43 protein-coding genes and 1 pseudogene (1 of these 44 running past the window's edge) are annotated in these 57,671 nt (G+C 49.6%); 27 read left to right on the top strand and 17 right to left on the bottom strand.

The window, feature by feature from the left end; genetic code table 11:
• Positions 1 to 140 precede the first annotated feature (140 nt).
• The gene (locus CFERDRAFT_RS07590; RefSeq protein ID WP_040433469.1) at positions 141 to 368 is read right to left on the bottom strand and encodes a hypothetical protein; all 228 of its coding nucleotides are present in this window, start codon (positions 366 to 368) and stop codon (positions 141 to 143) included.
• A 358-nt stretch (positions 369 to 726) separates the two neighbouring features.
• Between CFERDRAFT_RS07590 and CFERDRAFT_RS07595 the strand changes: the two genes are divergently transcribed.
• The gene (locus CFERDRAFT_RS07595) at positions 727 to 1,590 is read left to right on the top strand and encodes a hypothetical protein (protein WP_006366627.1); all 864 of its coding nucleotides are present in this window, start codon (positions 727 to 729) and stop codon (positions 1,588 to 1,590) included.
• A 110-nt stretch (positions 1,591 to 1,700) separates the two neighbouring features.
• On the opposite strand, the gene CFERDRAFT_RS07600 is transcribed toward CFERDRAFT_RS07595, so the two are convergent.
• Positions 1,701 to 2,513, bottom strand: a complete 813-nt coding sequence (locus CFERDRAFT_RS07600; RefSeq protein WP_006366628.1) for a nuclear transport factor 2 family protein — start codon at positions 2,511 to 2,513, stop codon at positions 1,701 to 1,703.
• A 235-nt stretch (positions 2,514 to 2,748) separates the two neighbouring features.
• Between CFERDRAFT_RS07600 and CFERDRAFT_RS07605 the strand changes: the two genes are divergently transcribed.
• Both CFERDRAFT_RS07605 and CFERDRAFT_RS07610 read left to right on the top strand, forming a co-directional pair.
• Positions 2,749 to 3,108, top strand: a complete 360-nt coding sequence (locus tag CFERDRAFT_RS07605) for a hypothetical protein (RefSeq protein ID WP_006366629.1) — start codon at positions 2,749 to 2,751, stop codon at positions 3,106 to 3,108.
• Between the two features lie 10 nt (positions 3,109 to 3,118).
• Positions 3,119 to 3,538 (top strand): hypothetical protein, encoded by a 420-nt coding sequence (locus tag CFERDRAFT_RS07610; RefSeq protein ID WP_006366630.1) that lies wholly within the window; start codon positions 3,119 to 3,121, stop codon positions 3,536 to 3,538.
• Positions 3,539 to 3,555: 17 nt separating this feature from the next.
• Here CFERDRAFT_RS07610 and CFERDRAFT_RS07615 read toward each other — a convergent pair whose 3' ends face one another.
• Positions 3,556 to 4,989: a DUF4403 family protein gene (locus CFERDRAFT_RS07615; RefSeq protein ID WP_006366631.1), complete on the bottom strand. Its 1,434-nt coding sequence runs from the start codon at positions 4,987 to 4,989 to the stop codon at positions 3,556 to 3,558.
• Positions 4,990 to 5,311: 322 nt separating this feature from the next.
• Here CFERDRAFT_RS07615 and CFERDRAFT_RS07620 point away from each other — a divergent pair, with 322 nt between their 5' ends.
• From CFERDRAFT_RS07620 to pfkA, 3 genes are all read left to right on the top strand, one after another.
• A complete protein-coding gene (locus CFERDRAFT_RS07620; RefSeq protein WP_006366632.1) occupies positions 5,312 to 6,334 on the top strand; it encodes an NAD(P)H-binding protein in 1,023 nt (340 codons plus the stop codon).
• A 61-nt stretch (positions 6,335 to 6,395) separates the two neighbouring features.
• Entirely contained in the window at positions 6,396 to 6,857 is a 462-nt protein-coding gene (locus CFERDRAFT_RS07625; RefSeq protein WP_040433470.1) for a hypothetical protein, read from the top strand.
• An 83-nt stretch (positions 6,858 to 6,940) separates the two neighbouring features.
• Positions 6,941 to 7,945 (top strand): 6-phosphofructokinase, encoded by a 1,005-nt coding sequence (gene pfkA / locus CFERDRAFT_RS07630; protein WP_006366634.1) that lies wholly within the window; start codon positions 6,941 to 6,943, stop codon positions 7,943 to 7,945.
• Positions 7,946 to 8,124: 179 nt separating this feature from the next.
• Here the strand turns inward: pfkA and CFERDRAFT_RS07635 are convergent, their stop codons facing one another.
• Positions 8,125 to 8,352: a YgaP family membrane protein gene (locus CFERDRAFT_RS07635; protein WP_040433472.1), complete on the bottom strand. Its 228-nt coding sequence runs from the start codon at positions 8,350 to 8,352 to the stop codon at positions 8,125 to 8,127.
• Between the two features lie 181 nt (positions 8,353 to 8,533).
• On the opposite strand from CFERDRAFT_RS07635, the gene CFERDRAFT_RS07640 reads away from it, so the two are divergent.
• Together CFERDRAFT_RS07640 and CFERDRAFT_RS07645 are read left to right on the top strand one after the other, a co-directional pair.
• A complete protein-coding gene (locus tag CFERDRAFT_RS07640; RefSeq protein ID WP_006366635.1) occupies positions 8,534 to 9,286 on the top strand; it encodes a metal ABC transporter ATP-binding protein in 753 nt (250 codons plus the stop codon).
• On the top strand, positions 9,279 to 10,133 hold the full coding sequence (locus CFERDRAFT_RS07645; RefSeq protein ID WP_040433474.1) for a metal ABC transporter permease: 855 nt from the start codon (positions 9,279 to 9,281) through the stop codon (positions 10,131 to 10,133). Before CFERDRAFT_RS07640 ends, CFERDRAFT_RS07645 begins: the two co-directional genes overlap by 8 nt.
• Before the next feature lie 11 nt (positions 10,134 to 10,144).
• Here the strand turns inward: CFERDRAFT_RS07645 and CFERDRAFT_RS11735 are convergent, their stop codons facing one another.
• From CFERDRAFT_RS11735 to CFERDRAFT_RS07660, 3 genes are all read right to left on the bottom strand, one after another.
• Positions 10,145 to 13,189, bottom strand: a complete 3,045-nt coding sequence (locus CFERDRAFT_RS11735) for a hybrid sensor histidine kinase/response regulator (protein WP_006366637.1) — start codon at positions 13,187 to 13,189, stop codon at positions 10,145 to 10,147.
• A 243-nt stretch (positions 13,190 to 13,432) separates the two neighbouring features.
• On the bottom strand, positions 13,433 to 14,689 hold the full coding sequence (locus CFERDRAFT_RS07655) for a DEAD/DEAH box helicase (protein ID WP_006366638.1): 1,257 nt from the start codon (positions 14,687 to 14,689) through the stop codon (positions 13,433 to 13,435).
• Positions 14,690 to 14,849: 160 nt separating this feature from the next.
• Complete coding sequence (locus CFERDRAFT_RS07660) at positions 14,850 to 16,016, bottom strand: NAD(P)-dependent malic enzyme (protein ID WP_006366639.1); 1,167 nt, start codon at positions 16,014 to 16,016, stop codon at positions 14,850 to 14,852.
• A gap of 719 nt (positions 16,017 to 16,735) precedes the next feature.
• On the opposite strand from CFERDRAFT_RS07660, the gene CFERDRAFT_RS07665 reads away from it, so the two are divergent.
• Entirely contained in the window at positions 16,736 to 16,954 is a 219-nt protein-coding gene (locus tag CFERDRAFT_RS07665) for a cold-shock protein (protein WP_006366640.1), read from the top strand.
• 80 nt (positions 16,955 to 17,034) lie between these two features.
• On the opposite strand, the gene CFERDRAFT_RS07670 is transcribed toward CFERDRAFT_RS07665, so the two are convergent.
• On the bottom strand, positions 17,035 to 17,319 hold the full coding sequence (locus CFERDRAFT_RS07670) for an HU family DNA-binding protein (protein ID WP_255372200.1): 285 nt from the start codon (positions 17,317 to 17,319) through the stop codon (positions 17,035 to 17,037).
• Positions 17,320 to 17,843: 524 nt separating this feature from the next.
• Here CFERDRAFT_RS07670 and recC point away from each other — a divergent pair.
• From recC to CFERDRAFT_RS07690, 4 genes are all read left to right on the top strand, one after another.
• A complete protein-coding gene (gene recC / locus CFERDRAFT_RS07675; protein ID WP_006366642.1) occupies positions 17,844 to 21,059 on the top strand; it encodes an exodeoxyribonuclease V subunit gamma in 3,216 nt (1,071 codons plus the stop codon).
• Complete coding sequence (gene recB / locus CFERDRAFT_RS07680; RefSeq protein WP_006366643.1) at positions 21,056 to 24,676, top strand: exodeoxyribonuclease V subunit beta; 3,621 nt, start codon at positions 21,056 to 21,058, stop codon at positions 24,674 to 24,676. The genes recC and recB overlap by 4 nt, the downstream gene beginning before the upstream one ends.
• Positions 24,673 to 26,421 (top strand): exodeoxyribonuclease V subunit alpha, encoded by a 1,749-nt coding sequence (recD, locus tag CFERDRAFT_RS07685; protein ID WP_006366644.1) that lies wholly within the window; start codon positions 24,673 to 24,675, stop codon positions 26,419 to 26,421. Before recB ends, recD begins: the two co-directional genes overlap by 4 nt.
• A gap of 71 nt (positions 26,422 to 26,492) precedes the next feature.
• On the top strand, positions 26,493 to 27,269 hold the full coding sequence (locus CFERDRAFT_RS07690) for a bestrophin-like domain (RefSeq protein ID WP_006366645.1): 777 nt from the start codon (positions 26,493 to 26,495) through the stop codon (positions 27,267 to 27,269).
• A 114-nt stretch (positions 27,270 to 27,383) separates the two neighbouring features.
• On the opposite strand, the gene CFERDRAFT_RS07695 is transcribed toward CFERDRAFT_RS07690, so the two are convergent.
• Both CFERDRAFT_RS07695 and CFERDRAFT_RS11740 read right to left on the bottom strand, forming a co-directional pair.
• Positions 27,384 to 28,061, bottom strand: a complete 678-nt coding sequence (locus CFERDRAFT_RS07695) for a hypothetical protein (protein ID WP_006366646.1) — start codon at positions 28,059 to 28,061, stop codon at positions 27,384 to 27,386.
• A 104-nt stretch (positions 28,062 to 28,165) separates the two neighbouring features.
• Positions 28,166 to 28,582 carry a C40 family peptidase gene (locus CFERDRAFT_RS11740; RefSeq protein WP_006366647.1) on the bottom strand — a complete coding sequence of 139 codons (417 nt, stop codon included), beginning with the start codon at positions 28,580 to 28,582 and terminating at the stop codon, positions 28,166 to 28,168.
• A gap of 606 nt (positions 28,583 to 29,188) precedes the next feature.
• On the opposite strand from CFERDRAFT_RS11740, the gene CFERDRAFT_RS07705 reads away from it, so the two are divergent.
• The 3 genes from CFERDRAFT_RS07705 to CFERDRAFT_RS07715 all read left to right on the top strand — a co-directional run bounded on the left by CFERDRAFT_RS07705 (position 29,189) and on the right by CFERDRAFT_RS07715 (position 32,269).
• Positions 29,189 to 30,007 carry an SDR family oxidoreductase gene (locus CFERDRAFT_RS07705; protein ID WP_006366648.1) on the top strand — a complete coding sequence of 273 codons (819 nt, stop codon included), beginning with the start codon at positions 29,189 to 29,191 and terminating at the stop codon, positions 30,005 to 30,007.
• Positions 30,008 to 30,149: 142 nt separating this feature from the next.
• Positions 30,150 to 31,193: a BMP family lipoprotein gene (locus CFERDRAFT_RS07710; RefSeq protein ID WP_006366649.1), complete on the top strand. Its 1,044-nt coding sequence runs from the start codon at positions 30,150 to 30,152 to the stop codon at positions 31,191 to 31,193.
• An 83-nt stretch (positions 31,194 to 31,276) separates the two neighbouring features.
• Positions 31,277 to 32,269, top strand: coding sequence for an SDR family oxidoreductase (locus CFERDRAFT_RS07715; RefSeq protein WP_006366650.1), 993 nt, complete (start codon positions 31,277 to 31,279; stop codon positions 32,267 to 32,269).
• Positions 32,270 to 32,281: 12 nt separating this feature from the next.
• On the opposite strand, the gene CFERDRAFT_RS07720 is transcribed toward CFERDRAFT_RS07715, so the two are convergent.
• From CFERDRAFT_RS07720 to CFERDRAFT_RS07735, 4 genes are all read right to left on the bottom strand, one after another.
• On the bottom strand, positions 32,282 to 33,052 hold the full coding sequence (locus tag CFERDRAFT_RS07720) for a class I SAM-dependent methyltransferase (RefSeq protein ID WP_006366651.1): 771 nt from the start codon (positions 33,050 to 33,052) through the stop codon (positions 32,282 to 32,284).
• 95 nt (positions 33,053 to 33,147) lie between these two features.
• Positions 33,148 to 33,342, bottom strand: a complete 195-nt coding sequence (locus CFERDRAFT_RS07725) for a hypothetical protein (RefSeq protein ID WP_006366652.1) — start codon at positions 33,340 to 33,342, stop codon at positions 33,148 to 33,150.
• Positions 33,343 to 33,453: 111 nt separating this feature from the next.
• Positions 33,454 to 34,788, bottom strand: coding sequence for a dihydroorotase (locus CFERDRAFT_RS07730; RefSeq protein ID WP_006366653.1), 1,335 nt, complete (start codon positions 34,786 to 34,788; stop codon positions 33,454 to 33,456).
• A 26-nt stretch (positions 34,789 to 34,814) separates the two neighbouring features.
• Complete coding sequence (locus tag CFERDRAFT_RS07735; protein WP_006366654.1) at positions 34,815 to 35,528, bottom strand: fumarylacetoacetate hydrolase family protein; 714 nt, start codon at positions 35,526 to 35,528, stop codon at positions 34,815 to 34,817.
• 155 nt (positions 35,529 to 35,683) lie between these two features.
• On the opposite strand from CFERDRAFT_RS07735, the gene CFERDRAFT_RS07740 reads away from it, so the two are divergent.
• The 4 genes from CFERDRAFT_RS07740 to CFERDRAFT_RS07755 are packed head-to-tail and all read left to right on the top strand — an operon-like array spanning position 35,684 to position 39,570.
• Positions 35,684 to 36,307, top strand: a complete 624-nt coding sequence (locus CFERDRAFT_RS07740) for a 5-formyltetrahydrofolate cyclo-ligase (RefSeq protein ID WP_006366656.1) — start codon at positions 35,684 to 35,686, stop codon at positions 36,305 to 36,307.
• A gap of 13 nt (positions 36,308 to 36,320) precedes the next feature.
• On the top strand, positions 36,321 to 38,459 hold the full coding sequence (ppk1, locus tag CFERDRAFT_RS07745; RefSeq protein WP_040433475.1) for a polyphosphate kinase 1: 2,139 nt from the start codon (positions 36,321 to 36,323) through the stop codon (positions 38,457 to 38,459).
• The gene (gene rpiB, locus CFERDRAFT_RS07750; RefSeq protein ID WP_006366660.1) at positions 38,456 to 38,890 is read left to right on the top strand and encodes a ribose 5-phosphate isomerase B; all 435 of its coding nucleotides are present in this window, start codon (positions 38,456 to 38,458) and stop codon (positions 38,888 to 38,890) included. Before ppk1 ends, rpiB begins: the two co-directional genes overlap by 4 nt.
• A complete protein-coding gene (locus CFERDRAFT_RS07755; protein WP_006366662.1) occupies positions 38,881 to 39,570 on the top strand; it encodes a CBS domain-containing protein in 690 nt (229 codons plus the stop codon). The genes rpiB and CFERDRAFT_RS07755 overlap by 10 nt, the downstream gene beginning before the upstream one ends.
• 224 nt (positions 39,571 to 39,794) lie before the next feature.
• Here CFERDRAFT_RS07755 and CFERDRAFT_RS07760 read toward each other — a convergent pair whose 3' ends face one another.
• A complete protein-coding gene (locus CFERDRAFT_RS07760) occupies positions 39,795 to 40,520 on the bottom strand; it encodes a S24 family peptidase (RefSeq protein ID WP_006366663.1) in 726 nt (241 codons plus the stop codon).
• Positions 40,521 to 40,823: 303 nt separating this feature from the next.
• Here CFERDRAFT_RS07760 and CFERDRAFT_RS07765 point away from each other — a divergent pair, with 303 nt between their 5' ends.
• Entirely contained in the window at positions 40,824 to 41,030 is a 207-nt protein-coding gene (locus CFERDRAFT_RS07765; protein WP_040433477.1) for an AbrB/MazE/SpoVT family DNA-binding domain-containing protein, read from the top strand.
• A 149-nt stretch (positions 41,031 to 41,179) separates the two neighbouring features.
• Here CFERDRAFT_RS07765 and CFERDRAFT_RS07770 read toward each other — a convergent pair whose 3' ends face one another.
• Positions 41,180 to 41,452 (bottom strand): DUF2442 domain-containing protein, encoded by a 273-nt coding sequence (locus tag CFERDRAFT_RS07770; protein ID WP_040433479.1) that lies wholly within the window; start codon positions 41,450 to 41,452, stop codon positions 41,180 to 41,182.
• On the bottom strand, positions 41,433 to 41,672 hold the full coding sequence (locus tag CFERDRAFT_RS12100) for a DUF4160 domain-containing protein (protein WP_076791036.1): 240 nt from the start codon (positions 41,670 to 41,672) through the stop codon (positions 41,433 to 41,435). The genes CFERDRAFT_RS07770 and CFERDRAFT_RS12100 overlap by 20 nt, the downstream gene beginning before the upstream one ends.
• 289 nt (positions 41,673 to 41,961) lie before the next feature.
• Between CFERDRAFT_RS12100 and CFERDRAFT_RS12725 the strand changes: the two are divergent.
• The 6 genes and pseudogenes from CFERDRAFT_RS12725 to CFERDRAFT_RS07800 all read left to right on the top strand — a co-directional run.
• Positions 41,962 to 43,245 (top strand): annotated as a pseudogene (locus CFERDRAFT_RS12725) (IS110 family RNA-guided transposase).
• Positions 43,246 to 43,838: 593 nt separating this feature from the next.
• Entirely contained in the window at positions 43,839 to 44,717 is an 879-nt protein-coding gene (locus tag CFERDRAFT_RS07780; protein ID WP_006366680.1) for an Nmad3 family putative nucleotide modification protein, read from the top strand.
• A 594-nt stretch (positions 44,718 to 45,311) separates the two neighbouring features.
• On the top strand, positions 45,312 to 50,585 hold the full coding sequence (locus CFERDRAFT_RS07785) for a DEAD/DEAH box helicase (RefSeq protein WP_006366670.1): 5,274 nt from the start codon (positions 45,312 to 45,314) through the stop codon (positions 50,583 to 50,585).
• Position 50,586: 1 nt separating this feature from the next.
• On the top strand, positions 50,587 to 53,418 hold the full coding sequence (locus CFERDRAFT_RS07790) for a helicase-related protein (RefSeq protein ID WP_006366672.1): 2,832 nt from the start codon (positions 50,587 to 50,589) through the stop codon (positions 53,416 to 53,418).
• Between the two features lie 39 nt (positions 53,419 to 53,457).
• Positions 53,458 to 57,372, top strand: a complete 3,915-nt coding sequence (locus CFERDRAFT_RS07795) for an Eco57I restriction-modification methylase domain-containing protein (protein ID WP_006366673.1) — start codon at positions 53,458 to 53,460, stop codon at positions 57,370 to 57,372.
• Between the two features lie 36 nt (positions 57,373 to 57,408).
• Positions 57,409 to 57,671, top strand: partial view of a hypothetical protein gene (locus CFERDRAFT_RS07800; protein ID WP_040433480.1) — the start only. It continues 880 nt past the right edge of the window; the window shows 263 of its 1,143 coding nt (coding positions 1–263); its start codon is at positions 57,409 to 57,411; its stop codon lies beyond the right edge, outside the window.

Consider the following 57,671-nt stretch of genomic DNA (forward strand, 5'->3'; position numbering starts at 1 on the left):
ACTCAAGGGGATGCAGCAGGGGGAGGTTTTTAGCGGTTAAGAGAGCGTGCAGAACGATATGAACTATGCGCTATGCGCCGCAAAAAGACAAACGCCCTGAACCGTGAGGATAAGGGCGTTTGTTGGTAATGTGAACGTGCTTACTTTTTCGGTGTGATGGCCGAAGAGATGCCGTTTGCTACATTCTGGACAAGCTGCAGGGCCGTGTTGGCCGTGTTTGTGACGATGTTGACACAGAGCTCTGTGCATGACTGGACGACCGTCGATGCAGAAGATACGCTGCTGGTCAGGGTGTCAGCAAGACTCTGTACCAGAGCGCCGAATGCATTGAAGAGGTCGGAAAAGACGCCGCCGTTTTCGTTTGCCATAGTTGAAGGGTTGTTTATGTTGATGAGGGGAGTTGTACCGGAAAAAAATTGGTGTAAAACTGCTGGCAGCTCCCTGAAAATAAAAGTGCCATGCAGCAATCAGGGTAAATATACTATAAATGATCTTCCGGCTTGCAAGGGTTGTGTTGTTTTGNCGGCGAAAAGTCCGTTTATTTATTTACTGATTATTGCCCGGAGTACTTTTTTTCTGCCGATTATGGATCGTGCAATGGAGGTTTAGGGGAATAGCAGAAGCTTTATCGATAGGTTGTTCACCGGTAAAGCGGGCATACAGGGTATGCGGTAAGGACAATGAGACGGGGCGCCACCGATTGATTCAACAAACAGGGAGAGGGGCATGATCACAATTCTGAATCGGGTTGACATTCTCTTTGACAGTCTGGAGCACTTCTGGGAGCACAAGCGCACCGAACGGGCTGCGGCCAACCTTCTGATTATCACCTTTCTAGGAGCACTTGTCGTGATCGAGCTTCGCCGTCAGGGTTGGCTGCCGGATGCCCTGGCCTCAGTTCTGCCCACAAGCCACTATTATGCCATCAATATTGCCTTTTCCATGCTGCTTGCCATTGAGGTACTTGCTCTGGTATTCAGCGTTGCGAACTCGGTTTCAGATTCGGTCGGCAAACAGTTCGAGATTCTTTCGCTTATTCTGCTGCGACACTCGTTCAAGGAGATCATCTACTTTAAAGAGCCGCTTATCTGGGCAGAGACCCCGGAGCCGGTTATGCATATCCTCTCCTATGCCGGCGGCGCGCTTTTGTTATTCCTCCTGCTCGGACTCTATTACAAACTCCAGAAACACCGAGTTTTGAATCAAAGCATCACCGTTACAACCGAGTTTATCTCCTCAAAAAAATTTGTATCCCTTCTGCTTCTCTGTGTTTTCAGCGGAATGGGTATTGCCGATGCGCTCCTTTATCTGGGCGGTGAGCCTGTATTTGATTTTTTTGCACTGTTCTACACAATTCTTGTTTTCAGCGATGTGCTGCTGGTACTGGTTTCGCTCCGCTACAGTTCAAACTATCAGATTGTATTTCGTAACTCCGGGTTTGCCGTGGCCACGGTGGTTGTACGGCTTGCACTTACCGCTCCGCCCTACATTGATGTGCTTCTCGGTGTCGGGGCAATGCTTTTTGCCATCGGCATCACCTTTGCCTACAACAGATTTGAAAAAATCGATACACACGCTGAGCTGTCATAACTCTCTTGCTCTTGTGGAGCGATCGATAACAACAGGAAAGCCGTCCGTTAACGCAACGGACGGCTTTGCAGATAGCGGAAATGTCGTGTTTCAGAAGATCGCCGGATGGATCATTTGATATCGAGGAAAAATCCGATCAGCTTCCAGGAAATACCTTCATAGATATACTTGGACTCAAATGAGACTACACTTGGTTTTGTCGGGTAGTGGCCTTTGATGATAAGCACCCCGTCCTGATTGATTGATGCCTCCTGGTCAAGGATCGGCTCAAGGGGATCAAGTACGGTCAGATCGATATCGGCTTTGATTATCGGAGCATAGCCTTCGTTCAGCTTTTCGGTTGTGAACTGTGATTGCCACATGTTTGAGATGGTGCTTCTGAAGTGCGCCATGTTTTTGCTCTTTATCGAGAGCGCAAAGTCATGCATGGACTGTCTGGCGAGGGCTATCTGCTCAGTTTTGCCGGGAACGGTTGTCGCCGATTTTTTCGGTGTGGTTCCTGCCGAGGCTTCTGAAGTTTCAGATGGCTGAAGACCGGCGGTCGGTTTTTGCATGGCATAAATTTTCCACTCATCATTCTCCTTGATGAACATAAGCTTGATGGGGATATTGCCGCCTGTTTCAGTGGTAATGGTGCCGTTGAGTTCACCCCTGCCGCCGTTTATGCTGCTCTCGGCCCATTTAGCCTCTTTAAAGTTCAGGAGGGCACTTCTTGACAGAAACTCTTTCAGGGTCTCTTCATTGGTACTTGCCTTGAACTCCTCGGAGAGATAGGTCCGGGCCTTTGTCATATCCTGCTGTTTCACGGCACCGAAAAAGTCATTGGCAGTTGACCTCATTCCTGACGTGGCAAACATCACTACAGCGAGAAGAAGGACAATCACCGCAGCAATGCCGGTGAGAATTTTCCATCCTTTTTTCATAATTCCTCCATGAATGTTTGTTAAAACAGGATAAACGATGATTTGTATATCACATATATATTATTATAAAGTTACGACATATATATTTATCGATCAAGGTTGTACTGACTCATGGCGAGAAGGGGCTGATTCTGCGGGAAGGTTTGATCCAATATTCCTCCTGCAATAGATTTTAGGCCGTAAATGGTTATTTTACAGAATATTGATTATTAATTTTAATGTAAAAGCGTAAAAAATGAGTGACAGTATAAATCTTCATGAAGATCCGAGATTTGCCACCGTAGCCGCCGATCTGGAGCGCATACGACAGGAGATTATCGCAAAGGGGAAGCTGCTTCCGTTGACGGGTTCGAAGGATGGTGACGTGGTCATCCTCTTTGACTCCTATGGCGAGGGCAAGGAAGCCGAGCCGAGTATTCTCATCGAGGTTACTTCACCCGAAGAGTTTAACGGGGCTGAAACACTCCTTGATGAATTTGAGGACTATGTGATTGATGCACTTGAAGTTGCTTCCCGTGAGTGGTCACAGGAGGTGACGGAGTTGCTGGGTGATGACCGGCCGGTAATCCTGCTTATTAACGGCGAAGAAGTATAGGATCACTGTTATGGCTGTCATGACCGAGTTTATCGATCTGATTGTACCTGTTGCAATCATTGAAGAGAAGTATCCCGGAGGGTGGGAACAATGCCTCAGCGATCACAAGAGGGCGATCGGTGGCAGGGTCTGGTTTGATGATCATCTGTTTCGTGATGGTGCCATGAACCCCGGTGCGATGGATGCGCTGCTCAAAGCCTGGTGGAAAATGGGGTTTGAGTGTTACACCGAAAAGGATGGCGTACGGCAGTGGAAGGATCTCTGTGTGTATGAAGGGTTGCATGGGGGATTGCAGATGCCCTGCGAGTGGCTCGGAGAGGATCCGGCAACCCGCACTCTCTATCTGAGGGGAACCCCGCCGGGCGAAATAAAGGGGAGGGACTGGGATCTGTGCGATGAGTGGGAGGCTCCGGTATTTCCGGGATTGTGAACCCGGCCGGCCTCTTTTCAGTGGATCCTTATTGCCCTGCCGGCCTTGATTTTTTTCAGCCTGATTGTCGTTTCGGTTTCCGCGTTGATGATAAAGTGGATCATCTCCTTCCCCATCAGGATGTCGCACTTTTTGATATCCAGATTTTCAACCCTGAGGTCTATCGTCCGCCCGGTCTTTCCCTTTGCGATGGCATGGTTGATGAGGGCGGGCAATTTCATAATCAGGGTATCCAGACCAAGGTTAAGCTTCGATGCAATACGTTCCCGCAACAGATCGTGCAGCACCTCATCCCCTCTCTCTACCAGCAGGCTGCCTGAGTTCACGGTAAAGTCAAAATTCTGCACGTTCAGCCTCTGTGTCGTAATATCAAAAACCGGATGACCGCTCAGATAAAAACGGCCATCCAGATCCCCTCCGGTATCTACCGCAACCGTTAATCCTTCCGTCGAGGTGTAGGCGCGGATATCAAGTATGGAGATGCGGTATCCCTTGGAGAGGATTTCAGTTCCGTGCAGCATCCGGTTTAACTGCTGATTGATTTCATCAAATGAGGTGCTTGCATAGATGAAAAGATCCGATTCCGGCTGTTTCTCCCGGGTGGCCAGCTCTCTGTAATCCGGCAGACGATGGTGAGCTGCCTGTGCGGTTGTGTCGGTTACAAGAAGCATTTTTGCTTTTACACTGGCAAAGCAGACAATGGCGCTCTTCTGCAGCTTGATATTGCCACTGATATCGCTGCAGTTAAACCGTATCCAGACCGGAGCAGGGTAGCTGGAGATGCGAATCGGCTTTTGCAGGTCATGCCATACATGGGCAACGGTTTTTCGCAGTGAGGCGGCCTTGTTGATCTCCTGGTCAACCATTGATGTCAGGCTCTTGCTGTTCTGGCTTATGGCATCATCGAGCTGCTTCCGGATGTTTTTTTTGAATGGTCCCAGTTTGATGACCGGTTCGCTTACCCATTGATGCTCCCTCATGGTGAATTTCGTTTTCAGTCTCCAGTTTCTGTCGAGATCGATGGGTGTTGAGAGCGTGAGGATAATGCTGGTGTGAAAGGGGGAGACGAGCCTGGAGAGCGTTTTGCCGAACCGGCTGTCGAGCAGGGTGGCATCAACGGTCAAGGGCAGGGTGCAGAGCAGTTCCCGGCCGGTGGAGGTGATGTTGATGCTGCCGGCTTTGGTGAGCGTGAGCAGGATCTGCTCTTTTTCGGACTCCTGAAGAATAAGGGTAGTCTCCAGGAACTTCCCTGTGATTTTTTGGTTGAGGTAGTCGGCAAGGCTGTTAATCTCAATAATGATCGGAATATTGAAGGTGGATTGCGGAATATCGATAATGATTTTTTCATTGATCGCAGCAGGAGGCGCAGTACTATTCTTTCTTAAAAGATAGTAGAGACCCGAAGCAAGGAGTCCCAGGATAAGGGTGGTAATCAGGAGTGCTTTTTTCATCTCCCCGGTTGTTCACATTAAACGAGTTGTGCGCATGCTTTCTCTTTTCCGGATGTTCATTTAAGGGCAATGCCGCTCCAGTATGAATCCGGTTTTCATGAAATCAAACACTCTTTACCCGCTATTGATTGCACCTTTACACCGGATCTCGTTCGGAGAATCCGGAACGAGCTCATCGGGCTCTGTTGCCGAAAGAGTGGAATGAGTTGGCATTAACGGGGCAATGGGGGTTTGAAGAGCGGATAATAAGCCGTATTTTCAGCTATTGCATTTCGCTTGCGGGGAAATTTCCTGCAATGAATTAAAAAACCATCTCCTGTACGTGAATAGTTCATCCCACTCTCAGGCAGTAACTCCAAAACGTGTGTTTGTTGTCGGTGCCACCGGTTATATCGGCAAATTTGTTGTCCGTGAACTGGTATCGAGAGGCTATGAGGTGGTGAGTTTTGCCCGGGAGCGCTCGGGGGTCGGAGCCATGACCAAAGCTGATGAGCTTCGCGTGCAGCTCAAGGGCTCCGAAGTACGGTTCGGTGACGTGAGCAGCCTGGACTCCCTCATGCAGAGTGGTATCCGGGGCGAGCATTTTGATGTTGTGGTCTCATGCCTGACCTCTCGCAACGGGGGAGTGAAGGATTCATGGAATATCGATTATCAGGCAACCCGCAATGCACTTGATGCAGCCAAAGCTGCCGGAGCAGGGCACTTTGTGCTGCTTTCGGCGATCTGTGTCCAGAAGCCGCTGCTCGAGTTCCAGAGAGCCAAGCTGAAGTTCGAGAAGGAGCTACAGGAGTCCGGGCTGACCTGGTCAATTGTGCGACCGACCGCTTTTTTTAAATCCATAGCCGGTCAGGTTGAAGCGGTAAAAAAAGGAAAACCATATGTTGTGTTCGGCAACGGTGAATTGACCGCCTGCAAGCCGATCAGCGAGCGGGATCTGGCCCGTTTTATTGCCGATTGTCTTGATGATCCCTCAAAGCAAAACAGGATTCTCCCCATCGGCGGACCGGGCAGGGCTATTACAGCAAGGGAGCAGGGCGAACTGCTGTTTGAACTTCTTGGTCTTGTGCCGAAGTTCAAAAATATGCCGATACAGATGTTTGATGTTATCATTCCTGTGATGACCCTGCTGGCCAGAATTTTTCCGAAACTTGAGGACAAGGCCGAGTTTGCCCGTATCGGCAAATACTATTGTTCGGAGTCCATGCTGGTGCTGAACCCGGTTACCGGCAAGTACGATGCAGAGATCACCCCTTCCTACGGCAGTGATACCCTGCGCGATTTTTACAAGCGGGTACTTCAGGAGGGGCTTGCAGGCCAGGAGCTCGGTGAGCACTCCATGTTCTGAGGCTGTTCAACACCTTTTCTTTTGCCGGCGGCAGCTCTTTTCATTTCAAACGAATGCCTTTATGCTCAAAGCCTTTCTCCTGGAGATGAAAAAGACCCTGTTTCCTCATGCCATTGCTGCCCATTTCAGCAACGGTCTGATTCCTGTTGCCGTGCTATTTCTTCTGCTCTCACTCTCTTCAGGCGATGTTTATTTTGAGCATACCGTCAGTCACCTGCTTGTTATCGTGCTGATGGCCATTCCGGTCTCCTTTGTTTCCGGCATTTATGACTGGAAAACGAAGTACAAGGCGGCAAAAGCGCCCATATTTATAAAAAAAATACGCCTCTCCATTCTGCTTTTTATACTCTGTGCCACGACGGTTTCTATCCGTCTGGGCGTGCCCGGGGTGATGCATCAGGAGGGTATGCTGCACTGGCTCTATATTGCACTGCTCGTATCCATGCTCCCGGTGGTGGTGCTGCTCGGTCATTATGGCGGGAAACTCTCGGCGGCACAAAGATCGGCAGGCGCCAGAAAATAAGGAGCCGCCGGGCGGCTTTACAACACCGTGCCGCACCCCTTCATGAGCGGCGGTACTCAAAATAGATGTCAAGCGGAGAAGCGATGAAAACAGCAGAAAAGATGAACCGGTCGGCACTCAGCAGGATTGCACTCTTTACCTCCGGCGGTGATGCACCGGGAATGAATGCCGCCATTCGGGCGGTAACGCGAGCCGCCATAGCCGCCAATCTTGAGGTAATCGGCATCCGCCGGGGGTATCAGGGGATGATTGAAGGGGATTTCCAGCCCCTTTATGCCTCGGATGTGAGCGGTATAATTCATCTGGGCGGAACCATGCTTCGAACGGCCCGGAGTAATGCCTTCAGAACTCCGGAAGGCCGCAGCAGGGCCTATGAGCAGTTGAAAAATGCTGCTATTGATGCCGTTGTGGTTATCGGCGGCGACGGCTCATTCAGAGGTGCTCAGGAGATGTCACAGGAGTATCCGGTTTCGTTTGTCGGTATTCCGGCCACCATAGACAATGATATGTATGGTACCGATTACACCATCGGCTTTGAGACGGCATTGAACACGGTAGTGGAGGCGGTCGATAAAATAAGGGACACAGCGCGCTCGCATGGCCGGATATTTTTTGTGGAGGTGATGGGTCGGGAGGCCGGTCAGCTTGCTCTGCACAGCGGAATTGCCTGCGGGGCAGAGGTGATACTGATTCCCGAGTCGAATGCGGAGGGGGGAAAGCTGCATGATTTTCTGAAACACGGCTATAAAAACAAGGAGAGCAGCGGAATTGTCATTGTTGCAGAGGGTGATGAATCCGGTGGCGCCATGAAAATCGCCGAACGTGTGCGCCTGGATCATCCCGAGCTGGAAGTCCGGGTTTCCATTCTCGGCCATATACAGCGAGGAGGAAACCCTACAGCTGATGACCGGATAAATGCGACAAGAATGGGTGTTGCGGCTATTGAGGCCTTGCTTGCCGGAGAAAAAAATATCATGATCGGAATTGCCAGGGATAAAATTGTACAGGTACCCTTTAAAATCGCAGTAAAACTTTGCCACCGAATTGATGAACAACTGCTTGATATTCAGCGACTTATGAACATTTAGCAGATGAAGAGGTGTACAGAGAGTCTGAAGAGCGCTCGTGTGAGCCAGGCTTTTTCAGGGGTATGGTCGGGAGCCTGATAAAAAAGCAGTTAAAACCGGGCCGATAACCGGCTTTAACTGCTGAATCGAGTGCGTTATGATCGATGAAAAAAAGGGGTCAGGCCGTGTAGTTATGCTTGTCAGGGTTTGGGTGTGCCTGTTTTTGCCGGTTTTTCACTGACCGTGCAGGAGTTGCAGGAGGAAATTTTCAGGAGCGTATAGAGGGGGCAGAATCCGGCAAGTGCAGTCAGAATAGGTATGAGGCCGATCGCTCCCCACCATGACTGGTTTATGATGCCGATAAACATAATCGACACGCCAATGATTATGCGGATGCCTTTGTCATATTTCCCTATGTTTTTGTTCATTGGTTCCCTTGGATGAAAATTGAGTCTGTGATACGCTTGCAATGAAAGAGTGCAGAGCTGTTAAATTACCATCACTTTATCTTTTTAGCAATCGCTCCGGCACCACTTTATTGCAATACCGTTCAGGGAGAGCCCCTTAAGGCATGCTTTTACATTGAACCATGAATTATACCGTCTGCCAGTGAGCATAACAATAAACAATGTAACCGCAGGGTATGACCGCCATCCGGTTGTACATCACCTCAGCGGTTCGTTTGCTGATGCCTCACTCACGGCGGTTTCAGGGCCGAATGGAGGCGGGAAGAGCACCCTGCTTAAAGCCCTTGTCGGCTTTGTTCCCTTGATGACCGGCCGTATTGATTTTGGCGGCGTCAAGCCTGATGAAATTGCCTATCTGCCGCAGCAGTTTGAAATTGACCGTACCTTTCCGATTTCGGTTCTTGATGTCGTTCTGCTTGGTAACTGGTCGAGAACCGGCGCTTTTGCACCTATGGGTAAATTGCACAGAAAAGAGGCTCTGGATGCTCTTGCCGAGGTTGATATGGCAGCGTTCGCCTCCAGACCTGTTGTTTCGCTCTCCACCGGTCAGTGGCAGCGTGTGCTTTTTGCCCGCATTATTGTGCAGCGCGCACGCCTGATTCTGCTTGACGAGCCCTTTGCGGCAATTGACGGTCATACAACCCTTGAACTAATGCAGCAGCTGAAACAGTGGTGTCGAAATGGTGTTACGATCATCTGTGTCATGCATGATCTCAATCTGGTTCGTGCCCATTTTCCTCAATCACTGCTGCTCTCCAGAGAGCTTATTGCCTGGGGTAATACTGCCGATGTGCTCACTCAGGAAAATCTTGACGCCGCGCTTGAACGAAGTGGGAGCTGGCAGGAGTCACTTGAACGCTGTGAAATCAACGGGGAGGAGGAGCGGAGTGCATAGTGAATTTCTGCAGGATCCTGCAATGAAGCGGGCATTGATTGGAGCGATTCTGGTCTCATGCAGCAGTGCCCCGCTGGGTGTATTTCTTGTCCTTCGCCGCATGAGTCTGCTCGGTGACATTATGGCGCACGCTATTCTGCCCGGTGTTGCGGCGGCTTTTATTCTCTTCGGCATGTCGATTCCGGCAATGAGTATCGGTGGTTTGGCTGCGGGGTTGACGGTTGCACTGCTGGCCGGGGTGGTATCGCGTTTTACCGCCTTGCGTGAAGATGCTTCTTTTGCAGCGCTCTATCTGATAGCCGTGGCCTCGGGCGTGTTGATGATCTCGCTGCATGGGACGGCTCAGGATCTGGAGGATATTCTTTTTGGTGATGCCCGGTTACTGGATGAACAGATCCTTTCCGTTATGGCCGTTATCAGTGCATTGACGCTTCTGGCGCTTCTTCTGATCTATCGTACGCTTGTTGTCGAGTCATTTGACCCTGTTTTTCTGCGCACCGTACGGGGAAACGGAGGAGTGGTGCATGCGGTTTTTATTACCCTTACCGTACTGAATATGGTCGCGAACTATCAGGCGATGGGGACGCTGATGTCGGCAGGACTTATGCTTGTTCCGGCTATTGCTTCACAGTTCTGGACACAGCATATGCGAAGCATGCTTGCTCTCGCTGTTGCCCTGGCTGTCAGCGGATCACTGCTCGGCCTTATCATGGCTTTCAGCTGGAATCTCCCTTCCGGACCCTCCATAATTCTGATACTGGGGGGATTTTATCTCTTCTCCCTCCTGTTCGGGCGTTTTGGAAGCGTGAGGGCTCGATACTTCCCGTTCCGTCATTTTTCGAGGTAGAGTCCTGTTTTTCAGGGAGCAGGATCCTGAGTGACCGGCAGCACTTCATGTATTGCTGATGCTATCTGCACCATCTGAACCGGTTTATTCAGTGTCCTGGTGATACCGACCCGATTGATGGTCGAGAGGTCATGCACATTTTTCCCATAGCCGGAAATCATGATTATGGGGAGTTTCGGATCTGTTTTATGGATCTCTTCAGCCAGCTCAAACCCGGTCATTTCCGGCATGGTAAGGTCGGTAATGAGCAGGTCGAACTGTTCGGGCTGCCGCCTGAACACTTCAAGTGCCTGCAGCGGGGAGTTCCGGGCATCTACATTGAAACCCAGTTTTGTAATCATGAGCGACATCACCTTCAGGGCAGCCTGTTCATCGTCAACGAGGAGAATGGTTCCGTGCCCATTGGCGTGTGTGCTGTTTGCTTGTCTCTTTTCGCTCTTTTCGTCAACCAGCGGAAGATAAATCTTGAAAGAGGTTCCTTTTCCTACATGACTTTCAACAGCAATCTCCCCCCTGAAACTTTTGATGATGCCATGAACAACCGAGAGGCCGAGACCTGTTCCTTTATTGACCATTTTTGTGGTGAAGAATGGTTCGAAGATTCTCTCCATTGTAGCTTCATCCATGCCGGTGCCGGTATCTGAAACCGTGAGCTGCAGACACCTTTTCGCATCAAGTTTCGGAAAAAGCCTCTGCGTATTGTTGTCAAGCATGATCTCCCTGAGCTCTATGGTCAGCACTCCGCCGGACGCTTCCATAGCCTGGAAGGCGTTGGTACAGAGGTTGACAATAACCTGATGAAGTTTCGATGAGTCAGCCAGAATATTGCGGCAGTTTGTGTCAATGTGCTGCTCAATTCCGATGGTCACGGGGATTGATGGCCTGAGAAGTTTCAGGGCCTCCTCTATAACGGCCTGAACGCTTACGATTGCGGTAGTGCTCTCCTGAGACTTGCTGAAGGTGAGGATTTGCGATACCAGATGCCGTGCCCGTTCGGCCGCCATCATGATCTCATTGAAATATTCGTGCAACGGCTCCTCACTCGACAGGTTCATGATACCCATCTCTGCATATCCGAGTATCGGGGTGAGCAGGTTGTTGAAATCATGGGCAATGCCGCCGGCAAGTGTTCCTATGGTTTCAAGGCGCTGGGACTTGCGGAGTCGCGACTCAAGCATGTTTTTCTCTTCCTCTTCCTTTTTCCTCTCGGAAATATCAATCACAATAGCGGCAAAACGGACCACCTTTCCCCCGGAATTCCTGTATGGCGTTCCCCTTGACATGAGCCATCGAAAGGAGCCGTCAACCTGACGTGTACGCCAGATGCTGTTGAATTCACTCCCGTTCTCTATTGCGTCTCGGTACTCCATCTGTATCTTTTCCCGGTCTTCCGGAGTGATGGTCTCCAGCCAGTTGTCAATGGTAGCTTCAACGCTGTGCGGTTCGAGTCCGAAGAGTTTCCATAATTCCTCAGACCAGATGTTGGTACCGGTTTCCAGCATACTCTCCCAGGTGCCGGCATTGGTTGCCGACATAATGAGATGCATCCGCTCATTAATGGCAATCAGTGACTCCTGGAATTGTTTGCGCTCGGTGAAGTCAATGATGATCGAATAGAGCAGGGACTTGCCCTGGATGGTAATCGGGCCGCTTACAACCTCAACATCACGGAAAGAGCCGTCGGCAAGGCAGTGGCGGAAAATAAAATAGTTACGCTCCTCTTTTTTGGCTCGCTGCATTTCGGCCTGAATTTCGGTAGCACTCAGTAAGTTGATCTGGCTGATATTCATCCGGCAGAGCTCCTCAAGCGTCCAGCCGTAGTAGGAGACGGCGGCAGGATTGGCATCAATAATGCTGCCGTTATCCGGATCCACAATCAGCATGACGGTATGTTTGTTCTGAAAGAGACTCCGGTAGCGGGCTTCACTCTGCTTTATTTTGAGATCCACCTCTTCACGTTCCTTGCGGTTTCGCTGCATCGTGATTCCGTAGGCCATATTGTCGGCCATGGAGGAGAGCAGCGCCGTCTCTTCATCGTTAAAGGCATCGGTCTTGTCAGAATAGATATTCAACACCCCGAATACATGATCATCAGTTTTCAGGGGAAGCCCCAGTGAGGAGATATATCCGCGCGCCAGAGCCTCTTTGCGCCATGGAGCGAAACGGGGGTCGGCCTGCATGTTCCTTGTGGTAAAGGGCCTGCCGGTGCGAACAGCACTCCCTCCGGGCCCCTGTCCATGTTCATTATCTCCCCAGGAGACCTTGAGCGTCTCAAGGTAACCCGCATCGTAACCGGCTTTGGCTACAGGCAGAACACTTTTTTCCTCGTCATCAAGTGCATAACCCACCCAGGTCATGCGGTACCCTCCGGTTTCAACGATAATGGTGCAGATCTGTTGCAAGAGTTCCTCTTCGGATTGGGCATGCAGCAGAGCCTGATTGCAGTTGTTGATAGCCTGAAGTGCGCGGCTCCGCTTTTGAAGTTCGGTAATATCGGAGAGAATCAGCTGGCATTCATCACTCTTGCTGAGGTGCACAGCCTCCACACGAACGTTGTGACCCTGTGGAGGAGTTTGAGCTTCCGCAGCCGGAATGCCTTCAGCTGACAGGAGTACTATTTCACAGCAGCCCGGTGCTTTCAGCTTGAAGATGCTCTCCAAGAGCGCTCTGTATACAGGAATGTACTCCGGAGCAATAAAGCGCAGGAAAGGTTCATTGATCAACCTGGTGCGCTCCACTCCGAGCATTCGGGATGAGGTCAGGTTGGCCTGGATGATTTTGCCCTTATTGGAAATAGTCAGATAGCCAAGAGGGGAGAAGTCATAAAGCGACGTGTAATGATCAAGAGAGCTCTCAAGTTCGGCTCTTGAATGCATAAGCTCTTCCTGCTGCATCTCAAGCTCAAGCTGATGAACCGAGAGCTCATGGATAATACGGCGCATATCCTGGGGTGACGTCAATGCATCAGGATCAATACTCAGCTTGTCCCGCAGTCGTTGTTCAGCAAGAAGCCGGAGTTCTGATGATGGCTCTGCAGTGACTCTCTTTTTATTCATGAACGGGTATTCAGGCTCCTCGGGAGGTGACGCAAGGATGTTAATTCAATAATACCAAATGTAGTGGATTATTTCCCTTTTTTTATGGAGATGGTGCCTGAAGACCATGCACCTGCTGTCAGACCGGCATTAGGACAGAGAGGAGAGGGGTGGGGGAGAAGAGATATCCCGGCATCTGATTTCGGAAAATTCGATACCGGGGATTGCTGCTCAATTGAGGGAGGAGAGCTACAGTGTTCCCGGTTACCTGGTGCGTCCCGGTCTGGATGACCAGCGTTTCGGCGCAGTTTTGGCCGGGGGTTTCGGGCCGGGGTGGCCTGAATTTCCTCTCCCGTTCTGTTTCGGTGCCTTGACCGGATTGTGATCGATCAGGGGGAAGGGGTGATTGTCAATAACGGGGATTTTTTTGCCGATCAGTTTTTCAATATCCCGCAGGTACTCTTTCTCCTCGGCATCGCAAAAAGAGTATGCCGTGCCTTTTGCTCCGGCTCTTCCTGTCCTTCCGATGCGGTGGACGTAGGTTTCAGCAATATTTGAGATCTCAAAGTTGATCACATACTCCAGTTCATCAACGTCAATGCCGCGGGCGGCGATATCCGTTGCCACCAGAACACGGGTAGTCTGGTTCTTGAAGTTCGACAGCGCTCGCTGGCGGGCATTCTGTGCCTTGTTACCATGAATGGCCTCGGCACGGATATTATGATGCGACAGGAATTTAACGACCTTGTCAGCCCCGTGTTTTGTGCGGGTAAAGACCAGAGCAGTTTTAATACTCTGATCTTTGAGAATATCAACCAGAAGGCTGTTTTTATTTCCCTTGTCAACAAAATAGATGTGCTGCTGAATGATATCAACGGTTGACGATATCGGGGTTACCGAGACCTCGGAAGGGTTATGCAGTATGGTGCCCGCAAGCCTGACGATCTCCGGCGGTAGTGTGGCTGAAAAGAAGAGGGATTGTTTCTTCTTTGGCAGTACGGCCAGTACTTTTTTGATGTCGTGGATAAAACCCATGTCGAGCATGCGGTCAGCTTCATCCAGCACAAATATTTCAACATCCCGCAAATTGAGAAATCCCTGATTCATGAGATCAAGCAGTCGGCCCGGAGTGGCAATAACAATGTCGACTCCGTTTCTCAAGGCTGAAATCTGGGGGTTCTGATTGACCCCTCCGAAGATGACCGTATTGTTCAGTCCGGTATGACGACCGTAGGCCCTGAAGCTTTCACCGATCTGGATGGCAAGCTCTCTGGTCGGGGTGAGAATAAGGCTTCTGATTTTCCGTTTTTTCTCATTGCTATGGCTCTCGCTCAGCAGCTGAAGAATCGGAATGGCAAACGCCGCTGTTTTTCCTGTACCTGTCTGGGCACAGCCAAGAAGGTCATTGCCCTGAAGTACAATCGGAATCGCTTCGGCCTGTATCGGGGTCGGGGTTGTATACCCCTCTTCCTGAAGCGATTTTAAAATTGGCTCTATAATGTCCAAAGAGTGAAATTGCATATGGTAAATAATTGTTCAATTGTTCGTTATGGTAACTTCGACTATATGTATGGTTGTTATGCCCACCACATATTCCGAGGTTGCGCATAACCGGTTCACTGCAGACGGTCATCTGAACAGGTGACGACAGTCTGCAAGCAGAACCTCTTCCGGATTGTTTTCAGGCCGCCGGAGCAATGACGCTGTTCAGCGAGATTTCAGAAATGACGGCAACAATATTCTCGACAACCTTTTTGTTGAAAGCTGTCGGCATAAGCTTGTCGTGTGTAGGCTTGATGGAGTAGGCGATTGAGGAGGCCACCGCCATTTTTATCTCCGGAGTGACCTGTTTGATACCCGTCTTCAGCAATCCTTTGAAGAGTCCGGGGAAGACCAGGGCGTTATTGACCTGATTGGGAAAGTCGGATCGGCCGGTGCCGACAATGGATGCTCCGGCCCTGAATGCGAGATCAGGCATGATTTCAGGAGTAGGATTTGCCATGGCAAAGATGAACGGCTCACTCTTCATCCCTTTTACCATGCTCTCGGTCACGATGTTTCCTTTTGATACGCCGACAAAAACATCGGCACCCGTCATGGTGCTCTGCAGATCACCCTTATGCTTCGCCCTGTTGCTGACTCTGGCAATGGCCTGTTTGATCGGATTCATTCCCGGCCGGCCTTCGTAGATAGCGCCCTGGGTATCAACGAGCACAACATCCTTGACTTCGGCATAGATCAGGAGTCTTGCGATTGCAATACCTGCAGCACCGGCGCCATTGATGACCACATGGAGTTCATTCAGATTACGGCCGGTTACACGGCAGGCATTGATCATTGCCGCAAGGGTGACAATGGCTGTTCCGTCCTGGTCGTCATGAAAAACCGGAATGGAGAGTTCGTTTTCAAGCCGTTCAAGGATCTCAAAACAGCGCGGAGCGGAAATGTCCTCCAGATTGATGCCTCCAAAACTGGGCTCGATAAGCTTGCAGAATTTTACGATATCGTCGACATCGGTAGAGTTTATGCAGAGGGGGATGGCATCAATATCCGCGAATGACTTGAAGATTATGGATTTGCCTTCCATTACCGGCATGGCGGCTTCAGGCCCGAGGTTTCCCAGACCCAGTATAGCCGTTCCGTCAGAGACTATCGCGACCTGATTGGCCCGGTTGGTCAAGGTGAAGGATTTGGTTTTATCATGACCGATTTCAGTACAGACCGCAGCAACTCCCGGAGTGTAGGCCAGAGAGAGATCGTTTTTGGTTTTAAGGCTGACCTTTGATCGGATTTCGATTTTACCTCTTGATTTGAGGTGCAGTGCAATTGACTCTTTGGAGTAGTTCATTTTGTTCAGGAACCCGGGTTTCCTGTGAAGATTTAAAGGTAAATGTGGTGAATTCAGCTCTCGTACTGAGTATTTCTCTGAAAGCCCTCAAGCTTTCCAAAAAATAACGTACCTGCGGAAAGGGTGAATGAAAGGCAGGGCAATATAGATTATTTTCTCGTTCTTAACGTGTTTGATCCAAATAAATTAGTTCAACATATATTTCGTTGTACTACAATAATTTACAAGAATCCGCCACTAAACGTTCCCTTTGGCGGGTAGTACGTCAGAATTCAGTCGCGTCATTTGCTGACAGGGTATTCCATCACGAAAGGCTTTGTTTATAGCTCTTTTTACAGTCGTGTGAGTACGTAAAGCTTGCGCGATAATGGCGTAAATCGTATTTTTCGCTATAGCGTGACCACTCTCGTTGTTGATGATGGGCGGGGTTTATCCTCAATAGCCCATGCTCTACTGAATGAATATGGTATGCAATATGCCGTATTGCCGGTATTTACTTCTTTTGTTTTTATCGTCAATTTTAAGCGGTCAACGTTACGCACAACGTGCTGAAGCACCAGAGCGGGCGGTATGAGGAGCATCCGGTATGCTCACGCGCTCTTTTCCCGCAGCAGATCGTACAGCTCCTGTTTCAGCTCGCTCTTCGTTGAGCAAGCGGGATATACCTGCAGGGTATGGGCTGGTTCAATAGACTTCATTCAATCTGAAATAGTACTCTTATGGCAAAAAGTGTCGTAAAGTGGTTTGATGGCAAAAAAGGGTACGGCTTTATTGTCAATCCTGACGGGGGAGAGGATATTTTTGTTCACTACTCCACCATTGATTCCGTACACCGCTTCAAGTTTCTCAATCAGGATGCTGAAGTGGATTTTGAGCTTGATGATTCCAAGCAGAGATTGCAGGCCAGGTATGTCAAGGAGATCTCCATTGCCTCCTGAGCGCTGAACTCCGCAAAAAAAAAGTCCATCATGCCTCGTTGCATGATGGACTTTTTTATAAAAACTGCAAAACGCTTCTGTCAGCCGCCAACTTCATCCTTCAGCGATTTCCCGGGTCTGAACTTTACCACTTTTTTTGCGGCAATGGTTATGGTTTTGCCGGTCTGGGGATTGCGTCCCTGACGAGCAGCCCTGTCTACAGTTGCGAAGGTGCCGAAACCGGCAAGTGGCACATCGTTACCGTTTTTCAATGAGGCTTTTACAATACCGATAAAGGCCGTGAGAGCCCGGTCAGCATCTGCTTTGGTCAGTTTGGCCTGCGCGGCAATTTTCTCGATCAATTCGGCTTTAGACATAGGGTGTATATTTTTAGGGTTAAGGAAAAAGTATGTATCAGGTCAAATTGGTGATTACCTATTGCGTCAGTACCTCTGTTATGAACGTGCAGGAGCAGGCTGATCCTCTTTCCCTGAGCATAATCCGCTGCTCGTTTGTTGCAAAACCGGTTTTGAGACAGGAGCGGCAGCGTCATTGATGCTGTGATTTTGCTCGCTGATTATAAAATAAACCAAAATATATATAAACTTTCAAAGTTCACGCTGTCGTTATACGCAACCAATACGCCGCTCCTGCCATTATTTTATACCTTTTCCATAAATATTGTTATACAGACCATATTTTCAGCATCAATTTTGTGCAAAGTGATCTATTTTTTATGCTGATACAAGCGGAGTGAGATGGCCGGGCAATGAGCAGATTTTGTTTGACATACTCCTCCTCCCTTGCTGTATCGCATTACGGTAACTGCCGTTTAATGCTGAAGGTCAAGAAGAGATGAATTTGAGTGGTTACTGTGCATTCTGAACTGATAAACCCCTGAACCTGCTCCATGCCACTTAATCTCTACACAAGCAACCGGATGGAAGTTCTGGTTGCTGCTCTTGGCGATACGCTTTGCAGGCCGTTGACCTCTGCATTGCAGAGCGAGATGATCGTTCTGCAGAGCAGGGGTATGCAGCGCTGGCTTTCAATGGAGCTTGCCAGTCGTTTCGGAGTCTGGGCCAATGGTCACTATCCCTTTCCAAATGCAATGGTTACCGGGTTGTTTGAGTGTATGCAGCTCGATCAACCTGACAGTTCATCGTTTTCAAAGGAGGTGATGACCTGGAAAATTATCCGTCTTCTCGGGGAGATGACAGAGCTTGAGGTTTTCAGGCCGCTTCAAACCTATCTTGCCGATGACCGGAACGGTCTGAAATGCTTCCAGCTTGCCGGTAAAATTGCCGATACCTTTGACCAGTACACCCTTTTTCGCTCCGACCTGCTTTCAGGCTGGGAGGCGATGGAGGATTCCGGGGCCGGGGAGTGGCAGGCGGTACTGTGGCGTAAGCTGGTGGATGAGGCTTCCGGAAAACACCGGGGGAGCCTGAAGGATGAGTTCTGCAGAAAGATCAGAAGCCGCCAGGGTCACGTTGCCCGGTTTCCTGAACGGATCGCTCTTTTCGGTATCTCCTCTCTTCCCGGATTTTATCTGGAGATGCTCTCTGCGGTTTCGGAAATCGTTGACGTCAATCTTTTTATCCTGAGCCCGACAAAGGAGTACTGGGGTGATATTGTCTCCAGAAGAAGGGTTGCCGGGATGCCTGCTGCCGAAAAGGCTTTGCATACCGAAGGCAATCCGCTGCTTGCTTCACTTGGCACCATTGGCCGCGATTTTTCCGGGATGGTTCTTGAGCTGAACGATGATGCCGTCGTTGAGGAGGAGCTCTATGTTGATCCGGGAGAGGATTCGCTTCTCCATCTCGTGCAGTCAGATATGCTCAATCTCGCTGATACGGGATCGGATGGCGTACGGCGTAAGGTTGATGCAGCGGATCGCTCCGTGCATATTCACTCCTGTCACAGCCCGCTCAGAGAGATTGAGGTTTTGCATGATAACCTGCTGTTCATGCTTGACGAACTGCCCGGTCTCAAACCCAGAGATATCCTTGTGATGCTGACGGATGTTGAAGCCTACTCTTCATATATTTCAACGGTTTTTGGCCGTAGCGGAGAGGGGGTTCCGGCTCTGCCATACACCATCGCCGATCGCACGTTTCTCAATGAGGGTGAGATTGCTTCATCGATGCTCAAACTGCTCGATATCGAGGGGAGCCGCATGACGGCGCCGCAGCTCTTTGACCTGCTCTCCACTCCACCGGTGAGCCGAAGATTCAACCTTGAAGAGAGCGGCCTGGAAACCATACGGGAGTGGATTGAGGAAACGAACATCAGGTGGGGTATCAACGAATCGGACCGGGAGGCAAGGGATCTTCCCGCATACCGGGAGAACTCGTGGCGGGCCGGTCTTGACCGTCTCCTTCTGGGCTGCGCCATGCCGGAGAGTGGCGAGCTGTTTGCTGGAATTCTTCCCTGTGAAGATATGGAGGGAGGGGCTGTTGAACTGCTCGGAATCCTTGCCGGTTTTATCGATTCCATTGAAAGGCTTGCAATCCGGATCAGGAGTGCGCGTACTCTTGAAGAGTGGCAGGAGTTCTTCCTTGCCATGCTCAATGAGTTTATCAAGGCCGATGAGGAGTCCGAAAGAGAACTTGCGGCCATTCATGGCGTGGTGAACACAATCAGCGACTTTGGCCCGAAATCCCGTTTTACAGGGGAGGTTCAGCCTGCGGTGATGCTCTCCTGGCTGCGGATGAATCTTGAACAGGAGGAGCACGGTCTGGGGTTTATGACCGGCGCAATAACCTTCTGCTCCATGCTGCCGATGCGGAGCATTCCTTTCAGGGTTATTGCCATGCTGGGCATGAATGACGGGGCATTTCCACGTCAGGATCGCTCTCCGGGCTTCGATTTTATCGCCAGGGAGCCCCGCCGGGGGGATCGCTCGAAACGGAGCGAGGACCGATACCTTTTTCTTGAAACACTCCTTTCCGCCCGTGATCGGCTTTACCTGAGCTATGTGGGTCAGAGTGTTCGGGATAACAGTGAAATTCCTCCCTCTGTGCTCATAAGCGAACTGCTCGATGCCATAGAGCGGGGGTTTCTCTTTTCCGGCAATGAGCGTGCTGAAAAGCGCCTTGTTGTCCGCCATCGCCTCCAGGCCTTCAATGCGGCATATTTTACCAAGGGGTCACCTCTTTTCAGTTATTCACGGGAGAACTTTCAGGCGCTTGCGGGTTTTGCTTCAGCAGGCAGTAGCTCCGTTCCCTTTATTGATGAGCCGATAGAGGCGCTCTCCGAAGAGCATAAAACCGTTTCCCTTGACCGGTTGATCCGTTTTTATGATAACCCGGCGGCGTTTTTTCTTTCCGAACGCCTCGGGATACGATTCGGAGGGTCAATCAAGCCGCTTGAAGAGCGGGAACCCTTCTCTGTCGGCGGGCTTGACGGCTATTATATGAAGCAGGAGCTGCTCGACGAGGAGCTTCAGGGAGGCAATCCCGAACGTCTGCTGCCGATTTTTCGCGCCAGGGGTCTCCTTCCTCCTGCCCGGCACGGCGAGATGGTGTTCCGGAAGATGGTTGATGAGGTAAAGGCCTTTGGCGGAGTGGTGCGACAGAAAACCGGAGGAGGAGCGCCTCTTGCCCCGCTCAATGCAGAGCTTCAGCTTGGTACTTTCCGGCTCACCGGTTCTCTTGAGCGGCTTTCCACCTCCTGCCGGATGCAGGTGCGCTGTGCATCCATGAAGCCGAGAGATCAGATACGGAGCTGGATTGAACATCTGGTGCTCAATGTCGTTGCACCGGAGGGTTACCCGCATGAGAGTGTGCTGGTGATGCAGGATAAGGCAAAACGATACCGATCGGTTCAGGATGCCCCGTTGCTTCTTGAGAGAGTGCTCGACTACTTCTGGGAGGGTCAGAGAGATCCGCTCCCATTTTTTCCGGGGGCATCGCTTGCATGGGCCGGAAAATATGGAGAGGATGATGCCATCCGGTTTGAAGCGGCTGATACGGCATGGAGTGCGGGTTACCTCTCAAGCGGTGAGGGTGCCGATCCGGCAATTCAGCGATGCTTCGGTTCCGAGCCCCCGTTCACTGATCGTTTCAGAACCATCGCCGATGAGCTGCTTCTTCCCATGCTGGCCAGTGGAGAAAAGGCATGAGTATGAAAAAGCTTGAACTCGGCAGTGTTGAACTTGCCGGAATGAATCTTATCGAAGCCAGTGCCGGTACAGGAAAGACCTATGCCATCGCATCGCTCTATCTTCGCCTTCTTCTGGAGTCCGGGCTGCTGCCGGAGCAGATCCTTGTGGTGACCTATACCGAAGCCGCTACGCAGGAACTTCGCTCAAGGATTCGAAGCCGGATACGCGAGGCGCTGGATGTTCTGGAGGGAGCCGGCACCGGTGATCCCTTCCTGACCGAGCTCTCAACGAGAGCCCGGGAGGCCGGAACCGGAAGGGAGAAGGGGGTGCTCGAACAGGCTCTTGCCGCTTTCGATACGGCCGCGATATTTACCATTCACGGCTTCTCCCTGCGAGCCCTTCAGGAGAATGCCTTTGAAAGCGGTTCACTCTACGACACCGAACTTGTAACTGATGAGAGTGAACTGTTGCGGGAGATTGTCGATGACTTCTGGCGTCACCATTTTTTTTCTGACACTCCGGATCTTCTCGGTTTTGCCCTGCAGCAGAAGAGCTCTCCCGAGAGCTTCATGAAACTCCTCAAAGGGGTGCACGCTTCAGGAGGCGGTGAGATTGTTCCACAATTCACTCCGATGGAGATTCTGTCGATCGAACAGAGATGCATGCAGCGCTTCAACGAGATTTCAAATCTCTGGCGGGATGAGGCGCAGAATGTGCAGCTTCTGCTTCAGACCGACAAGGGACTCAGCCGCTCGGCAGATAACTATCGGGCCGATCTGCTGCCGGAGCTTTTTGACTCGATGGAGCGCTTTGTACGCTCTGCAAATCCCTATGACCTCTTCACCGGCTTCGGGAAGTTCACAGAGAGCGGGCTTGCGGGAGGCACCAAACCCAAAGGCAGTGCACCTCAGCACCCTCTTTTTCAGCTATGCGAATCCTTGAGTGCGCTGGTTTTCGAGCGCTTTGTTGCCCTGAAGTTCGAGCTGATAGCCTTTTATCACGAGAATATGCCGCTTCGCAAGAGGGCAAGGAATGTTCGTTTTTTCGATGATCTGCTTGCTGACCTTTATCATGCGCTCGACAGCGAAGAGCTGGCCTCGGTACTCCGCACGCAGTACAGGGCAGCCCTGATTGACGAGTTTCAGGATACCGATCCGGTTCAGTATGAGATTTTCAGAAAGATCTACGGTGGTTCCGGTGCGCCGCTCTTTCTGATTGGCGATCCCAAACAGGCGATCTACAGCTTTCGGGGGGCAGATATTTTTGCCTACCTGAGGGCCGCCGAAGAGGTAGAGGAGAAGCGGCGCTTTACCCTGACCTCAAACTGGCGTTCCGATTCCTCACTGCTTGATGCCTTCAATACCATTTTTCATCAGCAGCGCCTCCCTTTTCTTTTTGAGGGCATTGTCTATCATCCGCTCACTCCCGGAGAGAGCCGGGAGGCGTCCGGTGTTGTTGAGCGCCGGGAGGGTGCCGTGGAGCGGCCGATGCAGATCTGCCTGATGGATCCCGGAAATGAGAGCGGCACCTTTACGACCGGCAGTGCGGAGCGTTTTGCCGCCGAGGCCTGCGCATCTGAAATTGAGCAACTGCTCTCTGACGGTTTCAACGGGAGCTCCTTTCCTCCGGATTGCGCCCTGAATGCCGGTGACATTGCCGTTATTGTCCGTACGCACCGTCAGGCTCGCATGGTGCAATCAACACTGCGCTCAAGGGGAATTTCCGGAGTAATGCGGAGTGACGAGAGCATCTTTGTTTCAAGCGAGGCCGAGGAGGTTCGTATTTTGCTCGCAGCACTCTCCGATCCCGGCGCTGAAACCCTTGTGCGGACGGCTCTGGTGACCGATATCCTCGGCCTCTCGGGTAACGATATTGACCGCCTGAATCGTGATGAGACCCTCTGGATTCCCTGTCTGGAGCGCTTTCACCGTTACCATCGAATCTGGCTTGAACGGGGTTTCATGGCAATGGCCAGTGAGTTCATGAGTAATGAAGCGGTTCGCGCCCGTCTTTTACGCTTTTCCGACGGTGAACGCCGGTTGACCAACGTGCTGCACTGCTTTGAGCTGCTGCATCGGGAGGCAGAGGAGCGGCGGCTTGGTGTTGAAGCACTTGCATCATGGTTCAGTGAACGGATTGCCGCAGGGGAGAGTGCCGACGAGTACCAGATACGACTTGAAAGCGATGAGGCGGCAGTCAGAATTGTCACTGTTCATGTGAGCAAGGGACTTGAGTATCCGGTTGTGTTCGCGCCATTCCTCTTCGGCGGGATCAATGCCGGAAAGGATGTTGTACAGTTCCATGATGAAAAGGGAAAGCTGGTAAAGGATTTCGGTTCAGGCACCATTGCTGAGAACCGGAGTGCTGCCGAAAAAGAGACCCTGGCTGAAAACCTCAGGCTTCTCTATGTTGCACTGACCAGGGCAAAGTACCGATGCTATCTTTTCAGTGCCAGAGTTGTTGACGGACGGAAAAAAGAGAGCACACTCCTCTCACCCTTGACCTATCTGTTTCACGCCTCAGAAGAGGCAAAACGTTCGCCCGGGCTTGTGAGGGCGGTAACCGAATCCGTACGTGCTCTCGGTGCCGGGGAGATGGCCATGCAGCTCACCGCGCTTGCAGAAGCCTCCGGGGGTTCAATAGGGGTTCGCACGATTGAAGCGGCTGAAGCTCCACCCATTAAGCACCTGCCAGCTCCTGGTGAAGAGGAGATTTTTACTCCTGTGGTACACTCCTTCAGGGGCCACATCGAACGTCTATGGCGGGTTTCGAGTTTCACCTCCTTCAGCCGTCATGAGCCTAAAGCGGCTGAACTACCTGACCGGGATGACCGGGAGGGGGCAATGGTGCAGGCCGCGCCACAGCTGAATGGAGAGCGGAGCATTTTTTCGTTTCCACGCGGGGCGGGAGCGGGGATCATGATGCACTCAATATTTGAAAAGCTTGATTTTGCCTCACCCACCGGGGAGACGATAGCGCTTCTTGCCGAGCAGAGTCTCGCCCGGCACGGGTTTGCAGGGGAGTGGCTCCCTGTTCTTATACGGATGATCACCGACACCCTCAACACTCCGCTCTCTTCGGGAACCGGTTTTTTCACGCTGGGCGCTCTCAAACCCCGAAGCTGGGTAACGGAGCTGGAGTTTTTCTTTCCGCTCAGACAGGTGAGCGCCAAAACGCTCGGTGAAGTGCTGAAGCGTTATGGCGCCTGTTCAGAAGGCGTTGATCTTCTCTCCGTTGCAGGCGTGCTCGATTTCAGGGAGGTCAAGGGGATGCTTATGGGGTTCATCGATATGGTGTTCGAGCAAGACGGACGCTACTATCTGCTTGACTGGAAATCGAACCATCTTGGCAATAGTGTCGAAGAGTACCGCAGCGACTCCTTGAGAAGAGCCATGCAGGAGAATCTCTATCCGCTCCAGTATCTGCTCTATATCGTAGCGCTGAACCGTTATCTTGCTCTCCGGGTGGCAGGCTACACCTATGCGTCACATTTCGGAGGGGTCATCTACATTTTTTTGCGCGGGGTCAGCCCGCAAGAGGGGGAGTCAGCCGGCTTTTTTCGGGACCTGCCCTCCGCCGGGCTGATTGAGGCATTGACGGATATTCTTATTGAAGACGGGGAGGATGAACGGTGAACAGAGAGTTTCATGAACGGTTGATTGACCGCCAATTTGCCCGGTTTATCTCTGGTATTGCCGGAAACGATGAGGAGTTGTTTGCCCTGCTGGTTTCCATGGCAAGCAATGCTCCCGGAAACGGTCATATATGCCTCAATCTTGAAGATCTTGCCGGAGAGAGCCTCGCCTTTGAGGGGAAAAGCTGTGATCTTCCCGCGCTCTCCGGGTTGAGAGAGCTCTTGATGCATGCCTCTACAACAGGGGTTCCGGGGCAGTTCCGTCCTCTTATACTTGACACAAAAAATCGGCTCTATCTCTATCGTTATTGGCGATATGAGCATGATCTTGCCGTTGCACTTCTTGAAAAAGCGGCAGGCACGGCAGGGAGTGTCGATGAGGAGCTTCTTGCAGAATCACTTGGGCGACTCTTCACTGACACCCTGCCCGGGGAGGATAACCGGCAAAAAGCAGCCGCAGCAATAGCCCTTCGTCGGCAGCTCTGTATTATTTCAGGTGGACCGGGCACCGGCAAGACATCGACCGTGGTCAGGATTCTTGCCTTGCTGCTTATGCAGGAGGGGGGGCTGAATCTGCGCATTGCCATGGCTGCTCCTACAGGCAAGGCCGCAGCAAGACTCAGGGCTTCGGTGAGCGATATCCGTCGTAATCTTGACTGTTCCGAGAGTGTCAGGAGTGCCATCCCCGAGAGTGTTGTTACCATTCACCGTCTTCTCGGAACAGCTTTCCGTTCGCACAGTTTCCGTTATGGTGCCTCAAACCGTCTCCCTTATGATCTTGTCATCGTGGATGAGGCCTCCATGATTGCATTGCCTCTGATGCATGCTCTTCTTCACGCACTCAGGCCGGGAGCCCGCCTCATCCTGCTTGGCGACAGGGACCAGCTCGCCTCGGTTGAGGCGGGGGCCGTGCTTGGTGATATCTGCACTGCCGGAGAGATGAACGCTGCTTCGCCGCTTGGCCGCTCAATGGTGATGCTGGAAAAAAATTTCCGCTTCAGCGAGAAGAGCGGCATTGGAGAGCTGAGCCGCCTGATCAATGCCGGCAGAGGGCAGGATGCCATGCATCTCTTGAAAAGCAGTCCACCGGGTACGCTCTCATGGCAACAGCTCACCTCCCGTGAAGAGCTGAACAGAGCGCTGCCCGAAAAGGTTGTTGATGGATATCGAAGCTACACCGAAGCAACGACACCTGCAGAGGCGCTTGAGCGGTTCGAACGTTTCAGGATAGTATGTGCGCTTCGCGACGGTCCGTTTGGTGTCAGCGGCCTCAACGGGGATATTGAGAGGATTCTTCACCGTGCGAATCTGATTTCCGCTACCGGACCGGACTACCGGTGCAGGCCTCTTCTGGTTACAGCTAATGATCACAGACTTCAGCTCTTCAACGGAGATACCGGAATTCTTTTTCCCGATCCGGAGAGTCAGGGTGAGCTGCGTGCATTTTTCCCCGCGGCTGAGGGGGGAATGCGAAAGCTGGCTCCCGTAAGAGTTCCGGAGCATGAGACCGCATTTGCCATGACCGTTCACAAGAGCCAGGGTTCGGAGTTCGAGAGGGTTCTGTTGATTCTCCCTCCGGCACTCTCCGATATTCTTACCAGAGAGCTGCTCTATACCGCAATAACAAGGGCGCGATCCGGTGTAGAGATCTGGGGAGATGAAGCGCTTTTTACTTCAGCCGTCAGCCAAAAGAGTGTGCGCAACTCGGGACTGACCGATGCGCTCCTGCATGCGGAAAAGGGGTAAGGAGTGGAAACGGTTGTTGATGATGACATGTAGGAGTGCGCTTTTTTTCTCAACAATAAACATCACGCGAGATGAACGACATTCTGTTTATTGCCGGCATTACAGCTTTTGTCATGTTCTGCTCGATCTTTTGCATGATGATGGTCCGCTGGCGTTTCGGGGAGGCGGAACTCTCAAAGCATAATGATGTCGCAGGTTTTATCTATTCCGTCGTCGGGGTTATTTATGCGGTTCTTCTGGCTTTTGTTGTGATTGTGGAGTGGGAGTTGTATCGGGATGCAGAGTCAAGGGTGCATGAAGAGGTTCGCTACATGGCATCGGTATTCAGGGATGTAAGGGCTTTCAGCGGAAGGCCGGAGGCTGTTGCGATCCAGGAGGAGATCATCGCCTACACTACACGGGTTATCAATGAGGAGTGGCCGATGATGGCTGAAGGCAATTCAAGTCCTGAAGCACTCCGCTCCGTTCACCGGATATTTGATCTCACTCTGCAGCTCAGACCGCAGAATGAATATGAGAGCATCTGGTACCGGGAGATTGTTTCAAACCTCAATGATTTCAGCGATGCAAGAAACCAGAGAATTCTGGCCGGAAAGGAGGGGGTAATTCCGCCATTTATGTGGAGTGTCATGATTATCGGCGGTATAGTCACCATCGGTTTCAGTTTTCTTTTCGGCACAAGTAACTCCATGGCACAGTCATTGATGGTCGGCGCGCTTGCCTGTATCATTACGCTGGTACTGCTGGTGATTGTTGCGTTTGACAATCCTTACCAGGGGATCATCAGGGTCAAGTCTGAACCATTTATTGAACAGCTGGCCCATTTCAAGGGGTATCTGAGCAAGTGAAGCAGCTCATTATTCGATGACGGGATACCGGGCTGGTGGAGGAGCGAAGGGCAGAGCGTCTCAACGCATCAGAGGGAAGCGATCTCCTCTGATGCATTGAGAGCGGAACTGACGTTAAAACTTGTAGGCCAATCCGAGCGAGATAACCGGGTAGTACTTCAGACTTTTGATGTTACTCTCAAGATCGGTGATCTCTTTGGCAAGATTGGTTTTGAAGGTGGCGTCCGTGGCAATAGGGCCGCTTGCAGCAAGCGAAACATTCGGGGTGCCCTGAAAGACGACGCCAAGGTCAAGCGCTATGGAGAGGCCGCTGTCCGGGCCGACAGCATTTCCCCATCCGATTCCGGCATAGGGAGCAACGTTGTTGAAGGTAACATCACCGCTGAGTGTGGCAATCTGCGCAGCGGTATAGGATGTTCCTCCAATGGTGTAGGTCCCCTGGGGGGCGCCGGTAGCATTCACCTTGTTGCGGTTGATTACGGCACCCGATGAGAGTCTGAATCCTGATTCATCAAACGGATGCCAGTCGAGCAGCAGCGGAATGGATTGCAGCTTCAGGGTGTAATCATATTTGATATCGCTCTCTGTTTTACTTCCGTCATAGTTCAGGGCGTTAAATCCCGCCCTTGCATTGATGGAGGAGGTAAGGCCGATGGTGACTTCAGCACCCAGCCCTAAGGTTCCGCCTTTGAGTGTCCCGGCGACATCACCGGTATCGGCGAATGCAGAAGGAGAGAGACATACAGAGAGCAGACTCACAAGCACTGCCCGTTTCATCACTCTTTTTTTCATGATCGTAACGGTTATGTTTGAAAGATGAGTATTGTTGGCTTTACCTCATGGTCATCGCGGTAATCTCGGGAGCCGATATCCCCGCAAGGATGAAAAGGGGGATATCAGGATGGCTCGCTATCGATCTCCGCGCTTTTCTGCTTTATGCCCGAATAGGCATCAAACAGGCGAACAGCGCCGGCAAACCGTTTTTCGTAGTAGTTCTGTTTGAGCTGGTCTTCGGTAATCCCCTTGGTGAGGGAGGAGTGAACAAAGGTATCATTGCCGATAAAGATGCCGACATGGTTGATACGGCTGCCGGATGTCTGAAAAAACACAAGATCGCCGGGCTGCAGCTCATTTTTTGCGATTTTATTGCCGATTGCGGCCATCTCTCTTGAAGAACGGGGGAGCTCCATGTTGAAGACCTTGCTGAACATGAAACGAACGAAACCCGAACAGTCAAAACCTGCGGGAGTCTGACCGCCGGAACGGTAGCGGGTTCCGAAATACTGGGTGACATGGACAAAAAATTTCTGCATGGAACTCGAAATCCTGCAGGTTTGCTCGCATTTCTGATCCGGCACCTGCCGTTGAGCGATGTCGGAAGTGACCTCGCTACGAGCCGTTGACGGCAGCTGCACAGCGGCAACGGTGACGCTGAGGAGAGCAATACGCAGTAATCTGGAGAATTTGTTCAGGGGGAAAATCACACGAAACGGTGAGCGCTTACTCTGTTCAGGTGGCATACGCGATAGCCTTTTATTTTAGGTTAAGATGCGGCTGTCTTGCTGATAAAGTGCATATTTTTAATTATAAGCATATATCAGCAAAGATTCTAACGTTTTAGAGCATGCGGAGGAATATTTTTTAACTGTTCCGATAAAGGGTATCGCTTTTCATAGCGGTGAGCAGCCCGACAAAAAAGAGCGGAGTACAGAAGCTGGAGGCCCGACCGGGCGGGAGCGACACGGGAAAGGGGTTTCGGAACAAAAAAAAGATGCGGCATGAATGGATAGTACCCTCTTTTCGTTATCCGAAAAGAGCAAAACGACGTAAACTCCTGATCGGCGACAGGCGTGTGTCTGCCTGACAGGAGCGATCAGGGCGTAACAGGTGAAACGCTATGCGATACAGGGATCAGTGCTATGTTTAAAGAGAAGAGAGAACCGGGTTCTCTCGGTATTGTCATCACCGGAGGCAGCAAAGGATTGGGCTATGCTTTTGCGGAAGCGTTTCTTTCGGCCGGAGACCGGGTCGTTCTCTGCGGTCGCAATCAGGAGCGACTGGATCGTGCACTCTGCTCGCTGAACAAATCCTTCCCGGAACGTGAGGTTTACGGGTTCCGTTGTGATGTTGGCGATCCGGCAGATGTAAGAAGTTTTGCCGGGTTTGCCGCCGGGCGCCTCGGTCAGGTAGACCGATGGATCAACAATGCCGGAACTGCCGGCCGCCTGAAGCGTCCGTTATGGGAGCTGGAGCTGTCCGATATCCTTGAGACCTCAGCAACCAATCTGAGCGGTTCGCTTCTGCTCTGTGCTGAGGCGGTACGCCTGATGGATCGTCAGCCCCCTTCAGTTGAGGCGCGCTATCATATTTTCAATATGGGTTTTTCCTCTCCCGGAGCCGCATTTTCCCGAAGTGCTGTACCTCACAAGGCCTCGAAAAGGGGGGTGGCGGAGTTGACCCGTTTTCTTGTCAAAGAGTTGAAAAGCGCAGGAAAAACAGGTATCGGCGTACATGAATTAAGCCCCGGTCCGGTATTGACGGATCTTTTGCTCATCGATGCTCCGGCTTCGTCGCAGCGTATTCTGAAACTCATTGCCGAAGAGCCGGAAAGGGTTGCCTCGGTACTGGTGCCGAAAATCCGCGATGTAAGAGGCCATGATGGAGAGCTCCGCTACCGGCCGCTTGCGTTTACCCTGTTGAAGCTCATGGTCGGTATGGCGAAGTCAACCGCCCGATAGTCAGGGATGCAGGCCGGGCTGATGAATTGATCAAAACAGAGATCCGTTCCTGCAGGGTTTTAAATGGAGATAAAATTTCATATTTTCAAAGCCATGAAAACGGCAAGTTAATAGCAGTTTCAACCTTTTTTCATCCACTCCAATGAAACATCTGCTTCCTTATCTGCTCACCTTTTTTCTTTTTCTCTCCGGTTGTTCCGGTAAAACAGATGATAAACAGGGGAAAGAGAGTTCATCCGGTGATAAACTGCAGGTTGGGCTTGTTTTTGACATCGGGGGAAGAGGGGATAAATCCTTCAATGATTCAGCTTATAATGGTCTGGAAATGGCCAAAAAGAAGCATGGCATTACCTTTCTCTATGTTGAACCACAGGGGGAGGGCGCTGATCGTGAAGCAGCGCTGCGCCAGATGGCTTCGGATCCGGATATTGATCTGGTAATCGGTGTTGGTCTGCTTTTCAGTGATGATATCACAAGGATTGCGGCTGAATTCCCGGACAAGAAATTTGCATGCATCGATTATATCAGCAAGCCCGGAGCAGTTATTCCTCCTAATCTCCAGGGAATTGTCTTTGAGGAGAAGAAGGGCTCATACCTCGCAGGCGCGCTGGCGGGACTGGCGAGCAAAACAAAAACAGTCGGTTTTATTGGCGGAATGGAGTCTTCGGTTATTAAAAAATTCGAGACCGGTTTTATTGCGGGTGTTCATGCGGTTGATCCAGGTGTCAAGGTTATTTCCGGCTATATCGGTATGACCGGGAGCGCCTTTGCCAACCCCTCAAAGGGAAAAGAGCTGGCTCTCGGCCAGTTTGCAAGGGGAGCCGATATCATCTATGAAGCCGCCGGAGCGAGCGGTCTTGGCGTCATTGAAGCTGCCCGAGAGACGAGGAAGCTTGTTATCTGCACCGACAGGGATCAGGAGCCGGATGCTCCGGGTTTTGTGTTGAGCAGCATGATCAAGGCTGTCGATCGTGCTGTTCTGAAAACGGTTGAGCGTGCTCTTGATGGCTCGTTCAAAGGCGGATCGGTTGCTGTTTTCGGTCTGGCCGATCGCTATACCGATTACGTCTACAATGAGAAGAATTCGGCTCTGATCGGAGCGGCAAATCATGAAAAAGTAGAGACTCTTCGTAATAAAATCGTGAGCGGCGAAATTTCAGTTGATGAGAACGGTGCGGCACAGTAGGAGCGGCTCCGGACTGGCCGGTTATCAGAAATGTGCAGAACAGAGAAATGAAGGTTTGTTAATTATTTTGAAGCATTTGATTCGTGAATAAAAAAATTCTGGTCACCGGAGCTACCGGTTTTATTGGTTCCCGTCTTGTTATCAAGCTTGCAGCCTCATCTGATGAAATCTTTGTCCTTGTCAGAAAAACCTCTGATTTGACCTCACTCTCTGATGTCCTGGACCGCATTCATCTTATCTATGGCGATATAACAGACAGCGACTCGATTAATGAGGCGATGAAGGGGATTGATCTTGTCTATCATACTGCGGGCCTTACCTATATGGGCGACAAGAAAAACGCACTGCTTTACAAAATCAATGTTGACGGAACGAAAAATATTCTGCGCGCTGCCCTTGCTAACGGAGTGAAACGGGTTATTCATGTTAGCTCCATAACGGCCGTCGGCATAGCATTTGACAAAAAACCGGTGAACGAATCGGTTGTCTGGAATTTTGACTCCATCAGCCTGGAGTATGCCAGAACAAAACATATCGCTGAAGTTGAGGTGGCGACTGCCGTCAAAAAAGGACTTGACTGTGTTATTGTCAATCCCGCATTCGTCTTCGGAGCCGGTGATATCAACTTTAATGCCGGACGTATAATCAAGGATGTCTACAACCGGAAACTCCCTTTCTACCCGCTTGGCGGCATCTGTGTTGTCGATGTTGAAATTGTGGCCGAGACCATCATCGCGGCGATGGAAAAAGGGAGAACGGGCGAGCGCTACATTATCGGGGGGGAAAATGTCTCCTACAAGCAGCTCGCCGACACGATTTCAAGAATTACCGGAGCGCCGAAAATCCATTTTCCGCTGCCCTTCTGGATGGCGAGGATACTGAAGTCGATTCTTGATCTGTACAAGAATAAAAACAGTATCTCGAAGCTCTTCAACCTCTCCATGTTCAGGGTTGCCTCCGAGTATCTCTATTTTGATTCATCCAAGGCAATTCGTGAGCTAAACATGCGGTTTGAGCCGCACGAACACAGTATTCGCAATGCCTATGAATGGTATCGCGATCGGAATCTGCTGTAGAGATTTGCCTGTTCAGGGTTTGCGGCAGAAGAGCATCATTCTCGGCGAAACTGTTGCCTCGAACGGGGAACCCTCATAGTCACCGGCAATCGTGCTGAGTGAAAATCCCGTTTCACTCAGCATCGACGCTATCTCTTCTCTTGCATAGACTCTCACTGATTCAGTGAAGTTCAGCCGCTCTTCCGCAGGGGAGGTGATGGTGATGGTTTTGGTGATTCTTCCGTTTTCCAGACTCCTCTCCTCATTAACCGTCAGATCGCCAGCCATCCTGCATGAATGCGGCACAAGCGTCCGCTCAAGATGGATGGGGTTGATCAGATCGAGCACATACCATCCTCCGCTCTTCAACGCGTCAAATACCCTTTGAAGAACCAGCATGTCCTCCTCTTTGGCCGTGAAGTAACCGAAACTGGTGAAGAGCTGTACCACAAGATCAAACCGCTCCTGCTCCTTGATCTCCCTCATATCGCAGCCGGTAAGCTGCACGTTGAGACAGCCGTTCGCCGCCTCTTTTCTGGCCTCTTCAAGCAGAAAAGGGGAGAGATCGTTTCCGGTTACCGTGTAGCCCAGACGGGCAAATTCAAGAGCGTGACGGCCGGCTCCGCAGGCAATATCAAGGACGGAAACCGAGTGACAGGGCTTGCGGTCAAGCTCTGTCAGAGAGAGAATGGTGTGGATGCAGCGTTCGGCCTCATCCCTGTTTCTGTGACTGTAGAGCTGAAGGTAAAAGGGATGGTTAAACCACTCCTCGAACCACGCTGATGGATTTTCTGTTCCCTGCATATCGGAACTCTCGGGTATGGCGGTGAAAAAAGAGACGGGAAAAGGAGGGAGTGCAGGGCATCACGTGCAATGCCCTGAACTGATCTGCCGGACAATTATTTTGCGTAATCGCTGATGGCTTTTGCCAGAATAGGCTGTTCATTCTCGCCATTCGGGATTCTGACATGTTTTTCAACGAATTTCCAGGCATTGCTCTTTTCTGATTTTACGGAAAAAACAAGCTTGGCCATTTTGAAGTCGCTGACACCGGTTTTTTTACCTTTATCTCCAAACGTTTGTTTCTTTGCCATGACGTGTGCGTTAGTTCTTGTTGTTAATACTCGGTACTAAAAGATTTTTCCAAAAATGAACAAGAAAGTAATGAAAATAATAACCGGAAGCAAGTAATCTGTATAAAGGAATCAGTGCAGTTCCGGTTCCGAAAAGAGAAGCCTCCCCTTGTGGAATATTCCGCTGGCTTTTCCTTTCATGGTGCGATCAAGAAAGGGGGTGTTTGATGATTTGGATCGAATCGATTCCGGGGTGCATCTCCACTCCTTTTCGGGATTGATGAAGGTGAAATTGGCAACTTCGCCCGGCGCGAAAAGAATCGGTTTGAGCTTCATGATTCTGCGCGGGTTGACCGAGAGCAGTTCAATGGCCCGAGAGATGGTGATAATCCTCTTTTCCACCAGTTCTGTCAGGGTAAGGCCAACCGATGTTTCAAGTCCGATAATGCCAAACGCCGCCTGGTCAAGGGGGCACTCTTTTTCATGTGATGCATGCGGGGCATGGTCTGTGGCAATGGCATCAATTGTTCCGTCGGCCAGCCCCTGCAGAATGGCTTCAAGATTTTCCCTGGAGCCGAGCGGCGGTTTCATCAGATAGTTGCCTTTATCTTCAGCCTGAAAGAGCGACTCATCACAGAGGGTGAAATGGTGGGGTGTAACTTCACAGGTCACAGCCAGTCCATCGCGCTTTGCCTTGCGCACAAGATCAAGCGCAGCTCCGGTACTGATGTGTGCAACATGATAGCGCGGTTTTCTCAGCGGTTCATGCAGTTTGTGCTTCTGCAGGTACTCCATCAGCAGCAGGTCTCTTCCGAGGGTAATGGCTTCGGATATGTCCGGAATACCTTTCAGGCCGAGTTGTGCTGAAAAAACACCTTCATTCATAACCGCACCCTGGGTAAGGGATTTGTCTTCGCAGTGCTGAATGATGAGGAGATCGAAGTTTGATGCATACTCAAAGGCGAGCCGCATGATCTGACTGCTCTGAATAGCCGTTCCGTCATCGGATATGGCCGTTACGCCATAGGACCGGAACTTTCCGAAGGGGGCAAGATGCTCGCCACGGCTCTCAACAGTCATTGCTCCGACAACTTCAAGATCTACCGCCAGATTTGCGGCGTGATGACGGATATAGGCGACGCCAAGCGGACTGTCTATCACCGGTTTTGTGTTCGGCATCAGGGCGACTCCGGTAAAACCTCCGGCCGCAGCGGCTTCCGAACCGCTTTCAAGCGTCTCCTTGTACTCCTGACCGGGTTCCCGGAAATGGCAGTGCATATCAAAAAGGCCCGGAGCGAGAATCTGGCCCCGAAGGTCAACAATCCGGTCTTCGGGTGAAGAGGGAAGCGTCTCATTATCGAAGGCGAGCGCTTCAATGATCCCCTCATCGGAGACCTTTATGGTTCCGGTGCGATCAAGCTTTTCAAGAGGATTGAGCAGACGGGCCTGCTGAAAAATATAACTCATGGTTCCGGTTCAATTATTTACTGGTGTCAGAAAACGTTGGCTTGCAGTTCGGCAACCACCTCACGGCTTCCGGCTCCCGGTCGGGAAACCCGGCATTTCAGTGCATCACCCGGCCTGACGGCGCCTACTCCTGCGGGTGTCCCCGTAAAAACAAGATCACCGCTTCTTAATCCGTAAAGATACGACAAATAATGAATAAGCATGGCCGGGGGATGGAGCATTTCTGAAACCGCCCCCTGTTGTACCAGCTTGCCGTTCAGCTCCAGCGAAATTTCAAGATCGGGAGGAAATTGCGTCTCGGTGAAGGGAACAAAATCGGAAATCAGGGCGCTTTTGCGGAACCCTTTGCTTTTGAGCCACGGGTTGCCCGATTTTTTTGCCGAGAGCTGTTCGTCACGCAGGGTCATATCAAGTCCTGCACCAAATCCGCTGATACAGGTTACAGCCTCCTCAATGGAGCAGCCATCGGTTGATTTGCCGACAAGCAGCACCAGTTCTGCCTCATAATGCATGTTTTCAGAAAGCGGTCTGCCATGAAAAACAGGCATGGTAATCACGCCGTCAGTTTCAAGGGCAGTAGGGGGCTTCATAAAGATAATCGGTTCCGCACTTTGCCGGCTCTGAGCTATCATTGCCGCTGCTTCGAGCTGCTGCATCTCAAGGGCATGATCGGAATAGTTTTTCCCGACACAATAGATTGCGCCGGGATGAATGGAGTTTCGGAGGATCAGGTTTTCCACGCGTTCACCAGGTTGGGATTGTGATGCTGTTGTCTATTGTTTATGGCTTTCCGGACGCCCTTTCCTGGGGAGTACGGCATGCAGGAAAGAACACGATTTTATTATTTTACATTTTATAATGTAGCTGATCTGTTCCATATTATTGGAAAAGAATCATGAGGAGTGAGGGGTGGACCCCTCCCGGTTGTCGGGAGAGCGCTGTAGCAGCAGAAAAAGAAGCGACAAGAGCCCTGATGGCCGAGAGGAGAGGAGCGATCTCTGCAGAGCGCAGGCGTATCATGAGCGAAACTATTTCCGCTCATGTGCTCTCTCTGCCGGAGGTTATGAGTGCCCGTCTCATTGCTCTCTATATTCCTCTGCCGGCACACCCGGAGGTGAACACCTGGCCGCTTGTTGAAGCGTTGACACTCCTCGATAAACAGCTTGCTGTTCCGGTTGTGCAGGATCAGGAGCTCTGTTCAGCGCTCTACCGGAAAGGGGAGCCCCTGAGGGGTGCAAGATTCGGCCAGCCGGAACCCGAGGTGTTGGTGAAGGCTGATGAAGCGATGCTTGATGTTGTGCTTATACCGCTGCTTGCTTTTGACAGAAGCGGATATCGACTTGGTTATGGCAAAGGTTTTTATGACCGGTTTCTTCACCGGCTCTCTCTGGAGGGTTTTCGCCCATTGCGTATCGGACTTGCTTTCAGTATGCAGATGATTGACACCGTGCCTCATGATTCATGGGATGAGCCCCTTGACGGAGTTGTTCATGAAGAAGGATTTATCAGATTTACATAATTTCAGGCTAATTATGCTTCAAGGGAGTGAGGTGAGCAGACCGGAGAGGGTTCAACCGGATTTTTTTGATACCGCATACTATGTCAATCGGGAGCTGAGCTGGATCTATTTCAATCAGCGGGTACTTGAAGAGGCGTTACAACCCGATTTTCACCCGCTGCTCGAAAGGGTGAAATTTATCTCGATTTTCAGCTCGAACCTTGACGAATATTTCATGATCCGGGTTGCCGGTCTTGAGGATCAGTATGAAGCCGGCATTCAGGACAGAACCATTGACGGACTTACTCCGGCACGGCAGCTTGAAAAGATCCGGACAATGGTCCTGCAGCAGCTCAGCCAGAGAAATGAGTGCTTCTACAATGACCTCATTCCGGCGCTGAAACGCGAGGGTATTGAGTTTCTGCGTTTTTCCGAACTCTCTGTATCCCAGAAGGAGGTGTTGCGTCACTATTTTCGAAAGGAGATATTTCCGGTACTCACCCCGCTCGCTTTCGATACCGGGCACCCCTTTCCCTTCATGTCCAATCTTTCACTGAATCTTGCCATCGAGCTGGAGGACGAGGAGAACCGGGCGCTGAAGTTTGCCCGTGTGAAGGTTCCGAGCATACTGCCGCGCTTGCTCCGCCTGAATGATATTGAGGGATTTGAAGCGGGAGACGATATCATCCGCTTTATCTGGCTTGAAGATCTCATTGAGAATAATCTGGAACAGCTCTTTCCGAAAATGAGGATTATCCAGTCACATCTCTTCCGGCTGATTCGTGATGCGGATATTGAAATTGAGGAGGATGAAGCAGGTGATCTTCTTGAAACCATAGAGCAGGGCCTGCTGTCACGCAGGTATGGAAAGGTTGTGCGGCTCGATATCACTCCCGATATGCCGCAGTCGGTCAGAAAGCTGCTGATGAAAAATCTTGAGGTGACTTCGCGCAATGTTTACGAAATTGGCGGAGTGCTCGGTCTGGGTTGTCTCATTGATTTGTTGAAGATTGACAGGCCTGAACTCAAGGATGAACCGTTTGTTCCCTATAACCGGATTGAAGAGGAGTACGGAGAGGATCTGTTCGGAGCCATCAAGGCAAAGGATCAGCTGCTCCATCACCCCTATGATTCATTTCAGCCGGTTGTTGATTTTATCAACCAGGCCGCAGTGGATCCTGATGTGCTCTCCATAAAGCAGACGCTTTACCGGGTAGGCGGCAACTCTCCGATTGTCAAGGCACTGATGAAGGCGGCTGAAGAGGGTAAACAGGTAGCTGTACTTGTGGAGTTGAAGGCCAGGTTTGACGAAGAGAACAATATTGTCTGGGCAAGGGCACTTGAAGATGTCGGTGCGCATGTTGTCTATGGTCTTCCCGGCCTGAAAACCCATGCCAAGCTCACCATGATTGTGCGCCGTGAGCAGCACCGCCTGAAACGCTATCTCCATCTTGGTACGGGAAATTATAATCCGGTAACAGGTAAAATCTATACCGACTACTCGCTCTTTACGGTTAACGAGCGTCTTGCCAATGATGTTGCCGAACTCTTCAACGCCCTGACCGGGTACTCCCGGCACACCGGATATAAAAAGCTGCTTGTCTCACCGATCAACACCAGAAAACGGATCATTGAACTGATTGAGCGGGAGGCAGAGTGGAGCCGGAAATCGGACAGGGGGAGAATCATCATGCAAATGAATGCCCTGGTCGATTCGCAGACCATACGCGCACTCTATAAAGCATCCTGTGAAGGGGTGAAGATTGATCTCATTATCCGGGGTATCTGCTGTCTTAAGCCCGGCATTCCGGGAGTCAGTGAACATATCCGCGTTATCAGTGTTACGGGACGCTTTCTTGAGCACAGCCGGGCCTACTATTTTCAAAATGGCGGCAGGGCGGAACTCTTTTTGGGCAGTGCCGATCTTATGCCGAGAAATCTTGATCACCGGGTCGAGACACTCTTTCCGGTCTTTGACAAAACATGCATCCGTTCTGTTAAATCCGATCTTGACCTGATTCTCTCTGATAATGTCAAGGCCTGGCAGATGCAGGCCGACGGTACCTACTCGCTTGTTGATAATGATGCGCCGGAAATCAACAGTCAGTCACTCTTTTTAAGCCGATCTACCATCAAAAAAACATCATTCAAATTTAAAGCTAAAGAATTATGAAAATAGCAGTTGCAAGTGATCATGCCGGTTTTGAGTCAAAGAAAACCGTTGTCGCATGGCTTGAAAAGCATGGTTATGCGTGCAGTGATATGGGCCCGTATAATGAAGAGTCTGTCGACTATCCGGATTTTGCCCGTAAAGTTGCACAAGGGGTTGCAGCCGGTGAGTTTGATCAGGGTGTTCTGCTCTGTGGAACAGGAATCGGCGTTTCCATAGCTGCCAATAAAGTCAAGGGAATTCGTGCCGCCCTTGCCTGTAACCCTGAATTTGCAACCCTTGCCCGGCAGCATAACAATGCCAATATTATCTGTTTTTCCGCCCGCTTCTCCGATAAAGCGACCATTGAACAAAGCCTTCAGAACTGGTTTTCCGCCGAATTTGAGGGGGGACGCCATGAACGCAGAGTTGAAAAAATTGAGCCATGCTGCTGAGTGAGTGTATAGAGCGCCGTCTTGATACCACCTATCCGTTTTTCACGGATGATGCTCCGGCGTCTGAAGTTTACGCCCGTATGCGTCAGGGGGAGCTTGCGTCTGCGCCGGTACTCCATGAGGGCAAGGTCTGCGCAATGGTTACGATTCCGGATCTTGTGACGGCAGTCCAGTCGAAAAAAACAGCTGCGCTCTCGCTGCGCGATCTCGCGCTGCCGGAGCAGGGCGGTATCGGAGTTCATGAGCATCTCTTTGACATTTTTCCGGGAGCGCTCCTCTTTCCGGGAACGATAATTCCGGTTACCCGTGATGATGGCAGCTACGCCGGAACGATTGAAAAAAAGGTGGTTCTTGAGAAAATTGCAGAGGTGTTTCATCTCGGAGAGGAGAGCCTGACGCTTGAGCTTGACGTGCCCTCCTCCGGCCTGAAGCTCTCCGAGGTCATAGCCTCGATTGAGAAAAATGATGCCACCGTTCTCAGCAGTGGCCTCTACCACGCCGATTCAGAGGGGGAGGGGATGATCGTCACCTTCAGGGTTCTGACGCACGACTGGTTCCGTCTGGTGCAGAACATGGGGAAATACGGCTATTCGATCCGCTACTCAACTCCGCTCTCCGATGAGGGCGAGGATGAAATGAGAGAGAAGGCACTGGAGTTTATCCGTCTCATGGATATGTAGGGCACAACTATAAATCTGTTCCGCAATGTGATTGCTGCGTCGGGTGGTGCTCGATATCCTCATGTACTACGAGTACACTCTGGTATCTGCGCTCCATCCGCCTTGCACTCAAACTGCTCACGACGATTTTTAGCGGTGCCCTTTTGCATATACAGCGATGGGCCACTAACGACAGTCTCCTGATCTTGCGTTATCGTTACTTCGGAACAAAGTAATAGAGATGCCTAAGCGTAGTGGCGCACCGCAGCCATCACCACCCCCTGAATGCGAAAGTCCATATCAGCGGTAATGGCTATGGGAGGATAGCGCTTGTTTTCAGGCATCAGGGAGATGGTGCCGGTATTGCTGATGCAGAGCGTTTTGACGGTTACCTCACCGTTTATGCAGGCAACCACCACCTGGCCGTCGCGTGCGGTCGTTCTCGCCTCAACCATAAGGAGATCTCCCGGCATGATGCCGATATCAACCATGCTGTCACCGTTGACCTTCAGGGCATAGATATTCTTTTTACCCTGGGCCCATGATGCCGGCATATCAAGGTACTCTTCGATTTCATCCGAAGCGGGATCAGGCATCCCTGCCGGAACCGCAGAGCTGTAGAGCGGTACTTTGGCAAGAGAGGGACTTTCAGGCTCGATCGTGTTGATGACGAACTGCTGCATCTGCTTTTCAAGCAAGGTGATTCTCCTGCTGAATTCATCAGGGGAGATCCCGCTCTCTTCAGGTTTTTTCAGCATGGATCCCTCCCCGGAGAGGAGCCACTCCGGATTGAGGGGGAACTCCTGGCATATTGAGATCAAAACAGAGGCTTTGGTGCCGCCCTTGTCATTTTCAATTTCAGATACCCTGTTGCCGGAGAGCCCTATTTTTTCGCCAAACTCCTCCTGGCGAAGACCGAAGTGATCACGCACCGATTTGATGCGGGTACCGAGCGAGCAAACTTGTTCCATGGTTGTGCGAGTCTGTGAAATTACCGCGGCTATTATCGGAATATCGATAATAATTTAGAATAAATCACTATAAACCGAGTATTTTCCTCTCTCCCGCCTCCCGAATCCTCTCCGACCTCTTCTCCTTAATCCATCAGCCAGCATTCAATATTCAGAATCTCCTCATGCCTTTTGGTAGAGTTAGTCGAGAACATCCCGTAGCACAATAGAGTGTTTTTTGGTGCCTTTGTATCGGTTTTTTATTGGCGATTGAAATCGAAGGTCGTATCGTATTTCAGATGGTCAATCAATAGAAATCATAGTATGGACAAAGTTACCTTATTACCGAAATACCAGGTGGTTATTCCCTTGAGAGTAAGGGAGTCAATGAAGTTAAAACCTGGCCAGAAGCTGCAGGTTATACAGTATGGCGATCGTATTGAGCTGGTGCCGCAGAAAAAGATATCCACAATGCGGGGATTTCTTAAGGGTATATCGAGAGATGTTGAAAGGGAGGAGGAGATTGCTTGAATTTTTTGCTGATGGGCAAAATGCAGATATTTTTGCCGGGCCGCTAAGGGATATCGAAACGGTCCTGGTCCCTTCGACACGCCACTATGAAGTTTTCAAGGTAGTTCTGAGGCAACGAAACGAATCTGATGCCATGCAGGCGGAGAGGTTTACGCTGAGACTCTTCTTTTAGGCTTTTGAGCCGGGACTCCATACAGCATTCCTTCAGCACTGATGTCCTCATCGATTTCTGGCCAATGGATGCCAATACCGTCAGCAATGATCTCAAAGTTGTTTCTCTGCTCCGTTGAAGCTTCCGATAAGCGCCATGACCATGTCAGCGGGACGCTGATCGTTCGCCCGTCATCAAGTGTTGCTGCAATTACTTCTCGGGTGATTTTAACCGCCCTGATTCTTGGCTCGTTATTGACCGCAGTGTTCATACCAGTAACTTTTTATGATGTTGCTTTCAATCCGAATAATCTTGTAGATCGTATTGAGTTCTTTTGAAGCAAAGCCATGATTATTGGCCAATGAAAGAGGCTCTACCCAGAATTTACAGATATTGTTTCCTTTGCTCACGTGTACATGCATTGGCTCGTTACAATCAAAGCTAAAGAAAAAGAATCGAAATCCATTCGACAGCTCTCTAATCGTTGGCATGGCTGTTAATTTGACGGCTCATGATTTTGTGTTTAAGGGTAATTTACGGATTTATTTCGCAGAATGCATAAGCAAGAGCGTTATGGTTGAAACGCAGGGCGCCGTTATAAGCAGCAGTAAAAACAGTGAAAGCTCTGCACGCAGGGGGATTGTTATCGGTATCTACGGGAAGTACAGTAAATCATGAACGTTATATAGTGCTTGAACTCAGATGGGCACGATTCATAATATCCTGTGGTAATTATAAAGGGAGCCAATTGAATTGTAACCCTTTGAAATGGAGGATGTTATGCAATCAGAATCCGAAAGACTGGCGGCTTACCGGCAATTGCGAACCGAGATTCGGGGTTCGAACAAACATCTGATTGTCGGAATAGACATTGCCAAAGAGAAGCATTATGCGTTCATGGGTACGGCTAACGGCACGACTTTATGCAAGCAATTGATTTTTCAGAACAACAAAGAGGGTTTTGACCTGCTGACCTCAAGAGTGGAACTGTTACGATTGACTCACCAGTGCGAACACGTGGTTTTCGGGGTAGAACCTACGGCAAACTATCACAAACCATTAGCAGAGCATCTGATCCGGCAGGGATTACAGTTGGTACAGGTATCAGGAAACGCAGTTAAACAGAACCGTGAGTTACTCGACAATCGCTGGGACAAGCATGATCGTAAAGATGCAGCCAATGTTGCGGATCTGATTGCTCAAGGTAAGTGCCAGTTCTACGACTATCCACCGGAATCGATTCGTGATCTTCGTGAGCTGCTGAGCCTGAAAAAACGCTTTAAAAAAGAGGAACAAGGCCTTAAAGCTCGAATCAGGAATAATTTATTGGCGCTTTACTTTCCTGAAATGGACCAGTATATCAACACTTGTCAACGGGACAGTCTATCGGTTATCGGCAACTGTTGTGATCCTGTGATGATCGCCGAAATGGAGTATGACACGTTTTATAATACCGTTGTCTGTGCCCGAAGAACGCAGAAACAGGAGGAGCATTTATACCAGATCTGGCAAAGCGCTAAAGGGTCGATTGGCTGCAACGCTGGAGTTGCGGCCGTCTACGAAGGAACGGTTCTGATCAAGTAATTGCAGGATATCAGAGCAGCAATACAAAAGCTTGATAAGGTTATCCTGACCTTGTGCGCTGGTATTGAAGAGTACCCGTACCTGCTCAGTATTCCGGGGATTGGGCCGGACACGGCATCAAAAATACTTGCTTATGTCAGTGATCCAAGCCGGTTCGATCATGCCAAACAGGTGCTCAAGCTTGCTGGTTTTGACCTGAGTGCATCGAGAAGCGGAAAACCAGCAGCCAACGCCGCACCGGTGATTTCCAAACGAGGACAGGCTGATCTACGTTTTGCTCTTTGTCATGCGGCTTTAGTAGCCTCAAACAGTAACAGCCTGTTCAGCACATGGTTTGCAAGCAAACTACAGGGCAGAGAACGTGAAAAAGGGATCTACATGGTCGTACGGGTGAAACTGGCAGCAAAGATGCTGGTAATAGCCTGGACTTTGATGAAGAAAAAAGAGATGTTTACCTATGATCAGCTAAACAACAGCTGACAAACAGCTGAAAAGCCTGGGATTCGGCGGGAGTGCCTGTTCATACGAACGTTGAGGCTATGACCTCGTGCGGGACACTTAGGGCCTCTCACTCGAATCTCGTAACCTGGACAAAGGATGCTTGACAGCCGTTCATCAGCATGTCGAATACCAGATAACGATAAGGTACGAGATTCTACAGAAGTGAGCAACCCGCCTTTTTATTTTGTGCTGTGAACAGCACCGGTGGGATTATTGTGTAAACGGTAAAACTATGTGTTTGGTAGTTTCAATATAGGATGTCCCCTCGGCTCTCTTTTGTAGAGTTAGTCGAGAGCGTCCCGGAGTTTCACCCAATCCGGAATCCATCATTCACGTCTGGTCGGGGATTTCCTTGAGTCCCGGAGGGACGGCATATCGGTAGAACAAAAGTCGTCGCCACCCCTATCATTCTTTTTTATTCAATCCAGAATCCAGAATTCAAAATTCAGAATCTCTTCAGCTCTTCCTGATTTTACCGGATAATTACGACCGAATTTCTTGATAAAGGTCATAAGTGCCAGTATATTATTGAATTGATCGAGAGTGGCAGATAAACCAATAAGGGACTCATTGTGAAAATCATATTGAGCAGAAAAGGTTTCGATTCGGAGAATGGATGGGTGCCAAGTCCGATTTTTGAAGATGGATCAATGCTTTCTTTGCCAATTCCGGCAAAGTCGAAGCTGACTTACGATCATTTAAGCTCAAAAAACTCTTCAGGATCGAAAATCTCGAACATTGTGGAAGATTTGACCAGTAAAAAGGGGAATAGTCATGTAAAGGGGAATAGTCATGTGCATTTGGACCCGGATCTAAATCCGGATTCATATTCAAGGAGTGATGGGTGGAAGCCAATGTTTGGGACATCCGGAGCCGCACAGGGTCACCTTGTGAACCAGGGTGTCGGTATTGGGGATCTTTTTCTTTTTTTTGGATGGTTTCGGGAGGTACTGAATAAGTCGGGTAGATATGAATACAAGAAAGGTGCTGAGGATAAACACGTCATTTTCGGTTGGTTACAAGTTGGATCAATACTTCACCCGCAAACACAGTTTGACGCTATACCGGAATGGGCTAAATATCATCCTCATTGTGAGTTAGATCAACCGGTTGAGCAGGGAAATTGTATTTATATTGCCAGTGATCAGCTACAGTTAGGTGATATCAAGTGGGGATTACCTGGGGGAGGTGTATTCAAAACTTACAAGGATAATCCACTATGCCTAACCAAAAAGGGCCAATGGAAGAGGTCTCTGTGGGAACTGCCAGAATGGTTTTATCCGGATGCTGATAAACCACCGTTGAGTTACCATACGAATGTGAGTAAACGATGGTCGAAGGCGGATGGTCATGCGATATTGCAATGTGTTGCGATAGGTCAGGAATTTGTTTTTGACACAGATCATTATCCTGAAGCCATAGGATGGCTCGAATCGATTTTCAACTCGTAAAAAAAAACCTTCTAAGCGGCCTCTATATTTCTTCCATATGTCGCCGAAACAGGCGAGATCCTGAACTCGATGATTACGATACTACTGGGTAGGTATTAATGCGTTACATTTTTCCATTCCTCTTCTCTACAAGCTTGAATCCGGTATTCAGCATTCAAAATCTTCTCATCTCCACCAGCCTCAAGTTCGCACTGAACACACAGCAAGTACAGTAAATCATGAACGTCCCGGACGGTGTTTCACGTCTGGTCGGGGCTTTCCTTGAGTCCCGGAGGGACGGCATATCGGTAGAAAAAAAAGTCGCAACACCCCTTCTTCCTCTTCTTGTTAATCCAGCATCCTGCATTCAAAATTCAAAATCTCTTCAACCCTGAAATTTACCAGATAATTACGACCGAATTTCTTGCCGTGGTTTCATGGTAATCGTATATTTGAAAACTATGTAACGAGTTAGCTGATGGACGGTTTTCAGATTTAGCGTATGCCGTGTGGCTGCATAATATTCCGCTGTCCATGTTCAAGTATGAAATGTTTTTCTTGGCATGAACTGACTCGTGAGTTGCCTTTCTGTAACCGGAACTTCCTTCAAAACTGATGCAGGCTTTTAAAATTCATAAAGCGATTGTTGAGGATTACAAAAACTACCTCAACAGCTTCACAAATATCAGGGATATCCGCATCAAGGAAAAGGTAACGGACGCATTCGAAAAGGGCCTTTTTTTACCAGAACCGCTGCTTCAATTCAACCCCTCTTTTGAACTTGGCGAATCGCTTCTGGAACTTGAGAAGCAGGGTCTCATCCACGAAGACCTGAAAAAAATATTTGGATCGTACAGCCTCTATTTTCATCAGGTTGAGGCCATTAAAAAAGGCGTTAACGGCGAAAGTTTTGTTGTGACTTCCGGTACCGGTTCAGGCAAATCGTTGACCTATCTTGCAACAATTTTTAACAAGATCCTGAAAAATAGCGGTACTCAAGGTATCAAGGCCATTATTGTCTATCCGATGAATGCCTTGATCAATTCACAGGAAGAGGAGATAAAGAAATACGAGATCAATTACCTGAAGTCGTCAATGAGTCAGGAAGTGTCTTTTGATGAAGCAGGTAAAAGTCTTGATGAAATCATTGCTGTTCTTAAAACAAAAACAGAGCATCGGTTTCCAATCTCATACGCAAAATATACCGGTCAGGAAAATGACGAGGCTCGCAACAGGTTAAAGGATGATCCGCCATCCATTATTCTCACTAACTACATGATGCTTGAACTCATCATGACCAGGATTAGTGAGCGATGGCTGAGGGAGAGCTTGAAGAAGCATCTTGAATATCTTGTTTTTGATGAGTTGCATACGTATCGCGGAAGGCAGGGGTCAGATGTTTCCATGCTTATTCGCCGCATAAGTAAAATTGCCAATTCGCCTCTTGTTTTTATCGGGACATCTGCCACCCTTGCAAGCAAAGGCTCACCTGCTGACAAGAAAAATGCAATTGCCCTTGTTGCGGAAAAGATATTTGGTCAATCCTTTAGCGCAGAGCAGATCGTTAATGAAAAGCTAAGGTCATGTACAAACTACAAAGGAACCATTCCAAAAGGTTTTGATCTTCAGGAGGCTATTTCCCGTTCATTACCGTTGGAATTGACTCCGGAATCATTTTTTAGTAACCCCCTTGCAATATGGCTTGAAAACAGGGTCGCCTTGAAGCGATACCCGGACGGTCATGTAGAAAGAGAAGATCCTCAAACATTAGCGCAGATAGCTGAAAAACTCAAAGACGATTCACAGGACTCTTTTGAAAATTGCAGGCATTCGATTATCCGGTTTCTTGAATGGATAGAACAGCTTAATACTCTTCATACCGATAGTCTTTTACGATCGGATACATATCTTCCCTTTAAAATCCATCAATTTATCGCTCAAACCGGCAATGTGTACGTCACGCTTGATGGACGGGATGAACGGGATATAACGCTCGAAACCAACCGATACATCCGTAAAAGTGGCCAGGACAAACCATTGTTTCCTGTTGTATTCAGCCGCTACTCAGGGTATGAATTTATCTGTGTTCGTAAAGAGAATGGAAAATTTCTGCCAAGAAACCCGGATGATCTTCCTGAAAGGATCGTGAGGGATGACCTAAAGGGTGACAAAAAAACTGGCTTGCCCAAAAGGGAGCTGACGGGAAGTGATTTTTCTTCAGGATATCTCATTATCCCCGAAAATGGTGATGAAATATGGAGCGAAAAGCAAATTGAGCTCCTGCCGGAAAGCTGGTTTAACGTTAATAAATCCGGATCCTCGCTACACAACTATTACGAACACCAACTTCCCCGGAAAGTGTTTTTCGATGCTGAGGGGACGTTTTCCTCAGAGGATACTTTTCCCTTATGTGGCTGGTATGTTCCCGCACGGCTGTTGATTGATCCTACCTCCGGTGTTGTTTTCGATGCTAAAACAAACGAGAACACCAAACTGATGAGGATTGGCAATGAGGGAAGAAGCACGGCGACCACAATCATCTCGTTCAGCATTATCAAGGCACTTCAGGAAGAGCGGGTTGCCGCTGAAAGTCAGAAGCTATTAAGTTTTACTGATAACAGACAGGACGCGTCACTGCAGGCTGGTCATTTCAATGACTTTATGATGCTTGGTATGATGCGTTCAACAATCTACCATGCACTCAAAGCGGCACCCGAAAATAGACTCACTGTTGATACAATAGGTGATGAAGTTTTCAAAAAGTTGAACCTTCCTGAAGATGAGTATGCACGAATCCCCTCTACCGACCCGGGGTGGCCCGATCCGGAAAACGAAAGGGCTATAAAAGACTATCTCCTTATCCGAATACTCTACGATCTGAAAAGAGGGTGGCGATACAATACCCCTAACCTTGAACAGTGTGCATTGCTGAATATCGGGTATCGCCGACTTCAGGAGTTTTCAGAACAGAATCGTTTTTTTGAGACCATACCTTTTTTTGACGGGTTTTCCGCCGCAGAAAGGTACTCAGTCTTGCTTCAGGTACTCAATTTTTTCAGAACCTCCTATGCGTTTGAATATTACAAACTGACAGACAAGAGGATTGAAACTGAAGAGCGCCTCAAACTAAAACTTGATGAAAACAAGCTCTGGTCACTCGAACAGGATGAAAAGATAGATACCCCATACATCCTTTTGCCCCGTTCCGTAGGTGAGACCAATTATAGAATGTATACGGCCAGCGTTGGCCCACAGAGTAACCTTGGTAAATATATCAGGCGGTTATCAACTAGAAAATCGATTGGTTCGCTGCATGGCTCGGAACTCTCGGATGCAATTGAAGCGATCTGTTTAATGCTGGAGCGAGGTAACTTTCTTCGATCAGAAAAAGTTCACGGTACAAAAGGTGATTGTGTCGGATTTCGACTCCGCATCGACAGTATCTACTGGGAACTGGGAAATGGTCAGGATACTCTCCCCGACGAAGTACGCATTCAAAGTTATAATGGTGTTGTTCAACAGAAACCCAACGACTTTTTCAAGAAATTTTACCAGCAGGATTTCAGCTCTTTTGGTCGAACATTGACCGGAAGGGAACATACAGGGCAGTTAAGCCATACAGACCGTATCGAAAGGGAGAATGGTTTTCGGAAAGGTGAAATAGCTGCGCTATTCTGTTCTCCGACTATGGAGCTTGGAATAGATATCCGTGAGCTTAATGTGGTTCATATGCGGAACGTCCCTCCAAACCCGGCAAATTATGCCCAGCGGAGCGGACGTGCAGGTCGAAGCGGTCAGGCGGCACTTATTTTCACCTATTGCTCAAATGGCTCTCCGCATGACCGGAACTATTTCAAAGAGAGCAAAAAAATGGTTTCAGGTGCGGTTGTTCCTCCAAATATCGATCTCACCAATGAAGAGCTCGTGCGCTCTCATTTCAACGCATATGTCCTGATGGAACTCGGATTGAGTGACATGCGCTCTTCCGTTGAAGATATCCTTGATGTACGGCAACTCCCGGATATACCCATAAAAGCAGGAGTATCGCTTCATATCAAGGAACAGCTTGACGCTTATGCTGCTGATTGGACTGATAATTTCAGGCAGTTTGCCTCCGGTATTGCCGGGATAGAAAAGTCCTACTGGTACTCTGATGCATGGTTTATTGCCCATTGCCGAAGTTTTTTAAAGCAGTTTGATTATAGTTTCAATCGTTGGAGGGAGCTTTATCGGGGAGCTAATCATCTGATCGGTTTGTCCCGAGCTGTTCTTGATGATCCTTCTGTTGGCTCTGATAATCCGAAAAAACATGAGGCCAAGCGTGATGAGAATGTCGGGATGCGGCAACGCAGTCTATTGCTGAATGACAACAAACGAGCCTATGGTAATGATTCCGAATTTTACATCTTCCGTTATCTTGCCGCCGAAGGGTTCCTTCCTGGATATAATTTTACGCGTCTTCCTATACGGGCTTTTCTTGGTTATCGGCATATGGACAAGGGTGAATTTGTTTCACGCCCTCGCTTTGTTGCCTTGAAAGAGTTCGGTCCTAACAACCTGATCTACCATAACGGAGGAAAGTACCGCATTACAAGGATGCAGGTGATGCAAGCCGATGCCAGCCAGCATGCAATCAAGATTTCAAACAGTACCGGATATGCTTTGCTCGATAATGAGGGCCGGGGTGTCAATAACGATCCGATAACGGGCGAAGAGCTTAAAGGGCAGGATAACGTAAGCATATACAATAACCTGCTTGAACTTGGAGAATCCGAAGCCCGCCCACAGGAACGAATTTCCTGTGAAGAGGAGGAGCGAACATCAACAGGATTTGATATTGAGCAATACTTCTCATTTGCCAAAGGGATAGCCGGGACGAAACAGGTGACCATCAGGGATGGAGGTCAGCCGCTTTTACAGGTTATCTATGATCAGGCCGCACGGCTGATTCAGATCAATAAACGCTGGAAGATCTCCAAAAATAAGGACGATGGTTTTGCTATCGGTAAAAAGTCAGGCAGATGGAAGAGAACAAAAGAACTTGAAAAGCCTGATCCGGAAGATCCGGTTATGAATGTCCGTTTATACACTACGGACACTGCTGATATTCTCTACATCCAGCCGGTAAAGGAACTTGGGCTTGATAAAGATGGCGTAGTATCCCTCTCTTTTGCTTTAAAGCGGGCTCTGGAAAGGCAGTTTCAGATTGAAGAAGGGGAGATCGGCGTCTGGATTATGGGAAGAGGTGAAGAAAAAAATATTCTTGTGTATGAAGCTTCAGAGGGCAGTCTTGGTATTCTGTCACAGCTTATTGAAAGTGCCCAGGCTCTCAAGCAGCTTTTTCTTGAAGCATACACGGCAATGCATTTTGACCCTCAAACTCATGAAGATTGTAATCCGGAGCTTCCCAAAGCCTCCTATGATGACCTGCTTTCATACTACAACCAACGGCATCATGAACAACTCGACCGGTTTGCCATAAAGGATGCTCTGGAACGGCTGTTGGGTTGCACAATTGATCATCAACAGGGAGGCAAATCACCTGATGAACAGTATCACTATCTGCTTGATAATTACGATCTTAATTCATCGACTGAAAAACCGTTTATCGAATATTTATATAAAAATGGAATTGCCTTGCCTGACAGGGCACAGTTCAACGTGCCGGGATGTTATGTCAGTGCTGATTTTGTCTACAAAACAGCAATAGGCTTCACGCTTGTTTTTTGTGACGGGTCGGTACATGATGGGCAAAGTGTCAGGGAAGAAGACCTGCGCAAACGACAGGCCTGCAGGGACTCAGGGTATGATGTGATTGAATGGCATTACAGGGAATCGATTGAATCCCTTGTCGAGCGGCGTAAAGATATTTTCAGAAAAGTTCGCTGATATGAGCATGACCGAATATAAACCGGGTAAACTGGTAACCTTTCGTGACCGTGATTGGATTGTCCTTCCATCGTCAGACACCGATTTGCTCATGCTAAAACCAATGGGTGGTTCGGATGATGAAATTGCAGGAGTGTACCTGCCGCTCCAGATGCCGGGAGATGATATACGTGATGCATCATTTTCTGAGCCGGGTCAAGACGATCTGGATGATTTTCAGTCTGCAAAATTACTGTTTGATGCCACCCGGCTTTTATTCCGAAATGCAAGCGGTCCATTCCGCTGTATGGGCAAGCTCGGATTCAGACCCCGATCATACCAGATAGTCCCTCTGGTGATGGCACTCAAACAGGATACCGTCAGGCTGCTGATTGCTGATGACGTCGGTATCGGCAAAACCATCGAAGCCTTGATGATCATCAGGGAGATGCTTGAGCGGGGAGAGATCAAACGGTTCGCGGTAATTTGCCTGCCGCACCTCTGCGAGCAATGGCAGCAGGAGCTGAAAGACAAACTCGATATCGAGGCTGAAATCATTCGAACCAGCACTGCGGCAGCTCTTGATCGCAAGCTGCCTGATGACCGTTCGGTGTTTCATCATATTCCATATCAGGTTATCTCTATCGACTATGTCAAGTCCGATACCCGGATGCGGATTTTTCTGAATGATTGCCCTGAGCTTGTTATTGTCGATGAAGTTCACACCTGTGCCAAACCTGCCGGGGCAACATCGAATTCACAGCAACAGCGCTACAGACTGCTTCATGAGATCGCAAAGAAAGAGTCGCAGCACCTTGTTCTGCTTACCGCGACACCGCACAGCGGAAAGGATGTGGAGTTTCAGTCGATTCTCGGTTTACTGAACCGGGAGTTTGAATTGTATGCTCTTGATCAGATTGACCAGACAAAGCGCCGCCGGATAGCCCGTCATTTCATACAGCGCAAAAGGGAAAATATAGTCAGATGGCACCGTAATTCAGGTGATGAAGAGACACCCTTTCCCGAGCGTGATCCGAAGGAGTTCGCCTATAAACTTTCGGATCGATATGAGCAGTTCTACCGGGATATTCTTGAATTTGCCCGGGGAATAAGCAAGGATGGATCGAAACATCGCTCATCAAGAATCCGGTATTGGGCAGCTCTGGCGCTGCTTCGCGGAGTGATGTCAAGTCCTGCGGCGGCAATCGAGATGCTTCAGAACCGGCAACAGAGAAAACTCGATCAGGATGAGCGCGAGCTTTTCGCAGAACAGGAGAAAAATCCGCTCATTGAAACTCTCAGTGATGAAAATGATACCGGCAATACGGAGCTGCTTGATAATGCTGAACTGAACAGCAACGAGATATCGGCACTCTCGCTGCTTTGTGTCAAAGCTGAGCAATTGTCCGGAATTGAGCATGACTGGAAAGCCAAGCAGGCTATTGAATTTATTAAAACCTGGCTTAAAGAGGGTTTTAACCCGATTGTTTTTTGCCGATACATTGCGACCGCAAACTATATCGGAGCGTTGCTGAAAAACGGACTGCCCGAATCGGTTGATGTGCAGGTTGTTACTTCTGAACTCGCCGATGAACAGCGTCGCGAAAAAATCAACCTGATGGCAGACTCCACGCAGCGGGTAATGGTTGCAACTGACTGCCTGAGTGAAGGCATTAACCTGCAGCAGCTCTTTACCGCTGTGCTGCATTACGATCTGCCCTGGAACCCGAACCGTATCGAGCAACGGGAAGGCCGTGTTGACCGGTTCGGTCAGCAAGCTAAACTGGTTAAAACCCTTTTGCTTTGGGGTGATGACAACCCGATTGACCGGATTGTTCTGAACATTCTTATCCGCAAAGTCCGGGATATCCAGAAGACCACCGGTGTCAGTATCTCTCTTGGTGACGATACAACCTCAATCATGGATGCGGTCATCAGGGATGTTTTGCTGGAAACCGAAACGATCAGGAATGGCCAGCAGATGACCCTCTTTGCCGACGATTTGTTTACCAATGAGATTGAAGTTGCCAGAAAAAAAGCTGAAAACCTTCGGACGATTTTTGCCCATGAAAGCATTGACCGAGATGCTATAAACCAGAGCCTTGAGGAGATTGATGAGGCTATCGGTGACCCTCAGGCAGTTGAATCCTTTGTTCTTGCTGCGGTCGTGCATCTTGGCGGTTCGGTTCAGCGAGATAAAATCGGATATCTACTCACGCTTACCAATTTGCCTGAACATCTTAAAATTCATTTTTCATCCCCGTCGTCAAAGCCGGTGAGAGTAAGCTTTGCATCACCGACCCCGGCGGGTTATCGCTATATCGGCAGAAACCATCTTTTCGTTGAACAATTGAGCCAGTTTCTGCTCTCACTTGCCTTTGAACCGAGGCAGGGCTACAAGCGGGTTGCACGAGCGGCGGTCATTCAAACCGATAGTGTGTCGATCAAAACAACCCTTGTGCAGTTCCGTGTTCGCAATGTCATCAGGGAAGTGAGCGGAAAACGGGAGGTGATTTCTGAAGAGATCTCTCTCTGGGGATACCGCGGCAGCGATGTGGCTTCCGAGGTACTTCCATCTGATGACGCAAAAAAGCTGCTGCTTGAAGCCACGTCAAAGGCAAATCTTTCACTCGAAATGCAGCAGAACATTTTCGAAACAGAGCAGATCGTGTTTCATGCAAAAGCCGGACAATTCAAGGATGAAGCTGAACTAAGGGCAGAACACCTTGTTGAGGCACACGGAAGGTTCAAGGAGCTGGTTGGAGGCAAACGCTACGAAGCGGTTTATCCGGTATTGCCTCCGGATATCATAGGCGTTTATGTATTGATCCCGGTTCCTGAAACTCTTTTTTGACAGCAGCACTCACCGCATTCACGGAAAAAAGTATACGAGATGGCATTCAGCAGCATTATCATACAAGGCAACATCATCTCATCCGAGATCATCAACAGGATTCGTATTGATGATGAAAAATTCCAGACACCGGCGGATTTTGCCCTCGACCGGAAGACTGCCGTGCGTGATGAAATCGGTGTTGCCTGGAACGCTGCAAAAGCCCACTATACCGCTTTTACGCTCCGTGCGGCCCGCCTCCATGAAGGCGATACAGGTGCAAGCGAAACACGCAACTCATGGATGATCCCGTTGCTTCGCACTCTTGGCTACGATGTTGAAAAAGCACAGGCTGTCATCCACCCCGATACCGGAAAGAGCTATGCCATCAGCCATAACGCAGCCAACCTGAACGGTTTTCCAATCCACATCATGGGGTTGCACGATGATCTCGATCGACGCAGGGAAATGGGTGGTCCCCGTCTTGGGCCTCATGCACTGGTTCAGGAGTATCTGAACAATACCGAGCACACATACGCTCTGGTTACGAACGGTCGCTTCCTTCGCCTGCTCCGGGATGCCACCCGTCTGGTAAGGCTGAGCTATCTGGAGTTCAACCTTGAGAAAATGATGGAAGAGGAGCTCTATGCCGATTTTGCCATCCTCTTCCGTCTGCTCCATGCCACCAGAATGCCGAAAAGCCCGGATGAGTCCGAGAACTCGCCGATTGAATATTACCACCAGCAATCGCTTGCAACCGGCTCACGCATTCGGGCAAACCTCAGCAAAGCGGTTGAATACTCCATACTTGATCTTGCCAATGGTTTTCTTTGTCACCCTGGCAATGAAGAGTTACGGCAGCGGATTGCACAATGCATCATGAAACCGGCTGACTTTTATGCTGAGCAGCTCCAGCTTATCTACCGCATACTCTTTCTCATTGTCATTGAAGAGCGCAACCTTGTCTATGCGGAAACAAAGGATGAAGAGCTTCAGCGTCAACGCAAGCTCTACTACGACTACTACAGTATAGAACGCCTGCGTAAACTGGCGGCCAAGCTCCACTACATTGATGGCCGAAAGCACGACCTCTGGCAGGGGCTCAAAGCTACATTCCGCCTTTTCGAAGATGGCTTCTACGGTGAGAGGCTTGGCATCAAGCCACTTGGCTCCGGTATCTTCAGTGCAGTTGCTCTCGGTCAACTCCCGACACTCTCTCTCAGCAACGAAGCGCTTCTGAAGGTGATCCGCCGCCTCACCTTTTTCGAGAACGAACAGAAGCAACAGGTGCGGGTCAACTACTCTGACCTCGATGTCGAAGAGTTTGGCTCGGTCTACGAAGGGCTGCTTGAGTATGATGCCGAATTCAGGGAGATCAACGGCATAACGCACTTCACCTTCAAGGAGGGCAAAGGGCGCAGCGAATCAGGAGCCCACTATACACCTGAAGAGCTGGTCAAACCGCTCATCAAATACTCGCTCGACTACGTCATCGAAGAGAGGCTCAAGGCAGCCAACCCTGAACAGTCACTTCTCTCCATAAGGGTTTGCGATGTCGCCTGCGGCAGTGGCCACATTCTCCTCTCTGCCGCCCGAAAGATCGCCATTGAAGTTGCAAGGGTACGCACCAAAGAAGAGCAGCCCTCACCAACCGCTATGCGCCACGCCCTGCGCGATGTCATCCGCACCTGTATCTACGGAGTCGATAAAAACCCTCTCGCCGTCAACCTCTGCAAAGTGGCGCTCTGGCTCGAAGCCCATAATCCGGGCGAACCGCTTAACTTTCTCGACCACCACATCAAATGCGGCGACGCCATTGTCGGACTTGCCCATCAGGAAGAGCTTTTCCGTGGTATAGCCGACGAAGCCTTCAAGGCACTTCCGGGTGACGACAAACTGATCGCCTCTGCTCTGGCCAAACGCAACAAGATAGAGCGCAAACAGCGGGAAGCCGAAACCGGCTCGCTCGGGTTGCAGTTGATGCTCGGCGCAAACAATGAGGTAATGCACAAAATGGAGCAGTTGATGGGGCAGTTGCAAAGTTTCAATGCTTTGCCGGAAGAGACTCCGGAAGAGATTGAGGCCAAAGCAAAAGCCTATCGCAACCTCCAGAACGGAAAAATCCTACATACCCTGAAGCTTCTTGCCGACATGCAGGTTATGCAGTTCTTTGTGCCTAAAACCAATGAGCATAAAGAGACGTTCGTGACCGACAAAACCTATTTCAGTTACCTTCGTGGCGGTCAGGCTGTTCCGTTTGCTTTTGAAGTTGATGTTTTTAACCAAGCTGATTCTCATCGATTCTTTCACTGGTTCCTTGAGTTTCCTGAAGTGTTTACTGGGAAGTCTAAGGGTGATGGCGTTGCAAATTTTGGATTTGATGTGATTCTTGGTAATCCGCCATTTCTTGGTGGACAGAAACTGAGCGGAACCTATGGTCTTGCTTATTTGGAGTACCTGAAACATACCTATGCTCCGATAGGTGCTGTTGATCTGGTCACCTATTTCTTCCGTCGCATTTTTACGCTCATTAAAGAAAAGGGTTTTCAGTCACTGATCTCTACAAATACCATTGCTCAAGGGAGTGCACGTGAAGGAGGGCTTGATGTGATTGTTGGTCAGGGTGGAGCCATTAACCATGCTGTCAGAAGCATGAAATGGCCCGGAATTGCCGCAGTGGAAGTTGCACTTGTCACCATCACGAAACAGAAATGGACAGGGAAGTTCATTCTTGCGAACAAAGAGGTTTCAACCATCACACCCTATCTTGATGATTCTGTAACATTGGGTAATCCTTTCCTGCTTAAACAGAATGAAGACAAGAGCTTTCAGGGAAGCATTGTCCTCGGTAAAGGCTTTATGCTTGAACCGCATGAAGCTGAAGCGCTGATCAAAAAAAATCCGAAGAACAAGGATGTGCTCTTTCCCTATCTCAATGGTGATGATCTGAACACCAATCCAGATCAATCTCCCAGTCGTTGGGTGATCAACTTTTTTTACTGGGCAGAAGAGGTATGCAGGGATAACTATCCTGATTGTTACGATATTCTGCTACGGTTAGTGAAACCGGAAAGGCAATTACAAAAAAACAATTCCGATGGGATAAGAAGAAAAAAATATTGGTGGCAATATGGAAGAAATCCTATTGCTCTTTATCGAGCTATAGCCAAATTAGAAAAAGTATTAGTTATCGCTCAAGTCAGTAAAACATCTGCATTTGACTTCACTACTACTAATAAAGTGTTAGATGCAAAACTGAATATTTTTGCGTTTGATAGCTATCATATATTTTCAATTCTTCAATCTAATATTCATGTACAATGGGCTTGGCGATATTCAAGCACAATGAAAACCGATTTGAGTTATGCACCGTCGATGGTGTTTGAATCATTCCCCTTTCCCCAAAACCTCACTCAATCGCAGGAAGTGCAACTCAATCGTCTCGGAGAGAGCTACCACGAACATCGCAAACAACTGATGCTTGCCATACAGCTCGGCCTCACCAAAACCTATAACCTCTTCCACGCCAAACTGCTGCGCCCGATTACACTGGAAGAAGAACAAATTGACGACAAAACCCTTCAAAAAAAACTCGGAAAAGATGCCGCACACCTGCGCAAACACCTCGCAAAAACTCCCGGAACCATCACCTTTAACGAAGCTGTCACAAACATTCAGAAACTTCGTAACCTGCACCTCCAGATGGACAACGCTGTCCTTGAAGCCTACGGCTGGTCAGACCTCAACCTCCGCCACAACTTCTACGAAGTAGAATATCTTCCCGAAAACGACCGTATCCGCTACACCATTCACCCCGAAGCCCGCCGAGAAATCCTCAAACGCCTCCTTGAATTGAATCACGAGATTCACGAGCGGGAAGTGGCGGAAGGATTATGGGAGAAGAAAGGAAAGAGAACGGAGAAAGCAAGAGACTGTGAAACAGAAATAAATGGACAAATAGGGTTTGATCTATAGTTCAGCGTATTGTTGTAAATAAAAACTGTTTTGACTATGTACCGTTTTAGGGTCGAATATTATAATAAGGAACATAAGCGTTTACTTGAACGCTATTCGTGTTATGATGCAATTGAAAAAATAGTTAAAAACGGTTTTACTGTTCCTGAAGAAGAATTTCATTGTTATGCATTGTTTCGTGAACAGAAAAGATATGAAGGTTGGCGAACATATCAAGAATTAAAATCAAAGATTCCCAATAGGTTGTCAAATTTTAAAGAGTATTTTTCTACTAATGATGGGTTAATATCTTCTAATTT

The sequence above is a fragment of the Chlorobium ferrooxidans DSM 13031 genome (genome assembly GCF_000168715.1).
Taxonomy (GTDB): Bacteria; Bacteroidota; Chlorobiia; order Chlorobiales; family Chlorobiaceae; genus Chlorobium; species Chlorobium ferrooxidans.

What these genes read in the sequence shown, in the direction of transcription:
- CFERDRAFT_RS07590 (WP_040433469.1), bottom strand. Translation starts at nt 368, where the DNA reads ATGGCAAACGAAAACGGCGGCGTCTTTTCCGACCTCTTCAATGCATTC.
- CFERDRAFT_RS07595 (WP_006366627.1), top strand. Translation starts at nt 727, where the DNA reads ATGATCACAATTCTGAATCGGGTTGACATTCTCTTTGACAGTCTGGAG.
- CFERDRAFT_RS07600 (WP_006366628.1), bottom strand. Translation starts at nt 2,513, where the DNA reads ATGAAAAAAGGATGGAAAATTCTCACCGGCATTGCTGCGGTGATTGTC.
- CFERDRAFT_RS07605 (WP_006366629.1), top strand. Translation starts at nt 2,749, where the DNA reads ATGAGTGACAGTATAAATCTTCATGAAGATCCGAGATTTGCCACCGTA.
- CFERDRAFT_RS07610 (WP_006366630.1), top strand. Translation starts at nt 3,119, where the DNA reads ATGGCTGTCATGACCGAGTTTATCGATCTGATTGTACCTGTTGCAATC.
- CFERDRAFT_RS07615 (WP_006366631.1), bottom strand. Translation starts at nt 4,989, where the DNA reads ATGAAAAAAGCACTCCTGATTACCACCCTTATCCTGGGACTCCTTGCT.
- CFERDRAFT_RS07625 (WP_040433470.1), top strand. Translation starts at nt 6,396, where the DNA reads ATGCTCAAAGCCTTTCTCCTGGAGATGAAAAAGACCCTGTTTCCTCAT.
- pfkA (WP_006366634.1), top strand. Translation starts at nt 6,941, where the DNA reads ATGAAAACAGCAGAAAAGATGAACCGGTCGGCACTCAGCAGGATTGCA.
- CFERDRAFT_RS07635 (WP_040433472.1), bottom strand. Translation starts at nt 8,352, where the DNA reads ATGAACAAAAACATAGGGAAATATGACAAAGGCATCCGCATAATCATT.
- CFERDRAFT_RS11735 (WP_006366637.1), bottom strand. Translation starts at nt 13,189, where the DNA reads ATGAATAAAAAGAGAGTCACTGCAGAGCCATCATCAGAACTCCGGCTT.
- CFERDRAFT_RS07655 (WP_006366638.1), bottom strand. Translation starts at nt 14,689, where the DNA reads ATGCAATTTCACTCTTTGGACATTATAGAGCCAATTTTAAAATCGCTT.
- CFERDRAFT_RS07660 (WP_006366639.1), bottom strand. Translation starts at nt 16,016, where the DNA reads ATGAACTACTCCAAAGAGTCAATTGCACTGCACCTCAAATCAAGAGGT.
- CFERDRAFT_RS07665 (WP_006366640.1), top strand. Translation starts at nt 16,736, where the DNA reads ATGGCAAAAAGTGTCGTAAAGTGGTTTGATGGCAAAAAAGGGTACGGC.
- recC (WP_006366642.1), top strand. Translation starts at nt 17,844, where the DNA reads ATGCCACTTAATCTCTACACAAGCAACCGGATGGAAGTTCTGGTTGCT.
- recB (WP_006366643.1), top strand. Translation starts at nt 21,056, where the DNA reads ATGAGTATGAAAAAGCTTGAACTCGGCAGTGTTGAACTTGCCGGAATG.
- CFERDRAFT_RS07690 (WP_006366645.1), top strand. Translation starts at nt 26,493, where the DNA reads ATGAACGACATTCTGTTTATTGCCGGCATTACAGCTTTTGTCATGTTC.
- CFERDRAFT_RS07695 (WP_006366646.1), bottom strand. Translation starts at nt 28,061, where the DNA reads ATGAAAAAAAGAGTGATGAAACGGGCAGTGCTTGTGAGTCTGCTCTCT.
- CFERDRAFT_RS11740 (WP_006366647.1), bottom strand. Translation starts at nt 28,582, where the DNA reads ATGCAGAAATTTTTTGTCCATGTCACCCAGTATTTCGGAACCCGCTAC.
- CFERDRAFT_RS07705 (WP_006366648.1), top strand. Translation starts at nt 29,189, where the DNA reads ATGTTTAAAGAGAAGAGAGAACCGGGTTCTCTCGGTATTGTCATCACC.
- CFERDRAFT_RS07710 (WP_006366649.1), top strand. Translation starts at nt 30,150, where the DNA reads ATGAAACATCTGCTTCCTTATCTGCTCACCTTTTTTCTTTTTCTCTCC.
- CFERDRAFT_RS07720 (WP_006366651.1), bottom strand. Translation starts at nt 33,052, where the DNA reads ATGCAGGGAACAGAAAATCCATCAGCGTGGTTCGAGGAGTGGTTTAAC.
- CFERDRAFT_RS07725 (WP_006366652.1), bottom strand. Translation starts at nt 33,342, where the DNA reads ATGGCAAAGAAACAAACGTTTGGAGATAAAGGTAAAAAAACCGGTGTC.
- CFERDRAFT_RS07730 (WP_006366653.1), bottom strand. Translation starts at nt 34,788, where the DNA reads ATGAGTTATATTTTTCAGCAGGCCCGTCTGCTCAATCCTCTTGAAAAG.
- CFERDRAFT_RS07740 (WP_006366656.1), top strand. Translation starts at nt 35,684, where the DNA reads ATGAGGAGTGAGGGGTGGACCCCTCCCGGTTGTCGGGAGAGCGCTGTA.
- ppk1 (WP_040433475.1), top strand. Translation starts at nt 36,321, where the DNA reads ATGCTTCAAGGGAGTGAGGTGAGCAGACCGGAGAGGGTTCAACCGGAT.
- rpiB (WP_006366660.1), top strand. Translation starts at nt 38,456, where the DNA reads ATGAAAATAGCAGTTGCAAGTGATCATGCCGGTTTTGAGTCAAAGAAA.
- CFERDRAFT_RS07755 (WP_006366662.1), top strand. Translation starts at nt 38,881, where the DNA reads ATGCTGCTGAGTGAGTGTATAGAGCGCCGTCTTGATACCACCTATCCG.
- CFERDRAFT_RS07760 (WP_006366663.1), bottom strand. Translation starts at nt 40,520, where the DNA reads ATGGAACAAGTTTGCTCGCTCGGTACCCGCATCAAATCGGTGCGTGAT.
- CFERDRAFT_RS07765 (WP_040433477.1), top strand. Translation starts at nt 40,824, where the DNA reads ATGGACAAAGTTACCTTATTACCGAAATACCAGGTGGTTATTCCCTTG.
- CFERDRAFT_RS07770 (WP_040433479.1), bottom strand. Translation starts at nt 41,452, where the DNA reads ATGAACACTGCGGTCAATAACGAGCCAAGAATCAGGGCGGTTAAAATC.
- CFERDRAFT_RS12100 (WP_076791036.1), bottom strand. Translation starts at nt 41,672, where the DNA reads ATGCCAACGATTAGAGAGCTGTCGAATGGATTTCGATTCTTTTTCTTT.
- CFERDRAFT_RS07785 (WP_006366670.1), top strand. Translation starts at nt 45,312, where the DNA reads ATGCAGGCTTTTAAAATTCATAAAGCGATTGTTGAGGATTACAAAAAC.
- CFERDRAFT_RS07790 (WP_006366672.1), top strand. Translation starts at nt 50,587, where the DNA reads ATGAGCATGACCGAATATAAACCGGGTAAACTGGTAACCTTTCGTGAC.
- CFERDRAFT_RS07795 (WP_006366673.1), top strand. Translation starts at nt 53,458, where the DNA reads ATGGCATTCAGCAGCATTATCATACAAGGCAACATCATCTCATCCGAG.